Annotated in this window: 46 protein-coding genes and 1 pseudogene (1 of these 47 running past the window's edge); 30 read left to right on the forward strand and 17 right to left on the reverse strand. The window is 44.1% G+C overall.

The annotated features are described in order from the left end of the window. Positions 1–609: 609 nt before the first annotated feature. From Q0590_RS25920 to Q0590_RS25930, 3 genes are all read left to right on the forward strand, one after another. The gene (locus Q0590_RS25920) at positions 610–4,422 is read left to right on the forward strand and encodes a malectin domain-containing carbohydrate-binding protein (protein WP_302040544.1); all 3,813 of its coding nucleotides are present in this window, start codon (positions 610–612) and stop codon (positions 4,420–4,422) included. Positions 4,423–4,678: 256 nt separating this feature from the next. Continuing rightward, entirely contained in the window at positions 4,679–5,065 is a 387-nt protein-coding gene (locus Q0590_RS25925; protein ID WP_302040545.1) for a hypothetical protein, read from the forward strand. A 285-nt stretch (positions 5,066–5,350) separates the two neighbouring features. Further along, on the forward strand, positions 5,351–6,319 hold the full coding sequence (locus Q0590_RS25930; protein ID WP_302040546.1) for a GDP-mannose 4,6-dehydratase: 969 nt from the start codon (positions 5,351–5,353) through the stop codon (positions 6,317–6,319). A 207-nt stretch (positions 6,320–6,526) separates the two neighbouring features. Here the strand turns inward: Q0590_RS25930 and Q0590_RS25935 are convergent, their stop codons facing one another. Continuing rightward, on the reverse strand, positions 6,527–10,927 hold the full coding sequence (locus Q0590_RS25935; protein ID WP_302040547.1) for an Ig-like domain-containing protein: 4,401 nt from the start codon (positions 10,925–10,927) through the stop codon (positions 6,527–6,529). A gap of 1,088 nt (positions 10,928–12,015) precedes the next feature. Here Q0590_RS25935 and Q0590_RS25940 point away from each other — a divergent pair. Further along, entirely contained in the window at positions 12,016–14,649 is a 2,634-nt protein-coding gene (locus Q0590_RS25940; RefSeq protein WP_302040548.1) for a DUF7133 domain-containing protein, read from the forward strand. A 257-nt stretch (positions 14,650–14,906) separates the two neighbouring features. On the opposite strand, the gene Q0590_RS25945 is transcribed toward Q0590_RS25940, so the two are convergent. Continuing rightward, positions 14,907–15,764 carry a dienelactone hydrolase family protein gene (locus tag Q0590_RS25945; protein WP_302040549.1) on the reverse strand — a complete coding sequence of 286 codons (858 nt, stop codon included), beginning with the start codon at positions 15,762–15,764 and terminating at the stop codon, positions 14,907–14,909. 831 nt (positions 15,765–16,595) lie between these two features. Here Q0590_RS25945 and Q0590_RS25950 point away from each other — a divergent pair. After that, complete coding sequence (locus Q0590_RS25950) at positions 16,596–17,954, forward strand: phosphatase PAP2 family protein (RefSeq protein ID WP_302040550.1); 1,359 nt, start codon at positions 16,596–16,598, stop codon at positions 17,952–17,954. A 426-nt stretch (positions 17,955–18,380) separates the two neighbouring features. On the opposite strand, the gene Q0590_RS25955 is transcribed toward Q0590_RS25950, so the two are convergent. Beyond that, positions 18,381–19,370, reverse strand: a complete 990-nt coding sequence (locus Q0590_RS25955; protein ID WP_302040551.1) for a c-type cytochrome — start codon at positions 19,368–19,370, stop codon at positions 18,381–18,383. 483 nt (positions 19,371–19,853) lie between these two features. On the opposite strand from Q0590_RS25955, the gene Q0590_RS25960 reads away from it, so the two are divergent. The 7 genes from Q0590_RS25960 to Q0590_RS25990 all read left to right on the forward strand — a co-directional run bounded on the left by Q0590_RS25960 (position 19,854) and on the right by Q0590_RS25990 (position 27,036). Then, positions 19,854–21,128 (forward strand): PQQ-dependent sugar dehydrogenase, encoded by a 1,275-nt coding sequence (locus tag Q0590_RS25960; protein WP_302040552.1) that lies wholly within the window; start codon positions 19,854–19,856, stop codon positions 21,126–21,128. A gap of 326 nt (positions 21,129–21,454) precedes the next feature. After that, a complete protein-coding gene (locus Q0590_RS25965; RefSeq protein ID WP_302040553.1) occupies positions 21,455–21,955 on the forward strand; it encodes an acyltransferase in 501 nt (166 codons plus the stop codon). Beyond that, the gene (locus tag Q0590_RS25970) at positions 21,945–23,084 is read left to right on the forward strand and encodes a DegT/DnrJ/EryC1/StrS family aminotransferase (protein ID WP_302040554.1); all 1,140 of its coding nucleotides are present in this window, start codon (positions 21,945–21,947) and stop codon (positions 23,082–23,084) included. Before Q0590_RS25965 ends, Q0590_RS25970 begins: the two co-directional genes overlap by 11 nt. After that, entirely contained in the window at positions 23,069–23,701 is a 633-nt protein-coding gene (locus tag Q0590_RS25975) for a NeuD/PglB/VioB family sugar acetyltransferase (protein WP_302040555.1), read from the forward strand. Before Q0590_RS25970 ends, Q0590_RS25975 begins: the two co-directional genes overlap by 16 nt. A gap of 12 nt (positions 23,702–23,713) precedes the next feature. Then, positions 23,714–24,664, forward strand: a complete 951-nt coding sequence (locus Q0590_RS25980) for a glycosyltransferase family 2 protein (protein WP_302040556.1) — start codon at positions 23,714–23,716, stop codon at positions 24,662–24,664. A 188-nt stretch (positions 24,665–24,852) separates the two neighbouring features. Beyond that, complete coding sequence (locus tag Q0590_RS25985) at positions 24,853–25,896, forward strand: GDP-mannose 4,6-dehydratase (RefSeq protein WP_302040557.1); 1,044 nt, start codon at positions 24,853–24,855, stop codon at positions 25,894–25,896. A 3-nt stretch (positions 25,897–25,899) separates the two neighbouring features. After that, positions 25,900–27,036, forward strand: coding sequence for a DegT/DnrJ/EryC1/StrS family aminotransferase (locus Q0590_RS25990; RefSeq protein ID WP_302040558.1), 1,137 nt, complete (start codon positions 25,900–25,902; stop codon positions 27,034–27,036). Between the two features lie 234 nt (positions 27,037–27,270). On the opposite strand, the gene Q0590_RS25995 is transcribed toward Q0590_RS25990, so the two are convergent. Next, a complete protein-coding gene (locus Q0590_RS25995; protein ID WP_302040559.1) occupies positions 27,271–28,251 on the reverse strand; it encodes a hypothetical protein in 981 nt (326 codons plus the stop codon). Between the two features lie 871 nt (positions 28,252–29,122). Here Q0590_RS25995 and Q0590_RS26000 point away from each other — a divergent pair. Next, the gene (locus Q0590_RS26000; RefSeq protein ID WP_302040560.1) at positions 29,123–30,049 is read left to right on the forward strand and encodes a Nif3-like dinuclear metal center hexameric protein; all 927 of its coding nucleotides are present in this window, start codon (positions 29,123–29,125) and stop codon (positions 30,047–30,049) included. A 242-nt stretch (positions 30,050–30,291) separates the two neighbouring features. Here the strand turns inward: Q0590_RS26000 and Q0590_RS26005 are convergent, their stop codons facing one another. After that, positions 30,292–31,350: a methyltransferase gene (locus Q0590_RS26005; RefSeq protein WP_302040561.1), complete on the reverse strand. Its 1,059-nt coding sequence runs from the start codon at positions 31,348–31,350 to the stop codon at positions 30,292–30,294. A 176-nt stretch (positions 31,351–31,526) separates the two neighbouring features. Here Q0590_RS26005 and Q0590_RS26010 point away from each other — a divergent pair, with 176 nt between their 5' ends. The 4 genes from Q0590_RS26010 to Q0590_RS26025 are packed head-to-tail and all read left to right on the forward strand — an operon-like array spanning position 31,527 to position 36,621. Continuing rightward, on the forward strand, positions 31,527–32,117 hold the full coding sequence (locus Q0590_RS26010) for an RNA polymerase sigma-70 factor (protein WP_302040562.1): 591 nt from the start codon (positions 31,527–31,529) through the stop codon (positions 32,115–32,117). Positions 32,118–32,168: 51 nt separating this feature from the next. Continuing rightward, on the forward strand, positions 32,169–33,140 hold the full coding sequence (locus tag Q0590_RS26015) for a FecR family protein (RefSeq protein WP_302040563.1): 972 nt from the start codon (positions 32,169–32,171) through the stop codon (positions 33,138–33,140). A 28-nt stretch (positions 33,141–33,168) separates the two neighbouring features. After that, complete coding sequence (locus tag Q0590_RS26020) at positions 33,169–35,775, forward strand: TonB-dependent receptor (RefSeq protein ID WP_302040564.1); 2,607 nt, start codon at positions 33,169–33,171, stop codon at positions 35,773–35,775. Between the two features lie 3 nt (positions 35,776–35,778). Next, positions 35,779–36,621, forward strand: coding sequence for a DUF4249 domain-containing protein (locus Q0590_RS26025; protein ID WP_302040565.1), 843 nt, complete (start codon positions 35,779–35,781; stop codon positions 36,619–36,621). Between the two features lie 73 nt (positions 36,622–36,694). Here the strand turns inward: Q0590_RS26025 and Q0590_RS26030 are convergent, their stop codons facing one another. The 5 genes from Q0590_RS26030 to Q0590_RS26050 form a co-directional block, all read right to left on the reverse strand. After that, positions 36,695–37,477 carry a LytR/AlgR family response regulator transcription factor gene (locus tag Q0590_RS26030; RefSeq protein ID WP_302040566.1) on the reverse strand — a complete coding sequence of 261 codons (783 nt, stop codon included), beginning with the start codon at positions 37,475–37,477 and terminating at the stop codon, positions 36,695–36,697. A gap of 47 nt (positions 37,478–37,524) precedes the next feature. Then, positions 37,525–38,649, reverse strand: a complete 1,125-nt coding sequence (locus Q0590_RS26035) for a sensor histidine kinase (RefSeq protein ID WP_302040567.1) — start codon at positions 38,647–38,649, stop codon at positions 37,525–37,527. Positions 38,650–38,737: 88 nt separating this feature from the next. Beyond that, positions 38,738–39,397 carry a hypothetical protein gene (locus Q0590_RS26040; protein WP_302040568.1) on the reverse strand — a complete coding sequence of 220 codons (660 nt, stop codon included), beginning with the start codon at positions 39,395–39,397 and terminating at the stop codon, positions 38,738–38,740. 122 nt (positions 39,398–39,519) lie between these two features. Beyond that, positions 39,520–41,688, reverse strand: coding sequence for a TonB-dependent receptor (locus tag Q0590_RS26045; protein ID WP_302040569.1), 2,169 nt, complete (start codon positions 41,686–41,688; stop codon positions 39,520–39,522). A gap of 290 nt (positions 41,689–41,978) precedes the next feature. After that, positions 41,979–42,140 carry a hypothetical protein gene (locus Q0590_RS26050; protein WP_302040570.1) on the reverse strand — a complete coding sequence of 54 codons (162 nt, stop codon included), beginning with the start codon at positions 42,138–42,140 and terminating at the stop codon, positions 41,979–41,981. Positions 42,141–42,679: 539 nt separating this feature from the next. Between Q0590_RS26050 and Q0590_RS26055 the strand changes: the two genes are divergently transcribed. The 3 genes from Q0590_RS26055 (at position 42,680) to Q0590_RS26065 (ending at position 44,778) form a co-directional block, all read left to right on the forward strand. Then, positions 42,680–43,138 (forward strand): hypothetical protein, encoded by a 459-nt coding sequence (locus tag Q0590_RS26055; RefSeq protein WP_302040571.1) that lies wholly within the window; start codon positions 42,680–42,682, stop codon positions 43,136–43,138. A gap of 926 nt (positions 43,139–44,064) precedes the next feature. Next, positions 44,065–44,214: a hypothetical protein gene (locus Q0590_RS26060; protein ID WP_302040572.1), complete on the forward strand. Its 150-nt coding sequence runs from the start codon at positions 44,065–44,067 to the stop codon at positions 44,212–44,214. A 384-nt stretch (positions 44,215–44,598) separates the two neighbouring features. Next, on the forward strand, positions 44,599–44,778 hold the full coding sequence (locus tag Q0590_RS26065; RefSeq protein ID WP_302040573.1) for a hypothetical protein: 180 nt from the start codon (positions 44,599–44,601) through the stop codon (positions 44,776–44,778). Between the two features lie 500 nt (positions 44,779–45,278). Here Q0590_RS26065 and Q0590_RS26070 read toward each other — a convergent pair whose 3' ends face one another. From Q0590_RS26070 to Q0590_RS26080, 3 genes are all read right to left on the reverse strand, one after another. Next, a complete protein-coding gene (locus Q0590_RS26070; protein WP_302040574.1) occupies positions 45,279–45,713 on the reverse strand; it encodes a hypothetical protein in 435 nt (144 codons plus the stop codon). A gap of 200 nt (positions 45,714–45,913) precedes the next feature. Then, positions 45,914–46,048: a hypothetical protein gene (locus tag Q0590_RS26075; RefSeq protein WP_302040575.1), complete on the reverse strand. Its 135-nt coding sequence runs from the start codon at positions 46,046–46,048 to the stop codon at positions 45,914–45,916. Between the two features lie 299 nt (positions 46,049–46,347). After that, positions 46,348–46,653, reverse strand: a complete 306-nt coding sequence (locus Q0590_RS26080; protein ID WP_302040576.1) for a hypothetical protein — start codon at positions 46,651–46,653, stop codon at positions 46,348–46,350. 272 nt (positions 46,654–46,925) lie between these two features. Here Q0590_RS26080 and Q0590_RS26085 point away from each other — a divergent pair, with 272 nt between their 5' ends. The 8 genes and pseudogenes from Q0590_RS26085 (at position 46,926) to Q0590_RS26115 (ending at position 51,685) form a co-directional block, all read left to right on the forward strand. Further along, on the forward strand, positions 46,926–47,789 hold the full coding sequence (locus Q0590_RS26085; protein WP_302040577.1) for a DUF6624 domain-containing protein: 864 nt from the start codon (positions 46,926–46,928) through the stop codon (positions 47,787–47,789). Between the two features lie 106 nt (positions 47,790–47,895). Then, on the forward strand, positions 47,896–48,156 hold the full coding sequence (locus tag Q0590_RS26090; RefSeq protein WP_302039917.1) for a hypothetical protein: 261 nt from the start codon (positions 47,896–47,898) through the stop codon (positions 48,154–48,156). A gap of 152 nt (positions 48,157–48,308) precedes the next feature. Beyond that, the gene (locus tag Q0590_RS26095) at positions 48,309–48,542 is read left to right on the forward strand and encodes a DUF433 domain-containing protein (RefSeq protein ID WP_302040578.1); all 234 of its coding nucleotides are present in this window, start codon (positions 48,309–48,311) and stop codon (positions 48,540–48,542) included. Further along, positions 48,543–48,884: a DUF5615 family PIN-like protein gene (locus Q0590_RS26100; protein ID WP_302040579.1), complete on the forward strand. Its 342-nt coding sequence runs from the start codon at positions 48,543–48,545 to the stop codon at positions 48,882–48,884. Between the two features lie 146 nt (positions 48,885–49,030). Then, positions 49,031–49,816: a porin family protein gene (locus Q0590_RS26105; RefSeq protein ID WP_302040580.1), complete on the forward strand. Its 786-nt coding sequence runs from the start codon at positions 49,031–49,033 to the stop codon at positions 49,814–49,816. A 500-nt stretch (positions 49,817–50,316) separates the two neighbouring features. Beyond that, complete coding sequence (locus Q0590_RS26110; protein ID WP_302040581.1) at positions 50,317–50,505, forward strand: hypothetical protein; 189 nt, start codon at positions 50,317–50,319, stop codon at positions 50,503–50,505. 15 nt (positions 50,506–50,520) lie between these two features. Next, positions 50,521–50,790 (forward strand): annotated as a pseudogene (locus tag Q0590_RS37610) (type II toxin-antitoxin system RelE/ParE family toxin); the annotation flags it as partial. A 457-nt stretch (positions 50,791–51,247) separates the two neighbouring features. Beyond that, a complete protein-coding gene (locus tag Q0590_RS26115) occupies positions 51,248–51,685 on the forward strand; it encodes an OsmC family protein (protein ID WP_302040582.1) in 438 nt (145 codons plus the stop codon). Positions 51,686–52,065: 380 nt separating this feature from the next. Here Q0590_RS26115 and Q0590_RS26120 read toward each other — a convergent pair whose 3' ends face one another. From Q0590_RS26120 to Q0590_RS26135, 4 genes are all read right to left on the reverse strand, one after another. Further along, positions 52,066–53,580, reverse strand: a complete 1,515-nt coding sequence (locus Q0590_RS26120; RefSeq protein ID WP_302040583.1) for an RICIN domain-containing protein — start codon at positions 53,578–53,580, stop codon at positions 52,066–52,068. A gap of 823 nt (positions 53,581–54,403) precedes the next feature. After that, the gene (locus Q0590_RS26125) at positions 54,404–54,796 is read right to left on the reverse strand and encodes a DDE-type integrase/transposase/recombinase (protein WP_302040584.1); all 393 of its coding nucleotides are present in this window, start codon (positions 54,794–54,796) and stop codon (positions 54,404–54,406) included. Beyond that, positions 54,793–55,194 (reverse strand): IS3 family transposase, encoded by a 402-nt coding sequence (locus Q0590_RS26130; protein WP_302040585.1) that lies wholly within the window; start codon positions 55,192–55,194, stop codon positions 54,793–54,795. The genes Q0590_RS26125 and Q0590_RS26130 overlap by 4 nt, the downstream gene beginning before the upstream one ends. A gap of 28 nt (positions 55,195–55,222) precedes the next feature. Beyond that, positions 55,223–55,495: a transposase gene (locus Q0590_RS26135; protein ID WP_302040586.1), complete on the reverse strand. Its 273-nt coding sequence runs from the start codon at positions 55,493–55,495 to the stop codon at positions 55,223–55,225. A gap of 624 nt (positions 55,496–56,119) precedes the next feature. On the opposite strand from Q0590_RS26135, the gene Q0590_RS26140 reads away from it, so the two are divergent. Continuing rightward, positions 56,120–56,623, forward strand: a complete 504-nt coding sequence (locus Q0590_RS26140; RefSeq protein WP_302040587.1) for a UpxY family transcription antiterminator — start codon at positions 56,120–56,122, stop codon at positions 56,621–56,623. A gap of 392 nt (positions 56,624–57,015) precedes the next feature. Next, positions 57,016–57,671 carry the 5' portion of a polysaccharide biosynthesis/export family protein gene (locus tag Q0590_RS26145; protein WP_302040588.1) on the forward strand. 151 nt of this gene lie beyond the right edge of the window, so the window shows 656 of its 807 coding nt (coding positions 1–656); the start codon lies at positions 57,016–57,018; the stop codon falls past the right edge of the window.

Raw genomic sequence — 57,671 nt, forward strand, 5'->3', positions numbered from 1 at the left:
ATGGAACGCTGCAAATCAGCTTGCCTATAGCCAAGCGGCTCAAGCCGGGATTGTATATTGTGAGTGCCTATTCACCATCAGGCAAAATCTATAAAAAACTCGTGGTTCAATAATAACTATGACTAGGTCAATGGTAGAAAAGCAGTATAATTGGTTCGCATTCTACCCAAAATAACGAGGTTGATTTAAAAAATATACTTTCCCCCGTATGTCAAAAGCTACAGAATCAATTCTGTAGCTTTTGTTTTTATAGGCTATTTATATGCACGAAGAGTGGAAATATACGTAGCTTATTACACTTTTTGCAAGCTGCTATTAGGATAAATCCACGTCTGTTGCCTGTTCTTAATTAATTAGTGAACATGATGTAGTAATTAAATTATGGTGAAATACTTCTTAAGAAGGTAATAGCTGAGAAAAAATATAGTAGATTGGCCCTTAAACCTAGATAACTTAACCAACGTAAGAAGGCATATCTGCTTGTAAATAGAAAAGCTGAGCAACTATACAGAGAGTTAGATAGGCGGTTAAGTAAATCAAAATCAACAGTCTAATTAATCTGGTAATCTTTGTTTTGAAAGCCCATTCTTTACATATAATCTATTATTTATGAAAACACGTATACAGTCTCAAGCCATACAGGCCAGTCTGCTGTTAGGCTTTTGCCTGCTCTTTACTATCCCTGCTACTGCCCAATGGGTGCGTAAAGCCGATGCTTTGAAGAAGCGGTCGGAAGTTACCAGTGTAGTCTATAACAATAAGCTCTATTGTTTTCTTGGTTTTAATAATGCAGCCTTGGAAATAGAACCTAGTAGCGAAGTATACGATCCGGTGACTAACAAATGGTCTCTACTGGCACCGATGCCTCCTGGCAAAACAATTACCCACCAAGCGGTAACTTTAATAGATAATACGGTATGGCATATAGGTGGACGTGTTGGAAAACACCCCGGCCCCTTGACAAGTGAGATATGGATATATAATTTGACAACTAATACTTGGTCACCAGGCCCACAGTTGCAAGATCCGGCCACCGGAAAACCTTTGCTTTGGGGAGGCGGGGGGGCCGCTCTAATAGGCCGTACATTGCATGTGTTTGGAGGATTTGTGAATAATGCCTGTAAGAATGATCAAGAAAAATATCATCTGACGCTGAATGTTGATAGCTGGCTGGCTAACCCTACCGGACCTGTGCAATGGCAAAATACCCGCAAAGTTATGCCTGTAAAACGTAATCATTTTAGCACAACGGTTATGAATGGCAAAATTTATGCATTGGGGGGCCAGTTTGGTCATGATTGCGGCGGTGGACAAGATAAACAGTATTCGCACGTATACAATCCGGTTACAGATAGTTGGACTGAACTTACTACTCTACCTGCCCCCAGGTCGCATGCTGAAGGAGGAATTTTTCCGCTGGATGGCAAAATTTATCTGGTAGCCGGACAAGGCGCTAATGGCAAATCTACCAACAAAGTAACCATATTTGATCCCGAAGCCAATAACGGACTTGGCTCCTGGCAAGATGATGCTAGCATGGCGCTGCCAAATGGATATGAGGGAGCCTCGGCCAAAGTAGTGAATAATACCTTTATTGTCTCTCATGGTGGCATAGGGTCTAGTAATAATTCGGTTAACCTGACCTATAGCCGAACCATTGCACGGAATCCAGTACACAAACTAGGTTTTACAGCCAGTTGCTTACCTGTTAAAACTGGCGGAAGTAGTATTGTAACCTTGAAAAATCTACTCTATACTACCGAAGGAACCCGAACTTATACCACCTCCTCAAATGCAGGCTGGCTAAAGGTAAGTAAAAACCCAACAGGGAATACTTTGCCTACAGGTGTGGACATAGAAGTAACCATTAACACAGCTGGGCTTGCCCCCGGAAATTATACAGGCGTTATTACGGCTACAACTTCCGGGTCAGGAACGGCGTATAGCAGCGGCAATTTTTGTGTAAACCTCACGGTTGAGGGAACAGCGCCGGAGATCAGCACGTCGAAAGAAATGATTTTCAGTGGGGCAAAAGGGACAACTTCACCTGCACAAACTTTACTGATCACTAATACTGGATCTACTACTCTGCAAATTTCTTCTGTAAATTTTACAGGAACTGATGCTTCATCCTTCGGTTTGGTATCTACAGGTACACCCTTACAAATTCCTGCCGGAAAATCAGCTCCTATCCAGGTCGTTTTCAAACCTTCTGCTACAAAAGTAGGTAGTTTGCTTGCCCAATTGAAGCTCCAGACAAACGATGCTGATGAAGGAACAGTGAACGTAGACTTATATGGGTTGAGTGCAAACGGACTGCAAGGCAATAACGAACCGCCATTAGATTGGATAGTGAAAACTTTGGGATATAACATAAATGTAGGAGGTACCGGGCTTATTCTAGGCACAAGCCCATCACCTATTGGGGATGAGGTTTTAATGCCCTTATTTAAAAAAGCGACTAACGGACCGGTGACCATTAAAGCGGTAGCCAGGTATTCTCCGGATGATCTGCTCGACTTTGGGTATTATACAAAAAACAATGGTGTGCCCCAACTTCACAAAGTGGCTGCTATTGATTTACAACAGCAACAAACCCTGAATCCAAAGCTAGTGGCTGGCGGTGCTACCAGCTTTGATCCAGGAACAGCCATCTTTGGTCTGTATACTGGAAGTACCAGCTATTCACCCTATATCGGCTACACAGAAAATGGACTAAATAAAGGACCCCTGGCGCATGCTGCCCGCATTTATCCACTGAAAAACCGCTCAGGGCAGGCTATTCCTAATAGTTACCTGGTTGCCTTTGAGCCAGCCGTAAATGGCGATTACCAGGATTATGTATTTGTCATAAGTAATGTTACAGCTCCACCAACGACTACTCCACCCGTGAGTACGCTGCGGATTAATGCTGGGGGAGAAGTTTTTATGGCCTCGGGTAACAAACCATTTATAGCAGATAGCTACTTTAGTGGCACCGATAAAACTTATTCTATTGCAAGCGGCGACATTTTAAATACAACCGACGATGCCCTATACTATACCGAACGTTCATCGCCTGCCTTTAGCTATACCATACCAGTGACCAATGGCAATTATACGGTGGTGCTGCACTTTGCCGAAATCTGGTTTGGGGCGCCCGGTGGTAGGGAAGGAGGAAGAGGCAAGCGTCTGTTCCATGTAGATATAGAAGGTGAACGGAAACTGACAAACTTTGATATTTATGCTACGGCCGGCGGAGCTATGAAAGCCATCCAATCCAGTTTTCCGGTAAGTGTAACCGATGGCAGCTTAGCTATTAACTTTACCAGTGGCTCGGCCAACATGCCTAAAGTATCTGCCATTGAGATATTTCCAGCAACCAGTACAAACCGGGCTCCGGTGTTAGCAGCCATAGGAAATAAGTCTCTTCCTTTGGGGCAAACCCTGCAATTTACGGCCACAGCCAGTGATGCAGACTCTCACCAGATAAAGACTTTCTCATTACTAGGTGCTCCGGAAGGGGCAGTCATAAATGCCAGTACAGGGACTTTCACCTGGACTCCATCCCGAAGCGGCAGCTTTAGCTTTGCAGTTAAAGTAACAGACAGTGGCTCTCCGGCTTTGTCAGATCAGGAGCAAATCACTGTCAGTGTTAATGCAGCGACCTTTTCTGGTCTGCGGATTAATGCCGGAGGAACAAGCATTACAGCCTCGGGGGGCCGGTATTTCGTGACAGATGGGTACTTTGGCGGAGCAAACCGGGTTCATGCTATCCCCGGAGGCGACATTTTAAATACAACGGATGATGCCCTATACTATACCGAACGTTCATCGCCTGCCTTTAGCTATACTCTACCAGTAGCCAATGGCAATTATACGGTAGTGCTGCACTTTGCCGAAATCTGGTTTGGGGCGCCCGGTGGTAGGGAAGGTGGGGTTGGCAAGCGTCTGTTTCATGTAGATATAGAAGGTGAGAGGAAATTGACTAATTACGATGTATTTGCTGCTGCTGGCGGGGCTATGCGGGCTGTTCAATCTAGCTTTGCAGTAAATGTAGCCGATGGCAGCTTGAACATCAACTTCACTACAGGCTCTGCCAATATGCCCACGTTAGCAGCTATTGAAGTGTTGCCTGCGGGCGGTAGTACTAGTAGGGTAAATCTGGCAACGGTAGAGGAAGCTGAAGCCGGTATTGTGCTCTATCCAAACCCATCGGCAGGAGAATTTACCGTTACTTATTCTGTGGCAGATGCGACACAAGGCCAGATACAAATTATAAATGCCCAGGGACGAGAGGTATTGCAGAAAAGTGTTGACTTACAAGCTGGAGAAAATGCTATTCGTGTTCTTACAACTGACCTGCCAGCCGGTATGTACGTGTTGCAATTGTCGAGTGAAAAGAAAACCATAGTTAAGAAACTGGCAATCAGAAGCAGGTAGGTAGAGAAGTAACGCATTATCTTCTTTGGCAACAATGTATTTATCCTTCCTGGAATCTTTTCTGACGGAAGATACATAGCCTGAAAGGGTGAGTGCAAAGATAAACGCCAGGTTGGAGGCTACAATTAAAAGCCTTTAACCTGGCGTTTGTTTATTGAAAAATAAACGCCAACGCAATTGTTACGTATGCGTATATTCAAATACATGCCATGTGCATAAATAAATAGTTTACTTACCTACTAATCAGTCATCCGCTATGGAAGAAAACGCATCGTCAGCAGAAAAAAAGTCAATTAAAACGTATATCAGCGAAAATAATCAGAACAAAATCACTTCAACACTAACTTTGGAGGACAATAAGGGAACAGAAGGGCCAAAGGATCATGTGGATTCTTCCACGCCAGTTGGACAAGAAACCAAAGATATCCAGCAAACAGATCAAGTGCAGAAGGCATCAGGTTCAGGGGAAGAGCCCGAATTACTAAACGCCCCTACATATGCTGCTGAAATGGTTAAGACGGATGAAATCCAAGACACTGGGTATGTATGGCCGCCTACTACTGCCGCTGCTGATGCCGAAGCTGCTGCAGGATTACCTATTGGAAGTTTAACCGGGCAGGAAGGTGAAGGGGAGAACAAATAATAGTTCTTATCCACTGCTATAGATATTTATACTTCCTTTCTAAAGCAGTAAAGCGTAAAACGGTTTAGATACTTATCAGAGATCGATACACACTTCTTATGCAGGCACAAAATATTCCCCTTTTCAGAAACAATATGCTAGATAATTACCAGTCTTGAACTTTTTTGTCAGCAATGCCAGAAGCTTTGTTGGATCTAAAACTATAAATTGTAAAGGCAAAAATTGTTATACAATGGATGAACCTTACTACCTTGCCCTTTTCTAGTAAGTTTAGTTATATAATCTATGAAAACGGCAATCATTACCGGAATTACCGGACAAGATGGGGCTTACCTGGCAAAGGTTTTATTGGATAATGGATATAAGGTAATTGGAATCTTACGGAGTTATAATAATGCCAATGTTGATAAGCTTAAGTATCTGAAAATTGAGAGAAAGGTTATTTTAGAGGAGTGTGATTTATCGGATATACCCAGTATCATTAAAATTTTAACAAAATATAAGCCGGCTGAATTATATAATCTGGCTGCCCAAAGCTCGGTAGGGCTATCATTCGAGCAGCCAATTGGCACCATTCAATTTAATACTTTATCAGTGCTAAATCTGCTGGAAAGTATCCGTTTAGTAGACAAAGATATCCGCTTTTACCAGGCTTCCAGCAGCGAAATGTATGGCAAGGTATTGCATCTACCTGTCACTGAATATACTCCCATGCACCCGTTAAGTCCTTATGCTATCTCCAAAGCTTCCGCTTATTGGACTGTCGTGAACTACCGTGAATCGTACGGGCTTTTTTCATGCAATGGGGTTTTATTCAACCATGAATCTTACTTACGAAGCAATAATTTCTTTGTGAAAAAAGTGATCCGGGAAAGTTTGCTCATCAAATCGGGCATTCAAGATGAACTCCGGGTGGGTAACATTGATATTAAACGGGATTTCGGCTATGCGCCTGAATATGTAAAAGCCATGTGGCTCATGCTGCAACATTCATCCGCGGAAGATTTTATTATCTGTTCAGGCGAATCGGTGTCTTTACGCGAGATCATTTTATATGTCTTTGAAAAGCTGGAAATTGATCAGCAAAAGCTAGTGATAGACAAAGAACTTTACCGCCCTACTGATATTGAGGATATCTATGGATATAACCAAAAAGCAAAAAAACTACTGAAATGGAATTATACCTTGAATTTTTTTGAGGTACTGGATTTGCTCCTGGCTGAAGAAGCACAAGCAATAAACAAAGGCCTCTAAAGTAACAGGTACGGCTTCCGAAGACTCAAATTACGTTCTTGCTGAAAATAGCCAGGAGCAATTTGCTTTGTTGATGTGTATACACCTGTTGATCTAGCCTGTTTTGGCAGATATCTACTCAGGGTCTACCAAATGTTACCTGCATATACATCGGAAGGTAGCCTAGCCTGATTATATACTGTATTTGCCTACCAATACTTTTCATCCCTAATTTTTAAGTACTTTAATCACCTGTGGTTGACCTTGTGCGGGTTGTAGCCTAAGCAAATACATGCCTGGCTTGAGTGCTAGCGCAGAAAAGTCAAGTTCCAACGATGGCTGGTTCGAGAGGTTGTAAACCTTTTCTGCATAACGTCTGCCAGCTAAATCTGTTAAGGTGATCAAGCATGAGCCCTGCATTGTATCGGTAACAAGGGTAAGGGTATTTTCAAAAGGATTTGGATAGACCGAACTAGCCAACTGCCCTGGTGAATCCGGGTTTAGTGTAGAAGCAGCAAGATCTGCAGCCGAAGTGGTTACCGGGGAGAGGACAGCTCCGGGGATGATACTGATAGCTGTGTTGGAAGGGGTTTGCCAGCCAACGGCCAGGTGGTCTCCGCCGGCCCCTTCCTTGTGTAAGGCTTCAATGTAGTACTTTTTGCCTGCCTGCAGATAAATAGCCGCTGACTTTTGTGTAGTAAACTTGGTCCATTGTCTGGAAGAAGTGTAGCCGGTCACCGAAGCTATTTTCTGTTTTGAGCTAGCATTATCGCTGCTGCTCAGCCAAAGTTCACTATGGTCATCGGAGGCAATGTAGAAGCTATAGTTGCCAGTGGAGGGAGCACACAGGTAGCCTCGGATACGTTGCCCATAATTGTCGCCCAGGCTGGCGGGTGCTTCAAAAGAAGCAAGCTGGGAACTGGAAGCAGGAGTGGTGTTGACTGGAATAGCCGACACTAAGCTACCGCTGACATTGCTCCAATATTCACGCAGAATACTACCACTGGCACTGCAGGCAGCAAGCGTGCTTTCGCCTTTTATTTCCATATCAAAGCTGATGTCTGAGCTAGCCCCATTATCCTGATGCAGGGAGACTGCCACCACATTACGGCCACTTTTAAGTGACGTTGCTGGTACTTTAAAGGTAATATAATTAGTTTCATCGGTTCCACTAAGGGCGGAAGAGGCAAAGGTTTTATAAGTAATGGTTCCGGTTGGCATGTTGGTACGGAACTGCTCCACGCCATTCAAGTAGACTACTGCACCATCATCTCTTCGAATGCTGAATATCAGGCTAGTGTAGGCACTTGCGTCAGGAATAGTAAAGCTATGCCGCAGGTAATAGGCAGGATACTTGTTGGTGCTGTTACTTCCAAAACTTAAGGTAGTCGTTACCGGATCTCCATAGCCAAGCACTGCCTTTCCTGATGGCCAGGAAGCATCATCATAGGTAAGAGCTGTCCAGGAAGTACCCAGGTCTACTCCTTTATCATGGTATTTCCAGGTTGAATTCTTCGCTACCGGGAAAGGATTACTGGAAACAGGACTACTTACACTCACGGCAATACTTGTAGAATTTCCAACGCCACCTTTATTGTCTGTAGCTTTCGCTGTTAGGGTATAGTTGCCTGTGGCTACATTGGTCCAGCTAAAGCTGTAGGGAGCAGAAAGATCTTCACCTAGTTTGGTGCTGCCATTGTAAAACTCTACTTTACTGATCGTGCCATCCTTGTCAGTAGCCGTAGCTGTGATGGTAATAGAAGCCGGTGCCGAGAAGGTGGCTTTATCCAATGGAGAAGTTACAGCTACTGTAGGCAGTTGATTAGCTAGCAGCGTCGTAGCTGGGGATAGGACAGCTCCGGGAATGATACTGATAGCTGTGTTGGAAGGGGTTTGCCAGCCAACGGCCAGGTGGTCTCCGCCGGCCCCTTCCTTGTGTAAGGCTTCAATGTAGTACTTTTTGCCTGCCTGCAGATAAATAGCCGCTGACTTTTGTGTAGTAAACTTGGTCCATTGTCTGGAAGAAGTGTAGCCGGTCACCGAAGCTATTTTCTGTTTTGAGCTAGCATTATCGCTGCTGCTCAGCCAAAGTTCACTATGGTCATCGGAGGCAATGTAGAAGCTATAGTTGCCAGTGGAGGGAGCACACAGGTAGCCTCGGATACGTTGCCCATAATTGTCGCCCAGGCTGGCGGGTGCTTCAAAAGAAGCAAGCTGGGAACTGGAAGCAGGAGTGGTGTTGACTGGAATAGCCGACACTAAGCTACCGCTGACATTGCTCCAATATTCACGCAGAATACTACCACTGGCACTGCAAGCAAGTGCCGTAGTAGTGGTCGTGACAGATACATTAGAGAATATACCTGTGTTAAGCTGGGTAGTGTTTTGAGACGTAAGTGCTAAGCCTACATACAGGTTGCTACCCATAGTAAGGGAAGTTGAGCCTGCTTGAGTCCAGGTAGTGCCATCCGTTGATACAAAAGAAGTAAACGTATTGCCATTTCTGGATAGTTTCAGCCATCTGGGAGCCGATCCGCCTACTTGTTTGTACCCAGGAGTACCAGCGCCTTGCCGCCACATGAAATTAGTATTGCTAGCATTTGCCGCAAGCGCCACAAAGGTTGCACTTGCCGAAAGGCTTTCCCGGATCATAATACCTGCCAGGGCATTGGAATGTGTATTTCCCATGCTTTCTATTTTGGCCAGAATGGTTGCATCGCCACTCAGCGGCTGGTATACATACTGAAAAGCATCTGGAGCCTTGTAAAAATCAAACCCGCCACTCTGAAGTGTGAATCTGCCATTGGTATAGCTTGCTTTTCCTGCCAGGGCAACAGCACCAATATCAGCATTCTTCCAGGGTGAGGGCAAACCTGCTGTTACCACATTTACTGATACCGCTTTTGATATAGTGCTAACTCCCAGGTTATCTGTGGCTTTAGCTGTTAGGGTATAATTGCCTGTAGCTACATTTGTCCAGCTAAAGCTGTAGGGAGCAGAAAGATCTTCGCCCAGTTTGGTGCTGCCATTGTAAAACTCTACTTTACTGATGCTGCCATTTTGATCGGATGCATTGGCATGCAGGGAGATACTTGCTGGCGCAGCAAAACTTGACCCCTGTATGGGGGAAGAAATACTTACTTGAGGTGGCGTGTTGCTAAGGGTTATTTTTCCGCTGATGGTATACTCCCCAATAGAACCATAATCGGAATTGGCACCAGATTCCCCTTTGGCGCCATCCACATACAAGTAGTAGGTACCAGCAGGAAAAGCCTGATTGATGGAAGCAGCCATACCGGCCGGATTTGTCTGCAGAATAGTTTGACTGAGTGAATTTTTAACGGTAAGGGAAATATCTAGGTTCGGATGAACTGCACTAGGGCTTACCGAAAGAAAAACAGAAGCGCCGCTGGAAGCAAAGGTAAATACATCAACATCCGCTCTTGTAGTAATTATACCTTTATTTGCACTGGCCGCAACATTCCCAGAGGCATCTACCTTAATGGCCGTAGCATTGCTGTTTTCATTGCTATGGTCATCAGTGCGGTAACTAAATCCATTGCCGGTGGTAATTGTGTAAAGATCGTCTTCGGTATTGTTTGCATAGGGATATTCTCCTTTGCTCCATTGTACCACCTGCCGGTCATAGCCGGTACCCATAATGGGTGCCCAGCTGCTTTGTCCCCAGAAATAGGTTTCTGCCGGAGAGGTTCTTCCATCATGCGATAAGCCCAAAGTATGGCCAACTTCATGTGAACCCACTTCTCCGGCATATTTGGCTGTGCTGTTAAATGCCCAGCAAGGTGTATCATCGCCCCAGGTAAAAGAATTGGTATAGGCTACCCCGCCAACATTTGTATAAAAATGATTGGTAGGCGTAAATATAATGCGCATGCGCCGGTTCGTTGGAGCTTGCTGATATATGGCTTCACTGGTGGTGATGTTCAGGGAAAAAGGCTTGTAATCCTCACTTATCATCTTCCATACTTCTAGGATCTCTGCCTCACTTAACAGGGCAGGCTCTGCATTAATGGGATTCCCTCCATTCCATCCGGGATTGACAACGTATTGCCCGTCAAAATCCAATAATACAACGGCAGTGGCTCCAGGCAAACTTTGCAGTTCAGGTACGGCACTGGCGGCCATTAAGCCTGCTTCTCTCTCCGTTGGACCAGGCTTACTTTCTTGCCGGGCATAGTCTATACAGACCACTTTGTTTATATCCACCTGAGACAAATACGCCCTGCCATTGCTGGCCGAAGAATAGGCATAGGCAATTTTCTGATCTTTTAACAGGATATACCCGGAAAGCTTGTTTCTAGAGGCTTTTAAAAAAAACGTGTTGGTTGTGCCAGCTACATGACCAAAGATTACCTCTGAATCCCCTTCTTTTTTACTGCCATTCACCCTGAGTGTAAGATTCGCTCTTCCAGGAATTGTATGCCGGATGGTCGCCTCTTCTCCAGCCAGATTCCTATCTTGCGAGTTAGGTTTTGCCGGTACTTTCGCTTGATACCTGGCAAGTAACTCAGCTGAACTTCCAAGATCAACCGGGCTTTGTGCCAAAGCCGGAAACAGGCAGCCGGACAGCAAAATGGCCAACAGAAAGGATAGGTAAATTTTCTCCATAGAATTCAGGTTGATGGGTAGAAGCTTGTTTCGTGTGCTCTTCTCGGGTTCCTTCAGACTTTTAGAAATCAGTATACAAAAAGGTGGCAAAGCGCAAATAAGGGGTTAGGTAGTAACAGGTTATTTAATTTACAGGTCTTAATCAACTATAGAGCCTTTAAGCTCAGGTATAAGCTTTTAATTTGTTTCTCAGGTTTGTCTAAGGAAAAAGTGAAACAGATCCGTTTAGCTGCACACAGTGAGTATCTGTTGCCCTAACAAAAAGTCCATATGCCTGGATAGGCTGACTAAGAAAACAAAAAAAGGGTATTTTTTAAAACGGGTAAACCAACAGTAGCCCGGGCTAGCAGCAGCTGAGAATGGCTGCTTGGCAAATGGTACTAGAAGCAGTGATAAATACATAGAAAAAATGGATGCGCCAACAGATGAAAACCAGCGTCTCTACGCACATACTGCATTTTCTCAAAATAGTTTTGTTCTATGCACAAAAAATCTTTTGGGAAGCAACTTCCGGGTGTAACCGGTTAATTGGCAGAGAAGAATAAAGGCTGTTTACTAGGTGGCAGTGATAACCGGATTGAAGAATTAAGATGAAACATTTAAAGAAATGCAAGTAGTGTTTATACAAATCTATCCCCTACAGCTTGCATTGTCAATACCTAATTATTGGTATTTTCTGACGGTATACGATTTTTTTTACAAGTGCTTAGGCTAGTAACCGCCTACAGCTAGAAGATTCCTTAACCTGCAGAAATACCTTAGTATAATTCAAACTCACTGATAGACAGACTTGCCTTAAAATATCTTACTCATTTTATAAGGGTTATACAAGGTATCGGCAGTGTTGTTGCCAGAGGAAAGCTGTGTTGTAACCCAATCAAGCGCATACTGGCATTTTACCCAAAAGTCCATTAGCTTTATCGCCCGGTAAGAGACTGCCTGTTAGTAAAGCTGAAAGAGATACAGGCCAAAAACAGGTTTGTTACAGGTAATTAGAGAAGCCATATCGCTCATTTACCAGCGCTCGACTATGAATCAATAGATAGTCTGTATTTTTTATTGAAACTATTCGTACTACCCAGATACCTATGTATAAACTTTCATTCAGCTTCATTACCACATTACTGCTCAGTATTTTTGCAAACCATCATTCAGCGCTGCTTACGAGCCAGAAAATGCCTGTACCGGTAGCAACTCTGGCAGACCACCCGGCAGAGCTGACTTTAACTCCCTTTACTGGCCCTGAGCTCACGCCAAGTCCGGCTTGCCTGTCGGTAGCGCCTACCGGCGAAGTATTTGTTGGGGTAGATATGCAAGGCTCTTTGGGAAAAAAGCCCGACATGGGGAGCATCATCCGCCTGGTCGACAGCAACAACGATGGCAAAGTTGATGGGCATACGACCTTTGCAAAAGTCAATAATCCACGTGGGCTGCTTGCTGTAGGCGACCAGGTATTTGTTTTACATGCGGTATTTACTGCCGAAACAGGCAAAGCAACCGGCATGAACCTGGTTGTTTTTCAGGACAAAGACTGGGATGGCATAGCCGATGGCCCTTCCCAACCGCTAGTGGAGCATATCAGCAATGTAAAATACATTCAGGAGCGGGGTGTAGACCATGCTACCAATGGTATCCGGATGGGCATCGATGGCTGGATCTATATTGCCGTAGGTGACTTTGGGTTTCATAATGCCGTAGACCGCTCGGGAAACAAGCTAACCATGCTGGGGGGAGGTATCGTGCGTGTACGCCCAGATGGCACCGAAATGGAAGTATATAGCCACGGCATGCGTAACATTTACGATGTAGCCATTGATCCTTATATGAATATATTTACCCGCGACAATACCAACGACGGAGGTGGCTGGAATATCCGCTTTAGTCATCAGGTGCAATCGGCAGAATATGGATATCCGGTATTGTTTAAACATTTTACAGATGAAATTATCCCAGCATTAGTGGATGTAGGTGGTGGATCTGGTACCGGGGCCTTGTTTATGGATGAACCGGGCTGGCCAGAGAAGTACAACCAGGTACCCATGATGGCAGATTGGGGCAGAAACCAATTATATATTCACCGGGTTAAAGCGGATAAAGCAAGTTTTACGCAACAGGAAGAAGAGTTTATCAAGCTGCCGCAGATCACCGATGTAGATGTGGATGGCTCTGGCCGGATGTATTTGTCGGCATGGAATGGCGCCGGGTATTCTGGTAACCCTGATAAAGGCTACCTGGTGCGGGTGGTGCCCCAAAACTGGAACTACCAACCTTTTGCGGACCCCAAAAAAGCTTCTGTAAAAGAGTTAACCCGTATGCTCACCTCCAAGAGTGCCGTAGCACGCCTGCATGCTTCCCAGCAATTGCTGAAGCGGCCATCGAAGCAGGGCTTAAAAGGTGCCTGGCAGGTGGCAACCGATACCAAGCTACCGCTATCTAATCGCGTAGCAGGCATTTTTACTTATGCCCAACTAGCAGGGAAGCAGGGTATTGATAACCTGGTAAAACTTACAGAGGATGCTACAGTACGTGAGTTTGCTTTGCGTGCCCTAGCCGACCGCAAATCCTTGGTTGCTGGTGTGCCGGTAGCTCCTTTTCTGACAAGCCTACAAGATCCTTCCCAGCGGGTAAGGGTAGCCGCCATCATTGGCATTGGCCGGTTAAATAAAAAAGAAGCCGCCACCAGTTTGCTCAACATCCCGGTGCCGGCTTCGTTTTCCGCCCCGGTCAAAGGAGTGGAAGGCCCGCATGCTACGCCAAACGCGGCTATACTGCCGGCGCATCTAGCTGTTCGTTCGCTGGTAAACCTTGAGGCGATAGATGCTTGTGTAGCTGCCCTTGGGTCACCTAATTTCCCTTTGGCCTTATGGGCTTTGCGCTACATGCATACGCCCCTGGCGGTGGATGGTTTACTTGCTGCCTACAAGCAAGCCGGTAATGAAAAACTCCGCAAAGATATCTTGGTAACCTTATCGCGGCTCTATAAAAAAGAAGCGCCCTATGATGCCTCCTGGTGGTGGAGTACCCGTCCGGATACGCACGGACCTTATTATAAAGGGATTACCTGGGAGGCTTCCGATAAAATTGAAGCTTTTTTGAAAGAGCAATGGGCAAGCGCTTCACAGGAAGATAAGCAATTATTTGCCGACCTGAATAGCCGCCACCGCATGGAAATCACCCAATTCGGAGGAGACGAAACGCTTGCCACAACACAGGAGGTAAAAGTGGACCTGGAGAAGATAAAAAATCAGAAAGGGCAGGTAGGCAAAGCCTCTATAGAGGATGTTATGCTAGCTGTGGCCAGCCTTAAAGGAGACGTAACCAAAGGCAAGGCCCTGTTTACGCAGCAGGGATGTATCGCCTGCCACAGTATTAGTAAAAACGAGAAAATGAAAGGCCCCTTTATGGGACAAATAGGCTCGATTATGACCCGTGATCAGATTGCGGAGTCTATTCTCAAGCCTAACGCTTCTATCTCCCAAGGTTTTGCCAGCGTGCTGATCACCACCAAAGACAGTAAAAGCTATATGGGCTTTATTGCCGAGCAGTCAGCCGAGCGGATGGTTCTGCGTACGATCACTGGCGAGGTATTCACTCTTAAGACTACTGATGTAGTTTCACGCAAGGAGATGGAAACCTCCATGATGCCTGAGGGCCTGGCGAATGCCTTATCCTATGAAGAATTTGCTTCACTGATCAGTTTTCTTGCCGAGCAGAAAAAGTAGACTTACTGGGTGAGTGACTCATACAGTCTATACAGATGCCGTAACAGTTACCTTGCCAGCCTTTATAAGGATTTGGATAGTAACTATTACGGCAACCTATCCGCGTCACTAGGTAGGAATGGGCAGATAGCTTTTCTAATGGACGTTTTTGTTTCAGGCTTCATTTCTACAAAGACCTAGGAAGGAGAGAACTTGATCAACATGTTCCAGCATCCCGCTTATCTTTGTGTGACAGCTATCAAAAAGGCTTGCTGTTTTTAGCCTAATTTCTTTTTCAAATAATTTAGTGTAAGGGTGTACGCATCAGCGGTAGCGGCCGGATCATGTTTAGGATTGCTGGGATTAGCAAAGCCATGCATTGCATCATACATTTTAATGGTTACCTGTTTACCCGCTGCTTTCATGTTTTGCTCAAACTTTTCAACCATAGCAGGCGGGATACCCTGATCTTGTGAGCCGAAAATACCTAACACATCTGTTTTTAAGGTTTTTAATTTTTCTACATCTTCTTCCGGACGCCCGTAATAGATGACACAGCCAACAGTTTTGTCTCCGGCAGCCAGTGCATTCTGTAACGACAACATCCCCCCAAAGCACCAGCCAATGCTGGCAATTTTTGCTTTCTTACCTGCATAGGCAATGCCTCCTTGGGTAATGGCAGCTAACCGATCAGCTGAAGCGCCTTGCATCAGTTTAGCCGCATCCTCCCTGGTAGTGGCTACTTGTCCGTCATACATATCCAGGGCCAGTACATTCACGCCCGGCAGGTCTTTGTGCAATTTTGAGGCTTGCTGCTTAATATGATCGTTGAGCCCCCACCATTCCTGGTAAACGATCAGCCATTTATCCGATGGTTGCGCGGATTTGAGAAAAAAACCGGATGCTTTTTTGCCATCGGGGGTAGGAAAGGTTATCAGTTCGCCAGGTCCTTGGTAGTGGAAGGCAAGCGGCTGCTCGTGAAGCTCTTGAAAAGCAGGGTCAGCTGCCATCGCCGCCATATCATGGGCAGCTACTAGCGGCTCCTGATGGCACAAGGCAGGAGCTGAGGATTCCTTTTCCAAAGGCGTGAACATATACAACATATAGGTAAGCACCAGCAATAAAATTGTTTTCATACGAGTAAGGCTAGGTAAAATAAATTTAAGACGATAGACAAGCGAATATAAGCATTTCCTGGCAGGCTGCTTAAGTAATAACTGCTATAATTTTCACCAAGCTTTTTCTTCTTAAAACCTATTCCCCCAGTACAGCGTACTGTAAAAAAAGAGTTAGTTTATGGCTGAAGGAACCTGCTGTTCAACGGATTTTAGCTATCTATCTGGCTGCGTATGCGCAAGGAATGAATAAGGTAACTAGTTGAAAAAAAGCTATCTGTTCGTTGATTTGTTTGCTGAAGATTGCTATCTTGATAGTGAGAAAATCTTATGCACAGCTACGTAAGCCTATAATAGGCTTTTAGCCAAGCCATAAGCGCAGTTTGCGAATTTATTGCAGACAAGTTAAACTTTTTATGTAAGTATCTTTTGCTTGTCTGGCTTTTTTAGTTGCACAACTTGCGAATGTTCATTGTTCTATTCAACACCCTTTACTAATTCTTATCACTCAGAACTATCCATTTCCAGTATCATCCCCGGCTATGTAAAAATTCTGGCCTCCAGCTTAGAAGGTGCAATAACCTATTGCCAGGCGAATAAAAGGCAAGCGCAGCAAAGGTAATTCCTGAGCTGAAGGCGGTTGACAAAGCTTACAGATAGCAGTTTTATATTTCAGTTGTACTCATAAAGCACGTCTCCTGCCTAAACCTTGTTGTGTCATACCTTTCTTTTGAACAGCGCTACCTTACTAGCTACAGATTGCTGGCAACCACCCGCACCACTCATAAAATTGGCCTGTATGTTTCGACGTTCGTTACCTTTTTATTTTTTTATCTTAACCATCTATACTCTATGAAACGATTTACAACTTTTTACACCAGGCCTGCACGCTGGGCAAGTGTAGTTCTACTAGTAGGTTTATTTGGTGGCTGCGAGCACCTAGAGCAACTGGAGAACATTTTTCAACACCGCCTCACCTACAAACAGGAGAGTGCCAAGGTGGTCTATGACTGGTATAAGTTAATTGCTCAGATTCAGTTACCTGCCAGTCCACAACCAGTAGTTATTCTCAACAACCGGAACTTTGGGTATATTGGCGTTGGCCTTTATGAAGCTGTACGTCCTGGCATAAAAGGATCGGTGAGCTTAGCTACCAGGCTTTACCAGATGCCTGCTATGCCAGAGGCAGACATGCACCAGGAGTACCGATGGGGGGCCAGTGCCAATGCTGCACTGGCCAGTATGTATAAACAATTTCTGGTAGGCTTGTCCGAGGCTGATAAGGCCAGAATCGATTCAATGGAAAATGCATACAACACGCACTTCCGGCAAACCAGCTCTGAGGCCATTATTGCCCGTTCACAAGCTTTTGGCCGGTCTGTAGCCAATGCTATTTACCAATGGTCTACCACCGATAACTTCAACCTTTCCAGCCAGGGGTATACGCCTCCGGTAGGCGAGGGAGCCTGGAAGCCAACCCCTCCAGCCTTTGCAAGCCCGGTAGGTCCTTACCTGAAAGAGTCAAGGCCCTTTCTGTTTTATAGCCTGACTGCTACAGCCCCTGCCTTACCCTTACCCTATTCAGAAGACGAAGCCTCCCAGTTTTATAAGGCGGCCAAAGAAGTGTATGATATAGGCAAAGCACTGACTGCCGAACAGAAAGCAACCGCAGACTGGTGGGCAGATGCTGGAGGCGCAGGGGTAGGAGTGCCCGCACCCTATCATATTCTTTCCCTGATCACCGGCATATTGGAAGCAAAGCATGCCAAGCTTGGGCAGGCTGCCCAGGTCTATGCGAAAACAGGCATAGCATTAAAAGATGGCCCTATTGCAATATTCAGAGGCAAGTTCCAGTACAACCTGTTGCGGCCGGTTACCTATATTCAGGAACAAATTGATCCAACCTGGCAGTCGTATTTGCCTTCTCCTCCTTATCCTGAATACCCGTCCGGGCTTGCCGGTTTATACAGTCCGGTTATGCAGGTACTTATCCGCGAGTTTGGCGATATTCCCATTCGGGACGATGCCTATGGCTGGAGAGGATTGCCCGCCCGGCAGTATACATCCATTAGCCAGTTGGATAGAGAGGCCGCTGACTCAAGAATATATGCAGGTATACATTACCGGTTCACACAGGATATTACCCGGCAGATGGGCAAAACCTTAGGGAATACGATTGCTGATATGAATTTAACTCCTAATTACTACTAAGCGGTGCAATCCAAACACAAGCAGTAAGAGTTTTCTACGTAGAGCACCTTTGAACCCCCTATAAATCATAGGATAGAAGAAAAATGCGGGTAGTGAGTAAAATAAATGTTTGCCTGGCAGAGACTAAAAGGCTCAGAATCATGCCTCCGTATCTCCTGGGTAATGCCATTTGTTAGTTAATTGGAGTAGTGAGTAGGGGAGAAGTTAGATTTGCTGACTTAGTAATGAGGGTGAATCTAGACGTCAATGCTTGTTACTTGTGCAGGGTTTCAGGAGTGGGCATGCTAGCAGGTGGTTTCTGTTAAAAAGAGAAGAAGTGCTGGCTGAACCTTTTAGTAGCAGCCTTCTAGAAAGATGTATCAGAAAATTAGCAGGAAAGCGCATATATTTCTGATACATCTTTGCTGGCCGGAGCCTGGTTACGTGTCAATTCTGAGCAACAGCCGTACTGGAAGTAAATCTGGTAATTTTATTTTTTACAGGAGTCAAAGAAGACATATATGTATAGATCGCATGTAAATCCTCATCTGTCATGCCTGCATACTGGCTCCAGGGCATGATGGTATTGAAACTGCCTTTTTCTACCGGATAACAGCTTGCAGGATCACTATACTGGCGAAACCGGCTGAAGAACTGTTCTCTGGTCCAGTTTCCTATACCGGTTTCTTTATCAGGCGTTATGTTTGCAGAGATCACTATGCTGCCATCTGGTAAAGGAAACTGCTCCCCGCCTGCGAAATCCATGCCATCAATTTTATTTCCCTGATCATCTCTGGGAGAATGACAATCAGCGCAGCTAGCCGCATTAACCAGGTAGCCCCCATAGGCAAGCACATTTTGTTTATCGGGCATTTTTTTGAAACTGGCTTTTTTGGGAATAGTGTTAATAATAAAGTTCATAGGAAAATGAGATACCGGTTGAGGAATGATGCTTTCTACCGGTTTCAATGAACGCACATAAGCAATAATAGACAGGATATCTTCTTCATCCATCTGCCCATAAGCCGGATGAGGCATCACCGGAAAGAGAGCCCGCCCATCTTTGCTTACTCCCATCGTAATGGCCCGAAAGAGTTCTCCATCTGTCCAGTCGCCAATACCTGCCGGGGTGATATTCCTGGCATAATACACACCGGCTCCTACATCAAACTTTTCTCCTCCTTTCCCTAAGGAGCCCTCTATGATAGGACCGGCAAACCTGCTCATATCCCTTTCTGAATGACAATCCACACAGAGGGATACATGATGTACCAGGTATTTTCCCCGGCTCAGTCGTTCTGGTGTTCTTTCTACGGTTAGCTGCGGAGGATCTCCTACATCAGGTAGCCCTACTTTTATGTAAAGAGCTGCCAAGAAAATTAACATACCTAGACCCAGCAGGCCATAGGCCGTTGCCTTTAAAATTTTCTTCTTCATAAATGCCGAATGGATAAGGGTGAATATTGAATCTACGCGTAATGAATGCGTTTTATGGAAAATTAAGGCTGGCTGGAAGAAAAGAGATAGGCTAAAATAGAAGGCAAGCTGTTTTCTCTTAGAACACGGGTAGTTATAATTTTTTTAATTAATAATCAAGCAGTTGGGTAATTATTTATCGTTCGGCTACTCACTTCCGTATTGGTAGAAGCAAAACATTACCTAAGCCTGTAAACAATCTCTATGCGGGAAGTGTATCTGTGGTTTTAATGGTTACGATTGAAAAATTTTCCTTACTAAAAGCAGAACTCCTGCTTCTACTAACCAAAAAAGAAGGCTCCTTTAACTTTTTTACCATGCTTTCGGTTTGATCCTTGTAACTTGCTACAAGATTATATTCGGATAATCATTGAAATTACGCTGGCAAAAGCAGACCTTTGCTCCCGTTACAATCTTTATTTATTTTGTTTACCAACCCATACCATGAGAAAGAGCCCAACAACCAACCTGATGCTGCCAATACTGACAGGAGCAATGCTTACGCTGGCCTCCTGCGGAGAAAATTCTTCCCAAACCTCCCAGGCAACCCAAAGCGATAGCACCACGGCAGAAGTAGCCGCAGCGCCAGTAGAAACCAAAGAACCTAATTCCGCCTATAAGCCGGCCTTCCAGGGACAAACCAGAGTGGGAGGCATTCAATCAAGTACAGCTTATGAAGGCAAACTACTAACCAGCGAACTTAAAAACCCATGGGGCCTGACCAGTCTGCCAGATGGCCGGCTGCTGATTACACAAAAAGAAGGAACCATGCGCATAGCCACTACTTCAGGAGAGGTAAGTGCACCCATAACTGGTCTTCCAAAAGTCGATTCTGAAGGACAAGGTGGCCTGTTAGGTATCCGCCTTGATCCGGAATTTGAGCAAAACCGAATGGTCTACTGGGTCTTTTCTGAGCCGGTCTCCGGAGGAAATCTAACGGCCGTAGCCAAAGGTAAACTTTCTGCCGATGAAAAAAAGATAGAAGGCGCCAGCGTGATTTACCGGGCTACCCCTGCTTACCAGGGCAAACTGCATTATGGCGGAAGAATCCTTTTTGATAAGGCGGGCAATCTGATTATCAGTACCGGAGAACGCTCAGACAAGGTGACCAGGCCACAAGCCCAGGAACTGAATTCAAGCCTTGGAAAAGTGATCCGCCTGACTAAAGACGGAAAGCCGGTGGCAGGCAATCCGTTTGAAGGCCAAGCTGGGGCAAAACCAGAAATCTATTCCTATGGGCACCGCAATGTACAGGGCCTGGCTTTACATCCAGAGACTGGCGATTTGTGGGAAAATGAATTTGGCCCCAGAGGAGGAGATGAATTAAACCGCATTGAAGCCGGAAAAAATTATGGCTGGCCTACCATTACCTATGGCATTGAATACAGCGGTGAAAAAATCGGAGATTCTATTCAGCAAAAGCAGGGCCTTGAGCAACCAGTGTATTATTGGGACCCCTCCATCTCACCTAGCGGGATGACGTTCTATAGCAGCGATAGTATTGCTGAATGGAAAAATAATTTGTTTATTGGTTCCCTTAGTGGTATGCACATTATCCGGCTAGTCATCGAAAATAACAAGGTAGTCGGAGAGGAGCGTTTGCTGGAAAGTGAGAAAAAGCGTTTCCGGGATGTTACGCAAGGGAAAGATGGAGCCTTGTATGCAGTTACTGATCAGGGAGATTTGTACCGCATATTTAAAAAAGAAACAGTATTATAGTTGCTGCTTTCTCTGTTAATATACTACATAGCCAGGCAGGGTAGACAAGTAAATGATAGGGTAGGTACTCTGTAAAGTATCTCCCTTACCGTTTACTTGTCTTTATTTTTTACCTGTTCTCAAGCTAACTTTTAAAGACTTGTATCATTTCTCTGGCTGTTTGTTTAGGCGAAAACACAAAAGGAAAAGAAAAAATGAGTAAAATAGCTATAATCAAGGTAACTTGCCACATTGTTTGGTAGAAAACCCTTGCTAACATCAAACAGGAATAACTATCAAAGAGCATTACTAAATATCAATAAACGCTTGTTGCCTTTTTGCATGACATGGAAATACTTAATATCAACTCCGATAAACAGGTTTTGGTGAATGTACAGGTTGGAAGAGCGGTAAAAATCTACCACTTTGTGAATGCTTATGGCTGTGTGATTGGCGATGGCAGCAGAATAGGCTCCTTTGTGGAAATACAAAAAGGCGTGAAGATTGGCAAAAACTGCAAGATTTCCTCGCATACCTTTATCTGCGAAGGCGTTACAATCAAAGATGGGGTTTTCGTTGGGCACCATGTCTGCTTTATTAACGATAAATTTCCAAGGGCCGTAACCGCTGAGGGTACCCTGCAGACAGAGGCCGACTGGACGCTGCTGGAAACTCTTGTGGAAGAAAGCGCGTCTATTGGTACAGGTGCAACTATTATGGGAGGCATCACCATTGGCCGCAATGCTATGGTAGGAGCAGGAGCAGTGGTCACCAGAGATGTACCAGCTCATGCAGTGGTCGTGGGAAATCCTGCCAGAATCTTAAAATTTTTAACCGATGACAAATAGTTATGACCGGGTAGTTGATGCGCACATTCCTTTTCTGGATTTAAAAAAACAATACCTTCACATTAAAGCGGAAGTGTTGGCCAAAATAGAACAGGTATTAGACAGCACCAGCTATACTGGCGGAACGTATGTAGAAGAGTTTGAGAATGCGTTTGCTCAGTACTGCCAGGTAAACTATGCTGTAGGCGTGAATAATGGAACGTCTGCGTTGCATCTAGCTATGGTAGCCTTAGGCATAGGCCCAGGCGATGAGGTGATCGTGCCAGCCAATACATTCATTGCCAGCGCATGGGCTGTTAGCTACACTGGCGCAACCCCGGTATTTGTCGATTGCCATCCGGGCACCTGGCAGATTGATGCTCAGAAAATAGAAGAAAAAATCACTTCCAGGACAAAAGCTATTATTGGCGTACACCTCTATGGCCAGCCTTTTGACATCGATGCTGTTAAACAAATTGCCCACACGTATAACTTATTTTTGGTAGAAGATGCCGCGCAGGCACATGGGGCAGAGTATAGAGGAAAGCGGGTAGGTAGTTTTGGAGAAATGGCCTGTTTTAGCTTTTATCCTGGAAAAAACTTAGGTACTTACGGGGAAGGGGGAGCCATTACTACCAGTCAGCAAGCCTATGCTGACCATCTCCGGCGTTTGCGCAACAATGGCGCTACAGAGCGTTACTACCACGATGAACTAGGCTTTAACATGCGGATGGGTAGCCTGGAGGCAGCCGTGTTGAGCATTAAGCTACCATATCTGGACGAGTGGAATAGCCGAAGAAAACAGATTGCCCATATGTATCAGCAAGGGATTGTAAATCAGAATATTATCCTGCAACAACAACCGGATTTTGCCCAGTCTGCGTATCATTTGTTTGTAGTGACTACACCCAATAGGGCACACCTGATGCAATACCTGAATGAACGGCAGATTTTCCCGGGGTTGCATTATCCGCTGCCTTGTCATCTGCAAAAGGCGTATGCCCATTTAGGCTATCAGGCAGGCGATTTGCCGGAGGCAGAATATCTTTCAGCCCATTGCTTATCCTTGCCTATGTATGCGGAACTTACCAACATGGAGGTAGAGCGGGTAATTGAGGCATTAAATGGATACATATGTCCAAAAAGTTAATCATCTTTCCTTTTAATGGCAACGGACTGGAAGCCCTGGATGCAGTAGGAGAGCCGTATGAGTTTATTGGCTTTGTCGATGATACACCAGCAAAGCAAGGCAAGCAACCGCAGGGCTTTGAGGTATTTTCCAGAGAGTTGATCCAGCGCTATCCGGAAGCCCATGTCGTAGCCCTTCCTGGAAGCCCGGATACCTATCTTCAGCGCAGGCAAATTATTGCAAGTCTCCAAATTGCCCCGCAGCGTTTTGCCAGCCTGGTGCATCCAAAGGCCACACTGTCAGGCTATGCCTCTATTGGATACAATTCGGTGCTGATGGCAGGAGTAGTCGTAACAAGCAATGCGCGTATTGGAAACCATGTATGTATATTACCCAATTCGGTGATTCATCATGACACCCTGATTGGCCAGTATACATTGATTGGTTCGCAGGTAGTTGTTGCCGGACATACATCCATTGGAGAGAATTGCTATATTGGCAGTGGTAGCCAGGTGATGCATCATATCCGGGTGGGTGAGGGGGCACTTATTGGCCTGGGAAGTACCATTCTGAAAGAGGTTCCCCCCTATGCAAAGATGGTTGGGAATCCGGCCAGAAATCTTAATCAGCCATCATAGCAGTAGTAAACAATGGGGGAGCCTCCGCATATTTCCATTATCATTCCTTTTTATAATGAAGAAGCAACGCTTGAGCATCTGGCAAAAGAACTTTCTTGTTTTGTGGAAGCAAACCCAGGTCTTAGCTTTGAAGTACTCTTAGTCAATGATGGATCAACCGACCGCTCCAAAGAACTGGTGTTAAAAAGCCAATTTCCTAAACACACACGGCTGATTAGCTTATCGCAGAACTATGGCTCGCATGCAGCCTTGCGGGCAGGTATCAGCCAAGCCCAAGGCAGCTGCCTTACCTTTAGCTACGCGGATCTGCAAGACCCCTTATCTACAATTTTAGCCATGCATCAGCAGATGAGCCAAGGCTATGATATTGTGTGGGCCTATAGAAAAAATACCCAGAATTCCCTCCTGGAAAAACTGTTTTCAACGCTCTATGCAAGCTTAATGCGCCGCTATGTCAATCCAACATATCCCTTGCAAGGCTTTGATGTGGTGATGTTTAGCAGAAGGGTTGCCCATGAACTGATTAGGAATGCAGAGGCAAATTCCAATATATTCCTGCAAATCCTGAGCCTTGGCTTTAAAAGCAGCTACTTGTTCTATGACAAAAGTGCCAGAAAAGCCGGAAAGTCTAAGTGGACGCTGGCTAAGAAAATTAAATTGTTGATAGACTCCTTTGTTGCTTTTTCGTTTGCCCCCATCCGGCTGGTATCTTTGGTGGGCGTGTTGTTTTTTGTTTTCGGATGCATATGGACCGGCTATATTATCTTCCGCAAGATTGTCTTTGATGATTTAGCCGCCGGCTGGCCCGCCTTGCTTTCTATTCTGATGATTGGCTTTGGCATTACCAATATATCTTTAGGAATTATTGCCGAATATTTGTGGCGTACCCTGGATGCCAGCCGCAAAAGGCCGGTGTATATCATAGAGGAAATGATTGAGGTAGATCAGCAGGGAAAAGTATGAAAACAGATAAAAGTATAGGGTCAGTAGTTTTACCCAGCAAAGAGCAGCCATTCTTTCTAGCTACTCTCTTTTAGGGCATGTGCTGTAACCATAGATAGGATGCCATTGGTTTTAGCTTGTTGTTTTCCTTACAAAAAGGGTGATCGTTTACTACCTTTGCCCTGCAAGCAAACATAAACGGTAAGAAGATGGAAAAAGCTAAGGTGCTCGTTACCGGAGGAGCCGGTTTTATTGGCTCACATCTGGTAGATACACTGCTCAGTGCTGGCTACCAGGTGAGTGTGGTAGATAATCTGGCTAATGGCTCGATGGCGAACCTAGCCGGAGCCATACCCCATGCACATTTTTCTTTCAGGCAAGCAGATATTTTAGACAGTGATACGTGCCTGGAAATGATGGCAGGGGTAAGCTATGTTTTTCACCTGGCTTGTCTTGGCGTGCGGCATTCGCTGCATAGCCCCCTGGAAAATCACCGCGTCAATGCCGAAGGTACCCTTCGTGTGTTACAGGCTGCCAGGGAACAGGGAGTCAAGCATTTTTTTTATGTATCTACCTCAGAAGTATATGGCCGCACCAACCAGTTTCCTATTTCAGAAGATGCCGCTACCCAGCCACTCACCGTTTATGGGGCAAGCAAACTGGCTGGCGAGCATTATGCAAAGGCTTTTTATGCGTGCTATGGCTTGCCGGTGACTATCCTGCGGATATTTAATAATTACGGGCCAAGAGCCCATTATGCAGGCGATGCCGGTGAGGTTATTCCCCGGAGTATTGTCCGTATTCTCTATGGACAATCACCCTTGCTTTTTGGAGATGGAAGCCATAGCCGGGATTTTTTTTATGTCAAGGACACAGCTCAGGCATTAGCCAGGTTGATACCCCTTGCCGGGGGCGAAAGAAAAGCAGCCATCACTGCACAAACCTATAATATTGGCACTGGCCGCGAATATTCAATGAAAGCCTTGCTCACAACTATTTTAGCCCTTATGGGCAGAGCCAACCTGGGTATAGCCTACCTGCCTGCCCGTCCGGCAGATGTAACCAGGCTTTGGGTAGATGCAAGCAAGTTCTTTGCCCTGACTAGCTTTAGGCCCAGGTATAGTTTTGAAGAAGGCTTGCAAGAGACCATTGCCTATTATGAGAACCTAATGAAAGAGAAAAATTTACTTCAGGCCATCGAGCCCCTAAACTGGGAAAGATCCGGTGAGGGAAGCGAACACCAACAGACATAAGCTATGATACCGATTGCCAGACCCTATGTAACCCAGGAAGATGCACAGGCTGCCTATGATACCATTTTAAGCGGATGGATTACGCAAGGGCCCAAGGTGGAAGCATTTGAAGAGAAGTTTGCTGCCTATACCGGAGCTAAATATGCTGTGGCCGTATCCTGTTGCACAGCGGCGTTACACCTTTCCTTGATTGTAGCCGGTATTGGGCCTGGCGATGAGGTTATCTGCCCGTCGATGAGCTATATCGCCACCGCCAATGCTATCCGCTATGTAGGAGCCTTGCCTGTGTTTGCAGAAGTAGATGCTGCCAGCTTTAATTTATCTTTAATGGATGTACAAAAGCGGATTACGGCTCGCACAAAGGCCATCCTGCTGGTGCACCAACTCGGCATGCCCGCCGATATCGACTCCTTTCAGGCGTTATGTGCTAAACACGGGTTAGTACTTATTGAAGATGCTGCCTGCGCGGCCGGATCAGCCTACAAAGGCAAAAAGATTGGATCTCATTCCCAGCTGGTCTGTTTCTCCTTTCATCCCAGAAAGGTTCTCTCCACAGGCGATGGAGGCATGATTACTACCAGCCAGGAGGAATATTATCTGCGGCTGAAGCGTCTGCGTCAGCATGGCATGTCTGTCAGCGACCGGGTGAGACATCAAGCTAGCCACCTCGTATTTGAAGATCACACAGAACTGGGCTACAACTACCGCCTAACCGATATACAAGCGGCCATCGGCATTGGCCAGCTGGAAAAGCTAGACTGGATGATAGCCGAGCGGCGAAAGATCGCCAGCTGCTATCAGGAGGCTTTTCAAGAAATTGCCTGCTTGCAACTTCCCAGAGAAGAAGCCGGGTATTATTCCAACTATCAATCTTATGCCCTCTCCCTGGGAGCGGATTGTCCGCTGTCAAGAAATGATATCATGCAACAGTTGCTTGATAAAGGAATAGCTTCCAGGCGGGGCGTAATGACTGCCCATAGGGAAACTGCATACGGGGATTATTATCCGGATTTGCATCTACCAATTAGTGAAAAGGCCAGCGACCAGAGCCTGATCCTTCCACTTTTTGTGGGGATGAGCAACGAGGAAATCGGCCAGGTGATAGAGGCTATCAAGCAAATTCTATCAGGTCCGCTATAAGGTATCCCCTGGCTGCTGCCCGGACAGACAAAGCAATACCTGTATAGGTACAGCCTCAACCTAGGTTGCCAGTCAGGTTGAGGCTGTATCTATAATGACTAATGAAAATTCACTATCCAAGAAAAGGCAGGCGTATTCGCTTGCATAAATCTGCTACTGGCCGTGCTATTGAAAAGCTGATGCTCCCCAATTTTTAACTTTTCTTATCTAGCACGCTTATTACCAAGTGCGTAACTACTCGACCACCAGCAGATTGGTAATTGTCTGGGCTGCCGAGTGGTCCTCCCAACTCCAGACAAGTTTGTTTTTGGCGTTGAACTCCACCGCATGCGGACCCGTGCCTATGTTACCATCGCCTAGCCAGTTGGCAACGACAACGTTGCCGTTTTTTGGTACAACGCTGAAACCCGAGAATTTTCTTAGCCTCGCATCCGGATGATCGGCCATGCCACCCCAATACTTAACGATGCTGCCAGTAGGGCTTAGTTGAAGCACTTTGTTGTCATCCTTACCTGGCTCCCACAATTTGCCAATAGGCCCAATCGTAGCTTGCGTATCGCCGTTGCTAAGGCGTTTGGCGACGTAGCCTCTACCACCATAAAGCGACTGCTGCCAAACAATGGTGCCTGTGGCATCAACCTCAAACACATAAAACTTCAACTCATTGTTCATATCACCAGTGAACAAAGTATGGCCATTCGACAGCCGGCGGGCAAGCCGCAGGGTCGTGATGTTGTTGACTGTCACCTTTGAAACTTCCATGCCAGCGCTATTTACTTCTGAAAACATTACTTTGGCGGGTGTACTTCCGGAGGCCGCTATTGACCAGCCAAGCAAGGTATTGCCATTTTCCAGGCGCTGCGCTGTTGAAACACCTGAGTAAGTATCAATTGACCAGCCTTTGGCACCTGTGGTGCGGTCGTATTCAGCGGCCCCATTGCCGTGGCTCACCAGTACCTTATTGTTGGCAACCAACTGCAGATCACGTGATCCGCTAGGGATGGGCACCGTCCAGCTCTTGGAAGGGTGCTTCTGATTGAGGAAGAGAAGATTATTGGAGCCATTGTCGACCATGTAGAGTATGTGTTTGATACCATGGCCGTGATTATAATCAAGATAATCAAGCAGCTCTTTTTCACAGCCTGAAAATACTAATGCTGCTGCCATAAGAAGACTTATAAGCAGTTTTGTAACAAAAGTTGATGGTGTTTTCATATAGGCGAGGTTTTAAGGTGGAAGAGACAAGCAAACCAGAAAGCACAGCATACAAGAGGCAAGACGAGGAACAAAGACAAAAAAGAATCACACGCAAATCTGGGATGGTTGTGATTAACTTATAAAAAAATCAGGCAAACGAATGCCTTTTTGCCTACGATAAGGTATGAAATTAAATTAGAAAAAACAATAGCGCCAGGTTACTTACTCAAGAAATTTAAGGCAGAGAAGAATATTTATTAGAGGAAAAACAATGGAAAGCATATGGCTGGGTTTGTTTACAAATACGGGCATGTGCTGGCATAGTTCGCCAAACCGGGCATACTGTCTTGCACCAATCAATATGGCTGAGTAAATCCCAGTTTATGAACCTTAATATATTCCATACACACAATCTTCCTTATTCATCAGATTTGCCCATTTCTCACCAATATGTGTTTGGTATAGTTTGAAAGAAGCAGGGCAAATAAAAATAACCTCTCCTTATCCTGGTATTACTCGGAAAGCGAATAAACCAGCTACTTTGCTGCACTGAGTAGATCATCTGGTAGCAGGAAGAAACCTGCGCCTTGCAAGGTTGGCTAATAAATCATTTTCAGGGTTGAATGTTCCCTGTGTTCATATGTATACAGAGCTTCTTTTATCTAACAAAATAATCTAAGTTAGCCGGAAAGGAGTCATGTAATGGCTGTTGATTTTTGCGCTAGACCGTAAGAATACCTATCCCTGCTACATACCTTTTTAAATGCGCATAGGCTTTGCTTATATGTTTTATGGGGTAAAGGGATAAGAAAATAGCCTGGCTCGCATAGCGCATGCAAAAACTTACTAATTTTAGTCCTAAAGGCGCTTATATAAAGCCATCTGTATCATGAAGAAGGAAAACAATGCCCCTGTTCTGGGAAGAAGAAAATTTTTAACGACAGCAAGCAAACTCGCACGTACGTCTCTTGCCTTAACCGTACCAGGGCTAAGTCTGGCAGCAAATGCCGGACAGCAGAGAGAGTCCTACACAGTAAAACAGATTATTGATCGCATCTTGAAAGAGATTCCCAATGCCCCCTTTGCTACAACGGTTGACCAATTACGTTCTGGCAGCCTGGACCAGACCGTTACCGGTATTGTTACTACCATGTTTCCTACCCTGGAAGTGATTGAGAAAACGGCTAAAGCCGGAGCCAACTTCATTATTGCCCATGAAACTCCTTTTTATAACAACCAGGATGAAACCGACTGGCTCGCGCAAGACGAGGCCTACCGCTATAAGATAGAACTACTCAACAAACATAAAATTGCTATCTGGCGGTTTCATGACTACTGGCACCGGCACCAGCCAGATGGCATTATTATGGGCAATTTACTTAAGCTAGGATGGGAAAGCTATTATGATGCGGCTACTCCCAGAATGCTTACCTTACCGCAACCGATGACTATCCAATCCGTTGCCGCCCTGATCAAAGCAAAGCTAGGCATCTCAAAAGTCCGCCTGGTGGGTGATGCGGCAGGGCAGTGCCGCAGGATTTATCTGGCTTTTGGGTATATGGACAGCCGGATGCAAATAGGGGCCATCGGGCAGTATAAGCCTGATTTAATTCTTAGCGGCGAAACCAGGGAGTGGGAAACGGTGGAGCGGGTACGGGATGGCTTGCAGATGGGACAGAAAACAGCCTTACTCGTGTTAAGTCACTCGGTAAGTGAAGAAGCAGGTATGGAATATGCAGCAACGTGGCTACAACCTAAGGTTAATGGCATCAAGATTACGCATATTGCTTCTACCAATCCGTTTACCTTTCTATAAGCATTATATAGTTGATTTCACTTGACAGGGCAACTCTTTAAAAGGGGTAATTAGCTAACAAATACCTGCCGATTGGTTTGCGTTTATTAATTCTAAACTGTTTGTGAACTGTGCAAACGTTGCTTCTACGAAAGAGTAGTACTAGAATTATAATATTGAAAAGGCTGTAGGAAAGTTTTTTGAGCCAACTATCGATATATAGAACTATGGCAACCGACTTTTGCAAAGTTTACTACAGCAGCTTACTCGCCTGTATATGCTTTAGACGCAGAAATTAGCCCATATTCCATGAGGGTGGGTACATACTGCTCTTTCACCTCCAAGCCTGCTTCCTTAAGCCAGGCGGCATATTCCTTACGGCTGTAGGCACGGCCTTTTGTGTGCAGAAAAAGCATGGCTGAGTAATCGGTTACAGCAAGCGGTCCGTCCAGGCTGTCATTGAGAAACGCATCATGCACACATAGTTCACCTCCGGGATGAATTGCCTCGGCAAAACGTTTAGCTAACCGGCGGCAAGTAGACTCTGGCCAGTCGTGAAACAGGCTGGCAGCAAGCAGCAAATCCGTCTTAGGCAACTCATCGGTGAGCATATCTCCTGGCTGGAACGCTACACGGGCTTTGACACTTTGGGCACCCGGGCGTCCACTCCTAGAAAAGCTATCGAGCAATTCTTTGGCTACCTCTAGCACAGCTGTGCGATCGAACACTGTAGCCCTGGCAGTAGGGTTTGCTAGCAACCATTCATAGCTGTAATAGCCAGTACCCCCGGCTACATCAAGCAGATGGGTTTTGCCAGGCAATTTTGCTGCTACTAAAGGAGAAAGGTACTGCGCTCGTCCAGCCAGGGCTAAGGTGAAAAACCGGGCACTTTGCGGATCATCCATAGGAGAGGCGGTGTTCCCTTCTTTTACATAGGATAGCCCTATGTTAACATCTAGTGGCCCATCATTTTTTAACCGCTCAACCATTTCTAGGACTCCTGCATCATTTTTCTCAAGGCCTACATAGCCAGTCAGGTTTGGTGAAGAGGAAACGAGCAAATATTTCCCTAAGGGAGTAATCAAGAGTTTATGCTCACTATCGAAAGCCAGCAGTCCCATGGCGCAGAGGGCAGGAAAGAGCACCATGGCCGGACGCTGCTGAAGACCTAGTTGATGGCGTAGCCCTTCTATAGAGAGTGGCCCTTTTGCTAAGCACTCAAAAACAGGTAAATGGTGAACGGCAGCTATAAGCAGGCGCGAACTTGCCACTGCCCGAAGGTGCCTGGTTATAGGAGCAAGGTCTAGGAGAGGATATTGCATAGGTAAAAGTAAGGGAATTCTTGCAGATCGGTAGGTTATCGAAAGAGAACTTTGCCCATAATACTGGATCTGACCAACAGAAGCTAAAATTTTATATAGAAATTTTTTTCTCCCATAGGTGAATGGCTCGCCTGAGCTGTCATAGGAATGATTTGTGAATTTTTGCGGTTTTTTCCATGCATACACTCTCTGATAACGTATCTGATGTCAAGCTACTACGCCTTTTGCAGCAAGGCAGAAAAGATGCATTTGAAGCTTTATTCAAAAAATACTACCATCCTTTGTGGCGCCACAGTGTCAAGTACCTCCACGATAGCCATATGGCAGAGGAAATTGTGCAGGAGTTTTTTATTTATCTGTGGGAAAACCAACAAACGCTTACCTTGCCAAATTCGGTTGCAGTCTATTTTCATGTGGCTATCAAAAACCGCTGTTTGAACTATTTAAAAAAGAAAATTCATCTGATGATTCCTATTGAAAATACGACCGATATCCTTGGGTATGAACCCGACCAGTTGATAGCAGAGGAGCTCAGTGAGGCAATGGATGAAGCCATAAACAAACTTCCGGAAAAGTGTAAACTGATTTTTTTGCTAAACCGTCAGTCCCATTTTTCTTATAAAGAGATAGCCGGGCACCTGGCCATTTCTATTAAGACTGTAGAGAGTCAAATGGGTATTGCCCTTAAAAAACTGCGGGAACACCTGCTCAAACATGGCGTCAGGCTGCTTATATGGATGCCTATGATCAAAGAAACTTTTTTTTAAAACTTTTTAAGGGTAGCCTGCCGCTTTGTTGTCCTCACAGAAAACAAAGCCATGAAAGAGGTAACCTGGGCATTGATAAGCAAATACCTGGCAGGCGAATGCACGCTTGGGGAGAAAGAGCAGGTAGACACTTGGCTACAAGCATCCAAAGCGAACAAAAAATACTTTGAGCAAGTGAAGCTCCTATGGGAATCGGCTGGTGAGCAAAAAACACTAGAAGAACCTGACCTGCAACTTGCCTGGCGTAAGGTCGATAAAGCCACCAGGAATAAGGTAAGCAGACCCCTGTTCAAGCATTCCCTGCAACTGGCGGCCTCGTTTCTGCTGATAACTGCCTTAGGTCTGCTGCTGTATTTTTATCTCAATCACCACCGGCAACTAGTCGCTATCACAGGGCAACAGGAGAGAAAAGAAATACGGCTTCCGGATGGAAGCCGTATCTGGCTAAATGAAAACTCTAGGTTAGAGTATCCTGAAACATTTAGTGGGGATATACGCGAGGTACGGCTGATAGGAGAAGCATTTTTTGAAGTGGCCCGAAAGCAGGAGCAGCCTTTTTATGTACATACGGGAAAGAGTGTGACCCAAGTACTAGGCACCTCTTTTAACATCCGCGAAAATGGGGGACAATCCATAGACATACACGTAGTATCGGGTATTGTAGCTTTCTATAATAAAGCGGCCGCGGCAAATAGCCTCCGGCTCCAGGCAGGCGAAACTGCAAACCTGGAAGCCTCCTCTCTGCAACCGGTTAAGGGGAGAACTAGGGATACAAATTTTCTCTCCTGGCATACCCGTACATTAAGTTTTAAAAACTCAGCCTTACAAGAGGCGATTCCACAGCTGGAAAAATTCTACAGGAAACAGATCATACTTGAAAACAAAGCCTTGCCTGCGTGTCTGCTTACCTCATCCTTTGAAAAGCGCTCGCTAGAAGAAGTACTTCAAACCCTGCAAACCATATATGGCCTCCGCTACCAAATAAACGGAGACACGGTTTATCTCTCTGGAGGAGGATGCTAGCTTTTAAAATCAATATCACATGAAATCTATGAGAATACTGCAAAAAGGCCTGCTTTTAGCCTTTACACTATTTTTCTGCCTGCCCCTATGGGCGCAATCCATTCTGGACAAAAAAATCAGCTTGCCAGGTGCAGAATTTAATTTAGAAAGGGCGTTGGAAGAAATAGGCAAAAGAGCCGGTATCCCCATTGCCTTGAGTAGCAGCCAGCTTCCTGCCCAGGCCAAGGTGCGTTTTCCTTCTGCCGAGATCAGTGTCCGGGAGGCCCTGGATATAAGCCTGCAACATACTGGCCTAAAGTATGCGTATCTTAACGGGCAGATTATTATCTCTAAAAGGGCTGGGAAAGGAAAAAAAGCAACTGTTTCCGGATATATCCGAAGTGCAGAAACTAACGAGAACCTGATTGGAGCCAATATTTATAGTGCTCATCACCAAACCGGCGCAAGCAGTAATGCCTATGGGTTCTATAGCTTTACCCTTCCTGCGGATTCGCTCTACCTGCGCTATTCCTATGTGGGCTACCAAACACATACCGTTCCGCTGCTGTTGAATGGGGATACGGTGATCAATATCTACCTTAGCCAGCTGAGTTTACAGGAAGTGGAGGTGCTTTCTTCCAAGATGGAAAGCCCTACGCAACTGTCTACCACTAGCCGGATGGAAATACCTGTGGAACGAATAGAAGCCATGCCTGCCTTTTTTGGGGAAGTAGATGTGCTCAAGTCTATTCAGTTTTTGCCTGGCGTACAATCCGGGATGGAAGGAAGTACCGCGCTGTATGTGCGGGGGGGCGGGCCAGACCATAACCTGATCCTGATAGATGGAGTGCCGGTGTATAATGTCTCCCATCTGTTTGGCTTTTTCTCTGTATTCAACTCAGATGCCATTAATCATGTAGAGCTATACAAAGGCGGTTTTCCGGCACGGTATGGCGGCAGACTGTCTTCTGTGATCAATGTAACCACGAGAGAAGGCAATAATAAATCCCTGAAAGGAGAGGGCTCCATTGGCCTTATTTCCTCCAAGCTTACACTGGAAGGACCGATTAAAAATGAGAAAACCTCTTTTCTTGTTTCTGCCCGCCGCACCTACCTGGATGCGTTAGCGCGGCCACTAATCAGCTTGGCCACTCCCCATACTATGGGCTATTTTTTTTATGACCTGAACGGCAAGATTAATCATCAGTTCTCGCACAAAGACCGGTTGTATTTAAGCGCTTATCTGGGAAATGATAAGTTGCGCTTAAAATTCAATGACGTATTTGCCGAAGGCAAGCGCAGTTCAGATGATGGCTTGCGGTGGGGAAATATTACGTCTGCTTTGCGCTGGAACCATATTTTTTCCAGCAAGATGTTCAGCAACGCGATTCTCACCTACAGTTCGTACGATTTTAGCTACTTTTCTATCTTAGACCAGCAGATACTTTCCGGGCCCTATCAGAGCAAAACCTCCTCTAACGACAAGTATTTGTCCGGCATCCGCGACTGGTCGCTGCGTACAGAGTTTGAGTACTTTCCTTCAGCCAGGCATGCGATCCGCTTTGGAGGGCAGGCCACGGCACATGCCTTTTCCCCTGGCGCTTCTCGTCACCGGCAAACCAGTGAACAGGTAACAGAGATAGACACGGCTTTTGATGGGTCAACCATCCATACCTCAGAATTTGCCCTATATGCCGAAGATGATTTTTCCCTGACAGAGCAGCTAAAAATGAACTTGGGGGTGCACGGCTCAGGCTATCAAACAGGGCCTTCTTTTTATACGTCTCTGCAACCCAGGCTATCGCTACGCTACTTACTGCGGCCGGATTTTGCGCTCAAAGGCTCCTTTGTCACCATGACCCAATACATCCACCTGCTGACAAATTCTGGCATTGGCCTACCTACCGACCTGTGGGTACCTGCGACAAGTAGAATAAAGCCACAGGAGTCCAGGCAATGGGTAGCCGGCTTATCCAAAGACATAGGTCCTTCCCTGGAGGTGTCTTTAGAAGGATATTATAAATCTATGAATCATGTTATAGAGTTTGCCCCGGCCACCGGTTTTTTTGAGGCAGATACAGACTGGGAAAGCAATATTATCTCTGGCAAAGGAGAAAGTTATGGCCTAGAGGTGTTGCTGCAGAAAAAAACGGGCCGGTTAACTGGATGGGCCGGCTATACTTTATCAAAAACCGACAGGCAGTTTGCTTCCATTAATAAGGGTAAGAAATTTCCCTACAAATACGACCGCAGGCACGATGTAGACCTGACACTGTCCTATCAACTTAAACCACATATTCAGATTTCAGGCAACTGGGTGTATGGAACAGGCAATGCTGTTTCCCTGCCCTTACAGCGATACACTTCTGCTTTTACACTCTATAACAGGTATAGCCGGGAAGTGTACCAGTATGAGGGCCGCAATAACTTCCGCATGAAGCCTGTTCACCGGATGGATCTGAGCATCAGTTTTAGTAAGCAAAAAAAATGGGGAGAGCGCAAATGGATAGTCTCACTCTATAACGCCTATAGCCGCATGAACCCCTTGTATTATACAGTAAGCACGGATTATTCCGCTGGCCTGGCAAAGAAAAAATTCATCCAATACAGCGTGTTCCCGATTATTCCCTCCCTTAGTTATCATTTCAAATTCTAAAACATGAACCTATTCATCAAGTATAGTTTTGGTTTGCTCGCTATACTATTGCTGCCTGCCTGTGAAAAAGAGATTGATCTGGCTATTTCCGGGCAGCCCCAACTCGTGGTTAACTCCCTGTTTACTCCCGATAGTCTATGGTCGGTCCATGTTTCTAAAAGTGTGCCGGTAGTTTCCCCGAATCCCCCTTCTCCAGTTAACGATGCTACTATCCAGCTGTTTGAAGACGGTGTTCTGCTAGAGGAGCTAACGAGAGGCGTAAATGGCTTATATACCTCCACTACCCATAAACCTATGGTGGGTAAAACCTACGAGCTGCAGGTAAGAGACCAGGCTTTAGGGCAGGCGACGGCCAGAGAGCGCATGGAGGTGGAGAAAGTAGCTATTGTAGATGCCCGCTACGTAGCTGTGCGGGATGCAAAGCATGAGTACCCAGTTAGCGTAAAAGTGAAAGATCCGGCAGGCGTAAGCAATTTTTATGTAGTAAAGGTCTACGGCGTAGAAGAAAAAGGAGACATCTATATAGCCGATACCAGGTCAGATGATCTAGCTGCTTCCAGCAAAGAAGCCTCTATTACCGGGATTGGTTTTTCAGATGCTTTGTTCGATGGCAAAGAGTATAGCTTACAACTAAAGCTGTTTTACGGCTATCCTAAATTAATTATCGAATTGCAAAATGTTTCTCCGGCCTACTATCAATACCATTACACGCAGCAGCTTCAGGGAAAGAATACCAATGATCCTTTTTCCACTCCCACGGAGGTATATACGAATATCAGCCAGGGCTTAGGCATCTTTGCTTCGTATCAAGCAGATACCATGCATGTGCTGCCAGAGCAAAAGTAAAAGAGCCGTGAATAGTATGTATCCAGAGGCCATTATTTTCTACTACACGCGCAAATTATTGCAGGCCTATACATCAGATCTCTAATAAGGCTCTAACTTTGTCTGCATAACTTAACCCTGTGGTGATTTTGGTAGGAGTCTTGGTATTCATCAGCAACAGATACCTTCCACTAAAATACTTCTGGATTTCTTTGATAAAATGCTGATTGATGATTACCGAGCGGCTGGCCCGAAGGAAATAGGAAGGTAATTTTTCTTCCAGGGCACTTAGCGTATAGTCAATCAGGTACTTTTTATCATCGGCTGTATGCAGATACACATATTTGTCTTCGGCCTCAAAATAGGTAATTTCTTCTAGCCGGATCAACAGGATGCGCTCACCCATTTTCACGGGAATAGACATCAACTCTTTTTTAGGTTTTAGCTGCTCAATCACTCCGAAGAGTTGCTGGGTATAGTCTATGGTTGTATTGCCGGCTCTGCGTTTTTTCAGCTTCTCTATCGTAAGCAGCAGCCGGTCTTTTTCAATAGGCTTTAGCAGGTAATCTATTGAGTTTTCCTCAAATGCCCGGATAGCATAGGCTTCAAAAGCGGTGGCAAATACGACAATGGGCATATAGGGCAACCGGGCCAGCATCTCAAAGCCATTGAGTATGGGCATTTCTATATCTAAAAACAGCAGCTCTGGCTTTAGTTGCTCTACTGCTTGTAGTCCGTCTGTTCCATTATAGGCTTCACCGACAATCTTAACCGTTTGCGGATAGTTTTCCAGTAACCGGGCCAGGCGTTTAATGGCCAGTTTTTCATCATCTATTAATAAAGTAGTGTAAGGCAGCTGTGTTGTAAAGGGTTGCATAGATAGGATTGCATGAGTTAGGGTGCATATTACATACGGGCTAAAATTTATCGAGGCTGCCGCTGCAGGGGTAGAGCCGGCGTATCTGCCGGCATGGTTTCCTTTACTAGCCTTGCCGTGATTTTTATATGTTTATAGGGCTCACTAATTAGCTCCATGCGGGCATCCTCCCCGCAGAGCATCCGCAGTTTATCCGAGGTACTCTGCAGGCCATAGCTTGTGTTGAGCTGCTCTGGAAACCTAGGGCCGTTGTCATGGATACTAATTGAGAGAAATCCTTCTTCCCGGCAAATCTGCAGCCGGATCATACCTTTACCGGCAATTTTAGAGATGCCATGTTTAATTGCATTCTCCACTAATGGTTGCAGCAGGAAGCGGGGGATCAGGTAATGATCCAAACCTTGCTGGGCATACTCAATTGCATACGTTAGCCTTTCATCAAAACGAACTTTCTCTACTTCCAGGTAGGTGCTCACCATTTCGAGCTCTTCTCCCAGGGTATGAAAATACCCGCTTTTGACACTTGTACTATAGCGGAAAAACTTGGAAAGCAAAATAACCATTTCTTCGGCTTTATCCGGATTAATATGGACCAGACTGGCGATGGAGTTAAGCGAGTTATAGAGAAAATGCGGATTGATCTTGGCTTGCAGGGCTTCGAGTTCTGCTTTGGTTTTTAAGCCATTCAGCTCAAGCAACTGGTATTCCTGTTCAGAGATTTTACGGGTACGGTTCTGCTCGCGGGTAAGGTAGAAAAAGAAAAAAGAGCCCACCATAACAGGGTGTAAGACGAATAAAAGATCACTGAGCAAAAATGTTTCATCGCCTTCGCTCATTCCCATGATACGGTTGGCCAGCAGATAAAAGATAACAAAGTTTAGCCAGTAGTTGAGGAAAATGATGCAGGCATTTAAAAAAAAATACTTCCAGGCCATCGACTGATTCCAGGAGAAGATACGCTGCACGAGCAGGATGCTCACCATGATGATCAGCCCATTGCCAAAGGAGGAAACAAGCGCTAGTAAATAGCGGTTGCCATTGCCTCCGGTGTTGTAAATAATGACCATACTCAGGTGCGTAAACCCTGAAAGGGCAAGCACCATCATAGAGGCAAACACAAACTGCAAGAGTAAGGCAGAAGGCCTGTTAAAGCTTGAGAATGGTACGGGCATGATCTTCTAGGTAGCAAGGTTAGGGCCGCCCCTGACCGGAAGTAAATCCGGCAAGTGGCACGCTATACTTAAATGTAAAAAATACCTGTCAATTTCCACAACCTTGCACAAGGTATTGGGCATTTTTTATTCCCCAGTCTGGGCTAATGGTAGAGCTGGGTTTGAAACGCTCATATTTCTCTAAGGCGAGTTTTAACTTAGGACAAGCGGTCGCCTTGCCACCTCCAAAAGCCTCAGGCATATGGTATAACATCTGTCCTTCCAGCAGATAGATTCTGGGATTGTCCGGGTTTAGTTTCCTTGCCTCTTGCAAGGCATCTGTAAAAATACCATTATAGGTCATATAGCGGCTCTGGCCATCAATGGCAATCCGGCTTTGGGCGGCATAGGCTTTGAGTACCAGTAGTTCATCATTATGGGCATTAATAGTTTCTGCCTGTTGGAGAAACTTATCCGCCTGATCCAGGTAGAGATCTTTGCGCATGGATTCTTTCTCTAGAAAGGACATATGGATGTAACAATACGCCCCCCAGTAGGCTGGAAGCCACTCTTCGGGTTCAGCCGCCGCAATGCGCTCCAGCCGGTTGGCTGCCTGTTGCAAAGATTCCAGCGTCTCGCTGCTTTTGATGGACACTAGCACGGATTCCATGGCTTTGGTAAACTTTTCGTCAGCAGCTAGTAGCTTGGTCAGGCAAATACTAGTCAGGCATATAAGGATCATCAGCGAACAAACAATTAACTTTTTCATCGGTTTATATAGCGTTTAGTGGAAGACAGTTTATTGGAATAGAGGTTAGTAAATGATCGTTTAATGGAATAGAGTTTCGTAGAAAATGGGACTAAGGGAATAGGAATACTTACTATGCCTGATTAGTTATCAAATCCGGCACCGATGGAGATGAACATGCCCAGGAAAATAGTCCTGTCTGTGGGCTGTCCTATAGAGATGCGGCGGGTGCCATCTGCGGAGTAGCGGTAGCCAAATACATTTTTGGTGCCTGCTACATTGTTCACCGAGAAAAACACCACAGTGAAATTTCCCCGGATCTGCGTTAAATAGGAAATATTTATATTCAGGCTGTGATAAGGTTTGGTCCGATCGCTTAAAAAGCTATCCGCATGGGGATTATAATAGGGCCTGCCACTGGCAAAGTTGTAGGACACGCCAACTAGGCTGCTGATGGCCGATACATATTTTTTACTTACGACACTCAGGTTATGTTTGGAAGTAAAAGTAGGCATGGCGGCTGAAAGGAAATTCTGGTAGTGGCGCTTGGTATCAAGAAACGAGTAGGACACCCAGTAATCTATATCTTGCAGGCTTTTTTGATCACGCCAGAACAGATCCAGGCCTTGTGCATAGCCCTTTCCACTGTTATCGGTAAGGCCACTTGGCTGCCGGTGATAAGTAGGGTCGAAGGGTAACTGGCCCTGTTCTTTTACTAACTGAGAATAGTCTTTATAATAGGCTTCAGCCCGGAAGGTTCGTTTGTTTTTGATGATCTGGTAATTTAAGATCACATGGGAGGCTTTCTCAAAATCAAGGTTTTGATTAGTAACTAAATAACGGTTCTCCGGACTCTGATAAAATTGTCCGTACGCCAGCGAAACCTGGCTATAGTTTCCGGTTTTATAGGCCAGAGAGCTGCGGGGGGCTATATTTGCTTTCTTCAATAAGGATGAATATTCCGCCCGGAGTCCGATTCTGGCTGCCAGCTTACGGGTCAGGTAGATATCACTTTCTGCAAAGGCCGCGGCATACGTATCACTTAACCGGTTACTAAACCCGTTAAAGCTATCGCCAAAGCTGTACTGATGTATTTCTGCCCCGGCAAGCACCGAGGAGCCTTCGCCTATGCTTCTAGAGATAGTGCCTCTTGCTTGCGTACGCTGCTGGTAACGGGTAATCTGGTCTTGATTCAGGCTGATTGCATCGTGGTTATAGCTATAGGAAGCCCCGCCGGTAGCGATCCATTTGCCCTCCCCCAAGGCCTGCTGATAAGAACTGTTGATGTAGAGATGATTATTATCCATGCCAAAGGTGTTTAGCCCATCGATGTTTTCAAAATCCCGGTACCTTAAGGCAGAAGAAGACCAGGAGTAATTGGAATGCACTTTCAGCATCGCGTTATTGCTTGGTTTGTGTTTGAAGATGAGAGAGCCACTCGCAGAGCGGGGTATTTTTGGCCATTCCATATTTTGAGGCATAGCCTTAAACAATAGCCCTAGGTGCGTGTACATGCCCTCAGCTACCAGCGAGGTGTTCTTCCAGCGCTGCGTTTTGGTTATATATCCCCCAGCAGCCATTAAGCCAATATCGATCTTGCTGCTATCTGGCAGATCTTTGGTGTTGAGCACGAGCAGGGAAGAGAGCGCCTGTCCATACTGGGCAGAATAGCCACCTGTGCTGAACGAGGTGCCTTTAAATAAAGCCGGCGAAAAGCGGCTGCGTTGCGCCACATCTGGTGTTGCGCTGTAAAAGGGATTTTCCACCAGCGTGCCATCTATAATGGTTTTGGTTTCCTGCGCGGAGCCGCCCCGTACAAACAAGCCTTCTTCATTTCCTACCCGCTGTGCGCCTGGCAGGGTTTGCACCGTCGCGGCAATATCTGCATTGGCGCCGGCGGTGGTGAATATATCAATGGGACGCAAGATCGTCGTTTTTCGCTCATCGCTGGCTTCAAAGGCTCCTGCTGTAATCACTACCGTATTGAGCTCGTTTCGCTCTTCTTGCAGCTGCAAACGAAGCTCTATACTTGCGCCGTTGAGCTCAACAGGCTTTTCCACTAGTTTGTATCCGACAAAGGTAGCGGTTAGCAGATGTGATCCTTTTTCTGATGTGCGGAAGCTGAATGTGCCTCCCGCATCGGTAGAGGTGCCATCGTAGGTATTTTTGATGTAGACATTCACGCCTGCCAGGGCCTCGCCCCGGGTATCGGTAATGCTGCCTTTTATCAGTGTCTGTGTTTGTGTCTGCGGCTGTGCCTGAGCTGTATGCAGGATCAGTCCAAACATATATAGAAGTAGCGCTTTTTTCATCTGGATGAGGTATTACTCTTTAAGTCAAAGTAAAATCATCCAACCTGCGAATACATTGTTTTTCTGACAAACTAGCAAAGCATGGGGATAAACCGCTAAAATTTTGGAGTGAAAGCAAAGGAGTTGAAGCAAATGCGTAGGAGCAAAGCCATACATTCAAACTAGTATCAGAAGCACATACCCGGTGACTAGTAGGTGATAAGCCAAGGGAAGCCAGGGATGGGGATATTGTGGTAGCTTTTATTAATGGAGAATGCTTGTCAAACAGCAGCGCTATGAGAAAGATGTTTTTATACCCGGAAAACAAAGGCTATCGGATCTATGAGGTAAAAGGTATGGACACCTTCCAGATAGTTGGCGTAGCAATAGCGGTATGTAGTAAGTTTGATTGCAAAAGATGATACGTACAGGGCTTTATTTATGTCTCTTCCTTTTTTTATACTTATAGCCATAGGTATGCTCAAAATTGGCCATCCTCATTCTGCTATTCATCCATATGCAGCCGATCACAACGGCTATAACCAGCATGAGATGACCAGTAGTTTCTAAGGCTTCCATAAGGATAAATCCGGGAACTGTGCGGTTAGGTAAGTGTAGTATTTTCGGATTAGAGAACTACTATTTTAGTACTACTTTTGGGCAGACTATCAAGGGTATCTGGCTCATAAAAGGAATTATTGGATTAATTCAGCTGCTCTAGTTATGCTTGAAGGTATTTGTTTTAAGCTAAAAAGTTTTGTTATTACATTATATTTGACAGACGTAACATTTCCTATCTACCGTTTAAGATTATTGTTAACAGGTGCATATATTGATAACCAAGGCACTTTTTTAGCCCTTCTTAGTGTATACTTGTTTCGCCTATTATAGAAATAGCCGTATGCTTCTACGGTTCTAGCTTGTAGCTTACATGCGATATAGGGAATGCTCAGCAGAAAGCTGTTACAATGACAGGGGTAGATCAATTAAGTAAAAAAAATGATCTACTGACATGAAATCTTCTTTGTTACTGCTTATTGCATTCCCTATTTTAGTTTCTTGCAACACGCCCGAAGTGGCTCCGAAAGAAAAAACAAGTGTTGAATCGCCTCAGGCAGGCAGCTCTATTACACAAAGCCCCATGGTGGGACAGTATGTTAAAATCAGCCCTGAGTCCAACATATTTTTACCAAAAACTATTGATATAGAATTTGTAGAAAAAAGCCATCAGATTCTGCTCAAGGAGGGCGCCTTTGAACTAATTTCCACAGGTAATGCAGCCTACCTGCACAGCAAGCAGGATCTAGCCTTTGCCCCAAGAAGCATAAAAAGCGTAGAGATCATCCATGACTGGCAGCTTAGCACAAGTGGAGAAGATACGTATCGTTTAATTCTTACCTACTGGGGAAATGATATTCAAAGCCAGCCGACCAAGCAGGTTGCAGACTATAAAAAAGCTCTTTTAAAGTAATTTATTGTTTCGGCTATAACATATGGAAGAGTCCCTCTAGTAGAGGGGTTTTTTTTGTCTACTATTAGTATAGTCGTTTTTTACTACTTACAGGTACTAACCCCTTGGGCTTATTCAATAGCTTATCCATAAAGACGTTATAGGTAGGAATCTGTATTGAGTTTAGATCAATAAGCTAAACGTAAAAAGCCTATCCAGGAATCATTTCCGATTCCTGGATAGGCTTCTTTATTGTGTTTTTGTCAAAATATAAAAAGGTGCTAGGTAGAATGAAAGCTTCTTTTTGCTTATCTTGATAGAAACAAACCTTTACCTCCGACGTCCAAACTTTTCTCTAGCAGAAGCTATGTGCTTTTCCTGCTCCTTAGCCTTTGCTTTTTTAGCTGTGAACAGCTGAAAGAAATCATTAAACCTACCCATCTTAAACCAATAGCTGATACCTGCCGGATCAAAACGGAAAATGGGATAGAGTATATCTAGGATCAAGAAGGCAAGCTGGTGAGGTGGGAGGAGCCTGGGGAGTTCTCTTTTCCAACGGTTTTTACATATAAGGAGAAAGATCAGCTACTACCCTACTACGCCGCAAATGTAGCAGGCAATGATACGGTTGGGAGTTTTAGCTATGATTCGCTGGGCCGGTTAAAGCACACTTGAGAATATCGATGGCCAGGTAGTGACTTATATAATCAAACCTTCACCTATAAAAAGGATACGATTATCGTGGATTTTGAATATACCAGCTATGAAGGACACATTTATTCTTACTATCAAACGGTGCTGATCTTCAAAGATGATAACCTGATGCAGGTTTATTGGTTGCCTAACGAAACAAATACTCGAGAACTCATTGACCTCACCTATACCAGTCTCCCCAATAAACCTAGAAATCAAAAGAGGCCATTGTCTTTCAACTATACCCTAATCCATTGATAAGCAAAAATCTGCCTGCCACCACCAGACATACTCAAGGAGAAGATCCACCCGCAGAATTTAACTGGATATTAAACGAGCAGGGTTATCCACTGAATGCTAGAGTAAATAATGATTTAATTTATACCTATGCGTGTGAAGAGTAAGTGGTTAAACGCTAAGATAGGGAAGGCTTTTTTCATTTAAAGCAAAAAAGAAGGACGCATAGCCTCCTTCTTTTTTCTGATTACTGGAATAATTAAATTTATGAAATAAACCGAAAACAACTTAACCCTAAATAACCCATTCCAATACATGTATTTCCTAAACCCACTTCTAAGACGCATTAGGGAAAGCTGAAGATATACCCAATTCTCAATTTAGGTATTTGCCGAGAGAGGTTGTTAATAGTACCTAGAAACGCAGCCTTACATGCTTTATACCTAGCTGATTTTTAGTACTTATTTTAGCTAGATTTCGGGTTTCTACTCTCGTATACTTTTGGTAGGTAGTTACCTTTGTAGGAGTAGCAATTAACTACCCGATAACATATGGGAAGGACTGAAAGACCGCAAGCATTGCTTTTAGAAAGAGAGGCTATTCTTAGGCGGCTCTCTACAAGTATGGAAGTAAGCATACGGTTAGTGGAGAAGAATAAGCAAATCATTGCCCAAGCCGCTCACCTGCGAGCAAAAGTGGCTAATCAGCTAAGGGAATTTTCTCATTTGTAAGTATAGATCCAGTATGCTTGCTCTACAGCTGAAAAGCTTTTCGGTCGCTGAGGTGAAGCAAAGCTTGCGGCACGATATAAAGAGATTTTTTGTTTTCCGTATTTGTCAGACCTAAACCCGTATTTATAATCATTGCTTGGAAAGCCATTAGGCGCTTAGTTAGATATTATTAAGGGTTTGTTACCTGCACCACAAAAGAGCCTTTCCTTTAGAGAGGCTTTGTTATTTACCGTCTTTTGTGTTTAGGTATATATGGTGAATAGGTTTCTTATCTGATTGTATTGTTCTGTTCATAGCCCCTTTCAAATCGGTGACGTGCAGTTACGCTGCCGGCACGACATAGAGGGGCTTTTTTTATGTTCACTCCTTTAGGCTTTTAGTTGCAATCGAATATTGTTTTTTAGGAAATAATACGGTTGACCCTTAGGTGTAGAGATAATAGATGATTATCGGCGCCATACTGCGGCTAAGCGATAGGGGAAGGCTTTTTTTGTTGAGACTTAGGGAGTAAAAGCCTTTATATAAACTTTAGTTATCCTGCCTTCTCTATCTCCATAAAAAGCCACTTCTGCTAGTCCGGCTATCTGGTAGTATCTGACTACTCCTAGATTTGCAATATTGGCTGCAATGAATCTGACTCCAAGAAAAGAGATTAACTCTTCGAGTAGCTTGCTTTGTTTGCCATCTACGATAATCCAATCCGCCACATTCTCCATATAGACAATTTCAATTTCCCCTTGATAGTAATAGGCCTTTGTCCATTCTAAAGAGTCCCCTATTTGTCTTATGCCTACACGCATAGGAAGGCCTAGCATCCCTTCCACTGCTTTGCGATTTCGTCCAACAAGGTCTGCAATAGCATACACAGCGGTATATTTTTTATATAAGCGAGTAGATTTAGTGCAAAAAATAAAGAGTAAGGCTATCGCAAGCATAGGTGTAGTAGCCTATTTATATCAACTCAGGCGTAGCTACTGTATTTCACAAAATGCTTGCCAGCTTATGCTGCGGATCACTAGATCTGAAACGGTCTATCGATCCATTATTGTGTAGCTGCTGACTGGAGAAAAACAAGTATATATTATACCTAATCATTGATAGGGTTGAAAGGTACTTGTAGCGACAGAAGAGAAGTTTATTGCCGTTTTCGTTTCTTCATACCATAGCCATACATCCGTTTGCTTCCTGTCAGGCGATATTTCTTGAAATTTACCCAAAGGACAACGAAAACAAGTACCATCGCAAAAGTAATATTGCCTATGTTTTCCATGATTTCCATACAGCTAAATCCGGGAAGTAAGGATGGAGGTAACAACAACATCCCCTTCCTGATGGGAAAACTGTTTGGTTATGCCCATGTAATGCCTTTATTTGCTCTGTAGTTCTCCATGAGAAACTACTAATAGTATTAGAATGAATAGTACCAGGTGTGGCTACTACGACTCCTTCATCGTTGATAGATATAACTAAGCTGTATACCCTTCCACTCGATATCCATTGCTAATATACCTGAAAGGATCTATCCTATTGGTTATATCTTTCTCCTGGCCAGGATCCAAATCAAACTCATTATTTACGTCCCACATACGATATACTGGTACCGGTACGAACTATAGGTAGGTAATCTGAATATGGTATTTTAAGGGGAATGTTGATATGACCTGTATTGACCTTTTTAACTCCTTTAGCAGCCGATACCTTATATTCTAAATTTTCATCTTGAACCGACTCTAGACCTGTGCTAAGAAATTTAACACCAAATACTTTTGCATCTATCGTAGCTTTGAATTCACCGCTCACCTCAAGAGTATCCTGATTGCTGATTGTTTTTCCTCTTCGTTTGATAGATGCTGTATTTGGTCCTTTAGGAAGCACAGGGGTAAGAGCTGTACCATTTAATGGTCGTAAAAATAGCTTTAGGTATTACAGCTATGCTATTCACTATGATAAGCATGGGCGTTCTATGGAAGGCTTAATTACTTTACCTTGATTCTGTTTTGGGTATTTGTTCTTGGTTTCCAACACTCAACTAAATAGCCATTTATTCGGGATTTGTTTCGGGTATTTAGGTATATTGGCGTACACCCGAACCTATTTTCAACTGTTTCGGGTATACACATGTTTGCCACCATTTTAAATAGATATTAATGAATAAAATAGTTTTAATTTTAATGATTTCTGTTTTCTCTGCGGTTTCTTGCAATAAGAGCAGTAATTACAAACCTCAAGGATTAAGAAAATTAAGCGACACGGAAATCATAGAACATGCCAAAACTGGAAACTACATAAGTGAAAATACAATATTCAAGGATAGTGTAGGCAATATTGTTTCCAGAGATGAACTTCGTCAAATGAACACCGAAGAAATTTTCGGAGATCAGTATGTAAATGCTGATAATAAGATAGTAGAGGTAGTACTAAGAAAAGCCACCAATGAGGATAAAGCATTAATAAAAAAGCTGAAAGAAGGTTTTGAAATTGAGGATGAAGCTGTCACCATTATAGATATTGATTGCTCTGAAGTAGAGAAAATTTTAGAGGCTGTTTACCAAGTTGACCAAGATAATCGCAAAGGGGGAGTAGTAGCAAATACTGATATTGACAAGGAGAACCAGCAAATTGTGGTAAGTACGATTGAAAAATGTGGTTTTCCATCGGTTGAAAAGCATGGAAATAGGAGTGTAGAAGCCGTATTTCTGGTGATCCAGCATGCAGGAAAAAGTTTAAGAGAAAAATACTTTCCACAAATTAAGAAAAGTGCAGATCAGGGTGATCTACAGTGGAGTCTGGTTGCCCTCATGGAGGATAGGATGTTGATGGATAGAGGAGAAAAACAAAAGTATGGCTCCCAGGTTCAAAAGAAGAATGGAAGTGACAAATGGAGCTTGTACCCAATCGAGGATCCGCAAAATGTAAATAAAAGGAGGGCGCAAGTCGGTTTAGGCCCCATTGAAGAGTATTTAAAACATTTTGGTATTGATTATAACACAATAAATGAGAACGGTGGCTAACACCTGCTTCGCCTATTAGCTGCCTGCTACAGCAAAGGCTAACGCTTGAAAAGCTCGCCAAAAGGGAAGCGGTGATCCATTGTGCTCAAGATAAAAAAGAAAGACTATGATAAAAGGAGTCAATTTAGCCTACTACGAAAAGAAAGACTGGGCTCGCTTTCTAGAAATGATTGACGATAAAGGAGCTATGCATGAAAAGTGGGAGGATTGGTACAAAGAATATCAGAAGGTGAAAAAAAGGCTGAAGGAAGAGGGATTTGCTGTTAGAGAAGTAAAAATTGATATTGATGAGCTGTATCGCTATTGCCAAACTCGAAAGATTGCCTTAGATGGCAAAGCACGTTCTCAATTTGCGCAAACCAAATAAAGGATAAAAGAAAAGCCAAGGGCACAACACCTGCTTGGTCCTCTCAGCGGCCTTCCACAGCAAAGGCTAACGCTAGAAAGGCACCCCGCAGGGAAGCCGTGCTCTGTTGGGCGAGAGCAAAAAAAATGATATATTAGATAAAAAATAGTAGTATGGAATATATAGCTGATAGAATCACTATTAACGAGAAAGTGTGTAATGGTAAGCCAACAATTCGTGGTAAAAGGATTACCGTGCAAACAATTTTAGAATTTTTGGGTGCAGGGGAAACAATTGAAGAGATTCTGCATCAATATCCGAGCCTTGAAAAGGAAGATATTACAGCCTGTATCCAATTTGCCTCTCAATTAATGAACCGCAGTTATATCATTAAATCGGTAGCCTAGATGCCTAAATTTTTGATAGATGCAAACTTGCCTTATTATTTTTCACTATGGAATAATGCTGATTATATTCATCAAAAAGATATCAATGATGAATGGGAGGATGAGCAGATTTGGCAGTATGCCAAGGAAAATAATCTTGTCATTATAACCAAAGACAGTGATTTTTCAAACAAAATTTTACTCAAAGAACCACCACCCAAAGTTATTCATATTCGGTTTGGCAATATGAAAATGAAAGAGTTTTTCAACACGATTACAGCTATCTGGCCACAAGTCATTGAAATAAGTAATACGCATAAACTTGTTAATGTCTTCAAAGACAGAATTGAAGGGATTGATTGAGAAGCCCTCGCCCAATATTAAACCCAAGCGCCAACTTTGGCACAACCGCGCAAAGCTTTACACGAGCCAAAAGTATGCGTGGGTTCATGTTCATTATATGACAGTAATAGAGCTAGAAGAAATAACAATATGTTCAAACTTAGTTTATGAATAAACAACTCTTAGTTTTTGCCTTTTGCTTGCTTAGTTTAGTCTTCCCAAGTAGTGCACAAGTATCCTTGATCCCTAAAGTAGGTATGAGTTTTGGCACCTATCAAGTAAATAAAGTGGAAGATAGTGAGTATGTGGTAGGCTTTGCAGCAGGGCTTGGTATACAACTGCCTATTCCACAGAACCCCATCTTCTCCTTTCAACCAGAAGTGAATTATATCCAAAAAGGCACTCATTATCGAAAAACCGATACTCCCACCAACACACCTGTTGATTTACCCCTGCAGGTTGAAAGTAGAAATAGACTCAACTACCTAGAGATTCCCTTACTTGCTAAAGTTACCTTGGGTAAGGGGGCACTCAAGTATTATTTTATGGCAGGCCCCTCTATAGGAATTGCCTTGGGTGGCAACTACAGGAGTCAACTAACGAATACAAGTCAAACACTTATCGAGCAAGAAGGCAAAATACGATTTAAACAAAAACCTGCTCATTATACTGGCCAGGATGCCTTTTTTTATCCGGCGGGGTATAACCGCCTAGACGTAGGTATACAAATAGGGACAGGCATAGGCTTGCAGGTAGGCAACGGGATGCTGCTAGCCGAAGCCCGGTATGGACGAGGATTAACTTATTTACTTAAGCATCATATCATGTATATTAGAGAAACTCACCCGGATTTTGGCGAGATAAAAGTTGAGTTTGACCGACCTGCTGATATGAAAAGTCGCACATTTGTTATCAGCCTGGGCTATATGATTGCCTTTGGTAAGATCAATTAAAGCAACCCATAAAAATCAAAGAAAAAACCGGCATATAACGTCAAATTCAAGCCGACAACCGGTGCCCCATAGCTTACAGGCTCAGCACAGCACACGGTTTGCGGTAATTTTTGAGCCATTGTGTGTAGCCGGATTCTCAAGCTCTATTAATGAGTACGAGCATACTCCTTTGAGGATGAAGGATTATCTAGTGGAGAAGGAGGTAGTTACCTGCTTTGTGAGAGCAGAAGGCAACCCTATGATCGGTGCCTAGCATTTTTGATGGAACCATGTTGGTAAAAGATGCTGGCAGTTAATAAGTCAATAAAAGCCCCGGATGGGGAAAGTGTGGTCGCTTCTACTTATGGACTTTGTAATTCAAACAACCCAATTAGAATCTTTGTCCTTTTCTTGCGTATTATCTGCCCGCCTAGAATAGTATCTTGCTATTACTCCAACTATTAGCTTCGATTAAATAAATTTGTATTTTCTGCGTATATTTAAGAAAACGCAAGCTAGTTATGAATAAAAATAGAGTAATTGAAACGTTAGAGAGTCTTCCGGATGAATTTGAAACAGAAACACTAATTGAAAAGCTGCTATTTATTGAAAAAGTTGAAAAAGGCATAAAAGATGTGAGGGAAGGAAAGACAATTTCTTTACAAGAAGCAAAAAGTCAGTTCGAGACCAAATGGAGCAAAGAAAAGTAAGTCTTTGAAGAGACGGCTTACAATGACTTAGAAAGTATAGAAGCCTACATTAGTCAAGACTCACCTACCATAGCCCGTAACTTCATCAATTTGATTTTTGATAGAATTGAACGCTTAGCTACCTATGCAGAATCCGGTAAAATAATCCGTGAATTTAACAATGAAAATATCCGAGAGTTACTTTTGAAGAAATACCGCATTGTCTATCAAATCATCAGTGAAAAGGAAGTAGTTGTATTAAGAATAGTACACAGTTCAAGGTTATTAGACTTAGACATCGACTGACAACTTCCACTGTTAAAGCAAGTGGGAGTTGTCAGAGTCTCATTAGCTACTTGAAAAGATTACCGCATACTAAAAAAGTTGAATCCGCTGCTTGACTTCCTGCCTGCAAATTTTATCATTTGCTGGGCTACATGAATAATGTAGCAGGCTAGCTTTTACTCTGTGACTATTTTGTAAGGTAGTCACGCAGTAAACCTCTGCCTTTGTTTCCTGCAAGGTATAAACCGGGCTTTCAAGCACTGCTTGAGAATATGAGCACGCTCCTTTGAGGATGAAGGATTATCTAGTGGAGAATGATATGGCAACTTGCTTTGTGAGAGCACAAGGCAACCCTATGATCGGTGCTAGCATTTTTGATGGAATCATCCTGGTAGTAGATACTAGTAGTGGATAAGGCAATGTGTGCCTGAAATCTTGTAGATTACGCTTATCTGTTAATCATCTAAATTCTATCCCCATGAATTCTACGATAGTTAAAAGCATCCAGGTAGTTGTAGAAAAAGATTCACTACTTGCCACCATTCACGCAGGTAAGCACACCTTTCTCATTGATGAACCCCTAGAGGCAGGCGGCAGCAATCAGGGGCCTGACCCGTATGAGGCGCTGCTTGGAGCCTTGGGAGCCTGCACAGCCATCACCCTGCGTATGTACGCTCAAAATAAAGGCTGGCCCCTAGCGCGTATTAGCATACGCTTAGGGCATCAGAAAAATTATAGCCTGGATTGTCAAAATTGTGAGCAGCCCTCCTCGAGGCTAGAGGTGATTGAAAAAGTGCTCCTGTTAGAAGGAGATCTATCTTCTATGCAACTAGAGCGGCTAAAGAACATTGCGGATAAATGCCCGGTGCAAAAAACATTGTCTTCAGGACTTATGATCCACTCTGTCCTTGCTTGAGATCAGTTACAGCAGGGGAGTAGGATAGTGTTTAGCTGATGCTGTTTTCTAAGCTATTAGTTACTTGCAACGATCAGCGGTAGCTAGCTCATTGTAAAAGCTATTTCATCTTTGATCAAAAATTCCCTAGCCTATGTGTCCCTAGCCTAGGTGTTTTACTACAGAAGGCAAGCATCTTTTCGCTCTTGCCTTCTGTATTTCTCCAATAGAAGAGGGATATGCTAAATAAAGCCAGGATAGACTTTATTCCATAATTCCTTGCGCCTACTTGATCAATTTAGCTTTGAGGGAAGCTGTTTATCCTTTCACTCTTATCAGGTATCCATTAGCTTTACTACCCTTAATCTAGTTACAAGCAGCCGGATAGGGGCACAGGCAGATCAGCTGGCGGCAATGAACTGAAAAAGCTGATTATTGCCGCCATGCCAGGGATACTGCACCATTCTTGCTCCGTTATCCAGGCTCCCTCCATGTACATCCAGATACATGCCGGAATGTTTGAGGCGGATGCGGTAATGGTCGCCGATTGGCTCAATGGCAAACTGCTGGTTATCTCCTCTATGGCACTCCCACTGCTGAAGCCTGGCAAGGGGACTTAAGGCAAATCCTTCCAGGTCCAGGCATTTTCCGCTGTGCTTGGCCCGGATGCAGACATAGCCATCGGGCATGGGCTCTACAATAAACCGTTGGTTATCTCCCCCGTGCCGGTCAAACTGGATAAGCGGACGCCCATTGTTTGCACCAGAAAACCAGTCGATGTTGACATCAAATACTTTTCCGCTATGCCGGGCTTGAATAATATACGTGCCGGGTCCTTTGTAGCCGCCAGTGCCGTAATGGGTTCCAGGGTCAATTCCAGAAACAAGGTCTATATTAACCTCACTACTTGTCGCAGGAGCAAGGGTTGGGAGTAGTATCCAGTGTCCATGCTCAGAAAGGTAGCTCACGCCAAAGCGGTACCTGCCTGCTTGTTCCCCAAAGCGTTCGATCACCTTATGTAGCCTTACTTCCTCTCCGGGAGCAAGCGTAGTGATGGGAAGTCCCGTGCCTAGATCCCCATCGCGGTTACGGTTTTGCGGGTCCCGTGCCCAGAGAAGCAGGTGCCGCAGATGCGCCGGATGATCGCCATAATTTCTTATAGTGGCCTCTATCTCCAGGCGCTCGCCAACCTGCCGCAGGCCATCTCCTATAGGAGCACTCACCCGGATGCCGCTTGCCATGCCTAGATCCAGGTAGGTAGGCCTGGAAGCCTCCGTTAACAGATCCGGAACCAGCGGATTTAGCTCCAGCTGCACAAAGTAGCTGCCATAGCTAAGGGCTGTGTGGCTTTCTTGTCCGCTTCCATGCTTATGCACAATGCGTTCTCTGCCTGGATCTGCTTCTAGCATCATTTCTTGATCGGGATGGTTTGGATCATAGATGTAGATACGCAAGGGATTTTCCTCATAGCCATAGGCCAGTACCTGGTGGCCAATCAGGTTGCCCCGCTCGCTGCTGCGAAGGCCTAGCAGCAGAAACTGATTATGATCAATGGCCCGTTTAATGCGGTCAAAGTCGCCCACCGAGGCCCGGTAATGGTCGCGCAGCACGTCACTGTCCGAGAGCCAGGGCCAGGAGGGAAAGAAGAAGCCGGCGGCACTGGCAAAAGAACCCATTTGTTGCCAGAAAATATACTCTCTCAGGCGGCCTCCTTCCGGTGGCAAATCATCTAAGGTTCCAAAATCATTCACCCCTTGCTTATGGGTGGGAACCGGCAGGCTGTGCCGGTAGTAATTAAAAGCGGCCAGGGCCATCCCCCCACATAAGCCATAGGTAGTAATGGGGCCGACATGATTGGTAAAATTATTTACGAAATGAAATCCGTCTCGGCTGGGAATAAAGCGTAGCTTGGGCATATACTTGTTTGTTAAAAGTTTGTTTGTTTAAAGTGAGAAGATTGTTAACTGGTTATAAGGGCTTTCAATAATAAGCGCATTTGTAATAGAATAGAGATGTAATAGAATAGAGATAGGATCAACAGGGTGTGATCGCTACGATATGCTATATGTTTACCCTATTCGAAATACGTACTATGTTTGATATACTAGAGCATTCGCGTATAGACATTTAGTATGTATCTAGTTGGGTATAGGCATTTAGTATGTATACATTTAGGTATGCTTTTAAGTATAAGCAATCCGAATACCTGTAAGCTTTAGACTACTACCCCAATGATGGAGCCTGAAGCTGTTAACTTTCTTCTAAGGCAATGCGACAAGTTCGCGAAGGTCTGTCTAGCGTCACTGACTACCTTGTTGCCTAGGAGTTAATTGAAATTAGGGATTACTAATTCTTTGCTCAATAGGTAACTAGTAGCTTGTCTTAAGATAAATAAAGCAACTAGCAAAAGGTAAACAAGGGACTAGGAAATATTTTGACAGGAATTTTTGTAGCATTTACTTGCCTTCACTATAATAAGTATTCAAAACACCAAATAGTAGCGTAAACGTGGCCAAGAAGCTATAAAAGAATGGGCACGTTATTTACTAGCCCAGCTATGATACATTCTGCTTGCAGGATTCTTTCTAGTTCTAACTAAATATTGAGGTACTCCCCATTATTAGGACCAAAAATGGGTACTTGTTAATTGAAATTTTGATTCAGGCGCTGTTAGCTAATGAACCCAAATAAACTGAAACGGGTAATTGCCTTCCGATACCTTGATGGTACTTTTGATAATTATATCTTTGGAAGAATTCCTTCAGCCCTTGGTATAACTGCCAGCCATCTTCGGGCGGAGTAATGTAAACAGGTGAATCGTTCATGATTCACTTCATATTTTACTGTTCGCCATAACCTTTCAATATATACATTATCAACAGCTCGTCCTTTCCCATCCATACTAATGAGAATCTGTTGCCCCTTGAGATGCTCTACCCATTTTTTACAGGTAAACTGACTGCCTTGGTCAGAGTTCACTATTTGCGGCTTACCATAATAGGCAAGAGTTGTCTGCAATGTCTCTACCACCCAATCTGCATCCATATTATTAGAAATATCCCAACCTACCACAAACCGGCTATAGACATCAATGATAGCCACCAGGTACATGGACCTGAAATAAGATTTCATCTTAGGTCCAAGCCTTTCGCCATAGGGATGTAGGTGATGTCTATTTGCCAAACCTGATTACTTTCAGTAATAGGTAAATTCTTCAATAAGTAGGGGTAGATGTACTCAACTTTGCCTACTTTACTTAAATTTGGTTTGGGAAAAATGGCCATGATTCCCATTTTTCGCAGTAACCGCCTTATCCGCTTGTGATTAACAATATACCCCTGGCTGCGCAGATAGTCCTGCATTTGTAATACACCTTCTGTTGGATAACCCAGATACCGCTCATCCAACAAACGCATAATACGCAGATTTTCCTCCGTTTCCGGCACTGCTTGATAGTATAGCACGCTTCGGTGCAGTCCTAGTAATTCGCACTGTGCCCGAATACTCAACTCACTTTTTGTATCGATCATTGCTTTCAGCTCATTTAGCCCAGTTTCTTTAAGCTTTTTTTAGAAACTCATTCTCCAGCTCTAATCTGCCAATCTTGGCATATAACTGATCGGGATCGATCTGCTCCTCAGATTGGGCATCGGCAGATTTTTCGAATACCGTGGCAGCTCTACTCAGAAAGTCTTGCTTCCATTTACCGATCATTGTAGGATGAACCTCGAAGCGTTTGGATAATTCCGCTAGTGTTTCTTTTTCTTTAAGAGCTTCGATAGCTACTTTGGCTTTGAAATTTGATGTGTACTGTTTCCTTTTTGCTTTCATTTAACCACTATTTTAATACTTGTTTTTCAACTTAGCTAGTGGTCCGATTTCTGGGGAGTAGCACATATCTATCAATATATAATATCTATACAATATATAGTCACTAGAGCAGGACGAGAGGAAATTCTGTTTTCCTTTGTGAGCTAAAATAGCTTTAGTCTAAGAGAGCAGATGGAGGCTTTTGTTTCAAAAATTACATGCAGTAAATCCAATGCTAAACCTACAGGTAAGGAAAAAAGTGCCAAAAAAATACCTAGAATTAGGTATTTTTTGCCTAATAAAAAATGGGGAACTTTGTAAAATGGGCTTTAAAAGCCTTGTTACCTTTTACAATATTCACTCATTAATGAAAGCGTACAAAATAGAAGCGTTTTTGCATTAGAAAGATGTAAAATAAGACAAAAGTAAGAGAGAGGAAAAGGTTACAGGTTTTATCTAAAGAAATACCGGATTCATCGAAATAGTACATAGATCCCTATAAAAAATAAGTAATTTCATAACTCTGCTCATAAGAGAAGCGAAGCAGAGACTTTTACAAATTATTCCAAAAGGAAACTCTAGGCGTACAAAATAGACCAGCAAATAAAAAAATCAACGGTTAGAGCCATTATTTAAACGAATTCCATGAATTGGTTTGCTATTTACACAAAGTCCAAATTCGAAAAGAAGGTATATTCTTTACTTTTGGAACAATCCATTGAAGCCTACCTTCCTTTGCAAAAGAAACTTCATCAGTGGAGTGACCGCAAAAAATGGATAGAGTGTCCCCTGATAAATTCCTACGTATTTGTGCGCATAACAGAGAAAGACTATTTCCGGGTATTGAATACTCCAGGCGTAGTGTGTTATGTCACCTTTTCTGGTAAAGCAGCCCCTATCCGCGATGCTGAGATTGATATATTGAAGCGGATTCTATCTGCAGATGTAGAGCTTAAATTTTCTACAGAGGATTTGCAAATAGGAGAAGAGGTAGAGATTATTTCAGGAAAGTTGCTAGGATTACAGGGAGAATTGGTGGAATATAAAGGAGGTAAACGAGTAATTGTGCGAATTGGAAATACTGGTCATAACTTACTGCTTACCATACCTACAAATCATCTTCGAAGGCGTTTAGCCTTGGCAAGCTAAAGCTAGGAATGTAAAAGGAAATAAATAAAATATGTATTTTTTAGTGATTAGAGACTTGTAGAAGGTGGAGTGTAAGTGAAAATTATCTATTAAGATATTGTTTTTCTACAAACAGAAAGATTCTTATAAATTAAAGAAGAAAAATGGCTTGCCTTTTAGTAGGTAAAAAATTTAGATGGCTTTGCTTGAAGCAAAATAACTATTCACTTTTAGGATACAGAAACATATAGCGTAGGTATTGCCTAACCAAAATTTGTTCTTAATAGGTACATAACAAATGTGACCCAAAGGGCGAAGCTTTGAGAGGTAGTAAATTTAAGAAAAAGTATTTTGTGCTGTTTTGTCTACGGAATAGTTTTAAATTAATTGCAACGAAACAGAAAAATATTTAGATGTTAATTAGAAAAATAATACAGCGCAGTTTGCTGTACAAAAAGATATTCAATAAAGCTTTTTTATCACTTTATTTAAGTTATATTCTTCTATTTTTAGCCTTTGGCTGTGTACCAGTAGGAAAACAGAAATATATGCAGGATCGAAGACATGATACGGCTCCTACGATTAATGCAAAAGAATACGCACTTATGATCCCAGAGTACAAACTAAAAGCAGATGATATTGTATCAGTAGAAGTATTCAGCTTGACACAAGAAAAATTTAATTTTTTAGGAAGCACTCCAAAAATGGAGCTAACCGTAAATCGGCAAGGAAATATTGAGTTACCGGTTGTAGGAGATTTAAAAGTAGCAGGATTGACTGTAGGGCAGATGCAAGAAAAGATAAAGGAGCTAACAGCTGATTACCTAAAGAGCCCAAAAGTGACTGTTAAGCTTGTAAATTTTAACTTTACTGTGCTAGGAGAAGTAGGCGATGAGGGAACTTTTAAAGCAGATGGTGGAAACTTAACAATACTCCAGGCCATTGGGCAAGCGGGCGGATTAACTGAGTTTGCAGACCGCGCTAGCGTACGCATCATCCGGCATGATCAGGCCACAGCCAGCGTATACAAGGTAAATGTTTTAGAAGATAATATCTTATTATCAGATAG

Origin of the sequence: Rhodocytophaga aerolata (assembly GCF_030503435.1) — a bacterium.
Classification (GTDB): Bacteria; Bacteroidota; Bacteroidia; order Cytophagales; family 172606-1; genus Rhodocytophaga; species Rhodocytophaga aerolata.

What these genes read in the sequence shown, in the direction of transcription:
- Q0590_RS25920 (WP_302040544.1), top strand. Translation starts at nt 610, where the DNA reads ATGAAAACACGTATACAGTCTCAAGCCATACAGGCCAGTCTGCTGTTA.
- Q0590_RS25925 (WP_302040545.1), top strand. Translation starts at nt 4,679, where the DNA reads ATGGAAGAAAACGCATCGTCAGCAGAAAAAAAGTCAATTAAAACGTAT.
- Q0590_RS25930 (WP_302040546.1), top strand. Translation starts at nt 5,351, where the DNA reads ATGAAAACGGCAATCATTACCGGAATTACCGGACAAGATGGGGCTTAC.
- Q0590_RS25935 (WP_302040547.1), bottom strand. Translation starts at nt 10,927, where the DNA reads ATGGAGAAAATTTACCTATCCTTTCTGTTGGCCATTTTGCTGTCCGGC.
- Q0590_RS25940 (WP_302040548.1), top strand. Translation starts at nt 12,016, where the DNA reads ATGTATAAACTTTCATTCAGCTTCATTACCACATTACTGCTCAGTATT.
- Q0590_RS25945 (WP_302040549.1), bottom strand. Translation starts at nt 15,764, where the DNA reads ATGAAAACAATTTTATTGCTGGTGCTTACCTATATGTTGTATATGTTC.
- Q0590_RS25950 (WP_302040550.1), top strand. Translation starts at nt 16,596, where the DNA reads ATGAAACGATTTACAACTTTTTACACCAGGCCTGCACGCTGGGCAAGT.
- Q0590_RS25955 (WP_302040551.1), bottom strand. Translation starts at nt 19,370, where the DNA reads ATGAAGAAGAAAATTTTAAAGGCAACGGCCTATGGCCTGCTGGGTCTA.
- Q0590_RS25960 (WP_302040552.1), top strand. Translation starts at nt 19,854, where the DNA reads ATGAGAAAGAGCCCAACAACCAACCTGATGCTGCCAATACTGACAGGA.
- Q0590_RS25965 (WP_302040553.1), top strand. Translation starts at nt 21,455, where the DNA reads ATGGAAATACTTAATATCAACTCCGATAAACAGGTTTTGGTGAATGTA.
- Q0590_RS25970 (WP_302040554.1), top strand. Translation starts at nt 21,945, where the DNA reads ATGACAAATAGTTATGACCGGGTAGTTGATGCGCACATTCCTTTTCTG.
- Q0590_RS25975 (WP_302040555.1), top strand. Translation starts at nt 23,069, where the DNA reads ATGTCCAAAAAGTTAATCATCTTTCCTTTTAATGGCAACGGACTGGAA.
- Q0590_RS25980 (WP_302040556.1), top strand. Translation starts at nt 23,714, where the DNA reads ATGGGGGAGCCTCCGCATATTTCCATTATCATTCCTTTTTATAATGAA.
- Q0590_RS25985 (WP_302040557.1), top strand. Translation starts at nt 24,853, where the DNA reads ATGGAAAAAGCTAAGGTGCTCGTTACCGGAGGAGCCGGTTTTATTGGC.
- Q0590_RS25990 (WP_302040558.1), top strand. Translation starts at nt 25,900, where the DNA reads ATGATACCGATTGCCAGACCCTATGTAACCCAGGAAGATGCACAGGCT.
- Q0590_RS25995 (WP_302040559.1), bottom strand. Translation starts at nt 28,251, where the DNA reads ATGAAAACACCATCAACTTTTGTTACAAAACTGCTTATAAGTCTTCTT.
- Q0590_RS26000 (WP_302040560.1), top strand. Translation starts at nt 29,123, where the DNA reads ATGAAGAAGGAAAACAATGCCCCTGTTCTGGGAAGAAGAAAATTTTTA.
- Q0590_RS26005 (WP_302040561.1), bottom strand. Translation starts at nt 31,350, where the DNA reads ATGCAATATCCTCTCCTAGACCTTGCTCCTATAACCAGGCACCTTCGG.
- Q0590_RS26010 (WP_302040562.1), top strand. Translation starts at nt 31,527, where the DNA reads ATGCATACACTCTCTGATAACGTATCTGATGTCAAGCTACTACGCCTT.
- Q0590_RS26015 (WP_302040563.1), top strand. Translation starts at nt 32,169, where the DNA reads ATGAAAGAGGTAACCTGGGCATTGATAAGCAAATACCTGGCAGGCGAA.
- Q0590_RS26020 (WP_302040564.1), top strand. Translation starts at nt 33,169, where the DNA reads ATGAGAATACTGCAAAAAGGCCTGCTTTTAGCCTTTACACTATTTTTC.
- Q0590_RS26025 (WP_302040565.1), top strand. Translation starts at nt 35,779, where the DNA reads ATGAACCTATTCATCAAGTATAGTTTTGGTTTGCTCGCTATACTATTG.
- Q0590_RS26030 (WP_302040566.1), bottom strand. Translation starts at nt 37,477, where the DNA reads ATGCAACCCTTTACAACACAGCTGCCTTACACTACTTTATTAATAGAT.
- Q0590_RS26035 (WP_302040567.1), bottom strand. Translation starts at nt 38,649, where the DNA reads ATGCCCGTACCATTCTCAAGCTTTAACAGGCCTTCTGCCTTACTCTTG.
- Q0590_RS26040 (WP_302040568.1), bottom strand. Translation starts at nt 39,397, where the DNA reads ATGAAAAAGTTAATTGTTTGTTCGCTGATGATCCTTATATGCCTGACT.
- Q0590_RS26045 (WP_302040569.1), bottom strand. Translation starts at nt 41,688, where the DNA reads ATGAAAAAAGCGCTACTTCTATATATGTTTGGACTGATCCTGCATACA.
- Q0590_RS26050 (WP_302040570.1), bottom strand. Translation starts at nt 42,140, where the DNA reads ATGGCTATAAGTATAAAAAAAGGAAGAGACATAAATAAAGCCCTGTAC.
- Q0590_RS26055 (WP_302040571.1), top strand. Translation starts at nt 42,680, where the DNA reads ATGAAATCTTCTTTGTTACTGCTTATTGCATTCCCTATTTTAGTTTCT.
- Q0590_RS26065 (WP_302040573.1), top strand. Translation starts at nt 44,599, where the DNA reads ATGGGAAGGACTGAAAGACCGCAAGCATTGCTTTTAGAAAGAGAGGCT.
- Q0590_RS26070 (WP_302040574.1), bottom strand. Translation starts at nt 45,713, where the DNA reads ATGCTTGCGATAGCCTTACTCTTTATTTTTTGCACTAAATCTACTCGC.
- Q0590_RS26075 (WP_302040575.1), bottom strand. Translation starts at nt 46,048, where the DNA reads ATGGAAAACATAGGCAATATTACTTTTGCGATGGTACTTGTTTTCGTT.
- Q0590_RS26085 (WP_302040577.1), top strand. Translation starts at nt 46,926, where the DNA reads ATGAATAAAATAGTTTTAATTTTAATGATTTCTGTTTTCTCTGCGGTT.
- Q0590_RS26090 (WP_302039917.1), top strand. Translation starts at nt 47,896, where the DNA reads ATGATAAAAGGAGTCAATTTAGCCTACTACGAAAAGAAAGACTGGGCT.
- Q0590_RS26095 (WP_302040578.1), top strand. Translation starts at nt 48,309, where the DNA reads ATGGAATATATAGCTGATAGAATCACTATTAACGAGAAAGTGTGTAAT.
- Q0590_RS26100 (WP_302040579.1), top strand. Translation starts at nt 48,543, where the DNA reads ATGCCTAAATTTTTGATAGATGCAAACTTGCCTTATTATTTTTCACTA.
- Q0590_RS26105 (WP_302040580.1), top strand. Translation starts at nt 49,031, where the DNA reads ATGAATAAACAACTCTTAGTTTTTGCCTTTTGCTTGCTTAGTTTAGTC.
- Q0590_RS26110 (WP_302040581.1), top strand. Translation starts at nt 50,317, where the DNA reads ATGAATAAAAATAGAGTAATTGAAACGTTAGAGAGTCTTCCGGATGAA.
- Q0590_RS26115 (WP_302040582.1), top strand. Translation starts at nt 51,248, where the DNA reads ATGAATTCTACGATAGTTAAAAGCATCCAGGTAGTTGTAGAAAAAGAT.
- Q0590_RS26120 (WP_302040583.1), bottom strand. Translation starts at nt 53,580, where the DNA reads ATGCCCAAGCTACGCTTTATTCCCAGCCGAGACGGATTTCATTTCGTA.
- Q0590_RS26125 (WP_302040584.1), bottom strand. Translation starts at nt 54,796, where the DNA reads ATGAAATCTTATTTCAGGTCCATGTACCTGGTGGCTATCATTGATGTC.
- Q0590_RS26130 (WP_302040585.1), bottom strand. Translation starts at nt 55,194, where the DNA reads ATGATCGATACAAAAAGTGAGTTGAGTATTCGGGCACAGTGCGAATTA.
- Q0590_RS26135 (WP_302040586.1), bottom strand. Translation starts at nt 55,495, where the DNA reads ATGAAAGCAAAAAGGAAACAGTACACATCAAATTTCAAAGCCAAAGTA.
- Q0590_RS26140 (WP_302040587.1), top strand. Translation starts at nt 56,120, where the DNA reads ATGAATTGGTTTGCTATTTACACAAAGTCCAAATTCGAAAAGAAGGTA.